The organism is Candidatus Moraniibacteriota bacterium, assembly GCA_016699795.1.
Classification (GTDB): Bacteria; Patescibacteriota; Minisyncoccia; order Moranbacterales.
In genome coordinates, this window is the sequence record CP065011.1 from 1,094,539 (window position 1) to 1,152,209 (window position 57,671).

Here is a 57,671-nt window from a genome sequence, read left to right on the forward strand (position 1 = left end):
TCTTTTCATCATTATGTGATTGAATAGCTTGATCAATAAATTCAGCAATTATTTCCATTTCTTTTTTTCGCATACCCCTTGTGGTGACAGCGGGCGTTCCTAAACGAATTCCACTTGGATCCAATGGTCCACGGGAATCATCAGGAATAACATTTTTGTTTACCGTAATACCCACACTATCCAATGCTGTTTCTACTTGTTTTCCTGTGAGAGAAAAACTTTGCACTGTATCCACTACAAGCATATGTGAATCCGTTCCTCCAAAAGCAAGAACATACTTTCTTTTCTTAAATTCTTTTTCCAAAACTTTAGCATTTTCCAAAATAGATGTGGCATATTCATGAAATTCTGTTTTCAAGGCTTCACCAAATGCGACTGCCTTAGCTGCAATATTATTTTCATGAGGCCCTCCTTGAAGACCAGGGAAAACCGCTTTGTCTATAGCTTGAGCAAATTCTTTTTTACAAAGAATCATTCCTCCTCTCGGCCCTCTTAATGATTTATGCGTTGTTGTGGTAACGATATCAAAATAAGAAACAGGATTCGGATAAACCTTTCCCGCCACAAGCCCAGCGACATGCGCCATATCAAAAAAAGAAATAGCTCCGACTTCTTTGGCGATACGACAAAAAGCTGAAAAGTCTACTCGTCTTGTATAAGAAGAAAAACCCGCAAGAAGAATTTTTGGCTTTACTTCTTTGGCCTGTTTGAGAAGTTTTTGATAATCAATCTTTCCATCACTTTCTGTCTTGTATCGTTCAAATCGATATATCTTCGCTGGAACAGTAACAGGATGTCCATGAGTCAAATGACCTCCGTGAGAAAGATCCATTCCCAAAACAGTTTCTCCTGGTAAAAGAAGTGCGCTATATACAGCTAGATTTGCTGGAGCACCCGAAAGAGGTTGTACATTTATATGTTCAGCTCCAAAAAGCTCTTTAGCTCGATCAATAGCAAGCTGTTCCATTTGATCTACAAAAATTTGCCCTCCGTAATAACGCTTTCCTGGATACCCTTCGCTATATTTATTGGTAAAAACCGATCCCAAAGCCTCCAAAACAGATAATGAGGCATAATTCTCACTCGGAATAAGCTCCATTCCTTCTTCTTGACGCTTCTTTTCTTTCTTTATAAGTTCGTACAAAATTCTGTCAGTCATTTTAAGAGATTTTCTTTTCATAAAGATATGTATATAAGATATAAAGAAGACTAAACCCAAATGTGTTTTTTTTCAATACAAATATCTTTTTATTTTTCTCTAACATCCCTCTGAACATAGTATCCCATCAAAACACAAAACCAATTAATTACCCAGAAGTATTCTACAAAAACAATAAAATCATATTTTTTAGTACTGAATAAATTCCCATAACGAAACAGAAAGTAACCATAGAACAAAAAAAGGGGGCTCTAAAAAATTTAAGTATTTTTTATTTCTTCCTAAAAAATATTTTTATATTCTTTAAAAAAGAAGAAAAATTCTTTTTCTCATCAAAAAAGACTTCCTCTTTTCTATTTTTATTTAATTCTGAAAGATTAGGTATTTTTGAAACATCTTCACTTACAGGAAATTTATTTTCTAAACCAGGATATTCATCTTTTTCACCAAAATCTATACTCATAATTTTTTTATTTTTCTTTTAATTCTATTTTCAAAAAAAGCTACGAAAACTTTCTTCATTATAAGAAGATTTTTACAAATAATCAAATAAAAAAACAATCTCTCCCAAAAAGGAAAGACTGTTTTTTAAAAAATATTCTCTTTTATTTCGCGCAATTTTCAAACGCTACAAGATGTCGATTTTTGGAAGCATTCATAAGATTTACAAAAACATTGTATATATCAGGATATTCTTTTACTACATCGAGAAGTTCTTCTTCATACAATTTTACATTCTCCATTTCTGCGGTCACTCCTATCTGACAAGCGCCTTCTAATGTCGCAGGCACTGAGACAGAATCCTTGGAAATCGATTCAGGTATAGCCACTCCATATTTATCAAACAATCCTTTTAAAGAAGAAATATGTTGTTCTTCCGCTCGAATAATCATAGAAAATGGTCGTACCATACCCAACGTTTCTATTGTCTTTTCATAGGTTGCACGCGCCTTGTATTCATCATTTATAGCTTTTATAAGGGCTTCTTTGGCTCCTTGAGAAAGTTCAGCTACAGGATACTCAAGGTTATCAACAGCAAGACACTCTTCCGAAGAACATTCTTTTTCATTTGAGTTCATCATTCGTCCTCCCTGTCCCATTCCTTGTCCTGATCCCTGTCCTGATCCCTGTCCTGATCCCTGTCGATTGTTATTCCCTTCTTTGGAACATTTTCCCGATTCCTTCATCGGACAGTTCTCATTTCCTTTTTCAAAACCCCATTCTCCATTTCCCTTTTCTTGCATATGATTTCTCATTTGAAAATCTCCATACCCTCTCTGAGAAAAAGCTCCCATTCCATCAAACCAAGACGCTGCATATCCACCACCAAAAGCAAAAACGAAGATGAGGGCTCCTATCCACAAAATCTTATTTTTTGAAACACTTTCCAAAACATTTTTCATACACATTATTTCGTTACTAATATATTTTTTATTATAGCACAAATACTAATACGCATTCTTGAAGTATATTCTTTCATTTCATCCACTTCTCTTTTTTAAAAAAATAAAAAAGCCCCAAACAATACTAGTGTATTGTAGGGGGCTTTATTCTTTAGGTAATCGATGGAGAAGCAGACCAGGACTCGAGTGCGAAATCGATCGCGCCTTGAAAATTTACTCGGGGAAGTAAATCTTCTTTTTTCATACTCGAGAAAGAATCCTCATTCAGTATCAATTCGAGAATCTTCTTCTGAACAGCTCTTAGAGCAGTCGGAGATACTTTCCCGATAACATGAACTTTGTCGGAAAACTCTTCTGGATCAGAAACTCTAATCCAAAGTATTCTCTCCGTCAAAACAAGATCCCCATCCCCTTCAAGGAAAAACATTTCCTCATTTCGCCAAAGCCACTCTCCGTCTCTTACGAAATGACAGCCAGGAAGCCCTGCCTGTTTATCCGCCTCAGAGAATTCGCAAAGAGGCATAAGAGGTCGGACTAAATATGTCGGACTAGTATCTCCTTCATAACCATCGCCATCAGGAAAAAATTCTATGACGACAAGACTTGGAAGACAAGCCTCTTCTACATAAAGGACGCTTCCAATTTCTATGGGTTGTTTTTTCATTTCAACCATCTCCTTTTTTAAAGAAAAATTTTCTCAAATGATATTTTTATCAAATGAGGTTTACCGAGAATCGGTCTGCAGAATTCAATATATTTAAATTGTACAGACCGATTCCCCAATCAAATTTAAAAAGAACTTTTTTCTTTAATTTAAGAGAATTTTCTTAAACTTCAAGAAGAAAAATATTTACATATATATCTCATTCTGTCAAGAAATCACCCACAACTTACACTCATTTTTTATACAAAACAATGTAAATATTGAGAACATATTCTCTTGCTATTTTTTATATTTTATGTCATAAATAGTACAATGTGTTTTTCATAGGTGTGTCATTTCTTTGTGGAAGAGGTTATTCCCAAGAATATTTTCTCCTTAGAAAACACTTTTTTCCATCTTATTCATTATTTCGATTCGAATAAAAAACATTCCACAAAGAAGGGGGAATGTTTTAATAACTACTCTCTATATTTATGGCAAAAGACTCTGTCGTTCTTCGTCTTGATGAAGTATCTCTCGAATATTCTCACAACAAATCCGTACTTGATTCGGTAAGTTTTTCTTTGCGTCGAGGAGCAAAGTTTACCCTTATGGGTCAAAACGGCGCTGGGAAAAGTTCTCTTTTCAAAATCATCACAGGCGAAGTAAAACCAAACGACGGAAAAGTTTCCAAAGATAAAAATACGACCATCGCCATTGGAAAACAAACTATTCCTCGAGAAGAACTTGAGCTTTCCTTGTCTGATTATTTTTCAAAATATTTCCATGGAGAAAGTTGGGATCTTCCGAGAACTATCGCGAGTGTTTTGGATGCTGTTAATCTTCCCCTCCCTCCTCTTGAGAAGAAAATACGAGAATTTTCTGGAGGACAACAAGCACGTATACTTTTAGCTTCCGCACTCATTCAAGATCCGGATATTCTCCTTCTTGATGAACCCACCAATAATCTCGATGCCCAAGGAATAGCTCATCTTACTCAATTTCTTATAGAATACGATAAAACCGTACTTGTCATCTCCCATGATGCTGATTTTCTTAACTCCTTTACCGAGGGAGTTCTCTATCTTGATATACATACACACAAACTCGAACAATATTCTGGAAATTATTACGATGTAGTAGAAGAAATTTCTAGACGCATCGAGAAAGAACAAAGTGAAAATGTACGCCTCGAACGCACTATCAAACAAAAGAAGGACCAAGCGAATGTTTTTGCCAACAAAGGAGGAAAACTACGTGCTGTTGCCAAACGAATGCGTGACCTTGCAAGTGATTTAGAAGAAAACAAAGTAACTGTTCGAAAGGAAGATAAAACACTTCCTCCTTTTCATATACCCGCTCCTGATTTAATCGGTCCTATCATAACCATACGATCTATTTCTGTTATGAAACCCTCTGGACAAACTCTCTATCCCGTTAATCTGGAAATAAAAAGAAATACTCATGTTCTTATTTCTGGTCCTAACGGTATAGGAAAGAGTACTTTTTTGGAATCGCTTGCAAAAAAGGACAGTCGCTTTGTAGACATCTCTCCAGAAGCTCGCATAGGTTATTATCGACAAGATTTTTCTACTTTAGATTTTCATAGAACTGCCTTCGCCGCACTTCAGGAAGTTATGGAAGAAGGAACTGAAGAGACAGTATATGCCACAGCAGCAAAATTTCTCCTTCCTGGAAGTCTTCTTCATAATAAAGTAGAAAGTCTTTCTGAAGGTCAGAAAGGACTCCTTCTCTTTGCTCGACTTGTTATGCAACAGCCAAACCTTCTTATTCTTGATGAACCCACGAATCATATAAACTTTCGTCATATTCCTGTTATCGCCAAAGCTCTTCATGAGTATAAAGGTGCTATGATTCTCGTTTCTCACGCATGGGAGTTTGTTTCACAGATTCGAATTGACGAAGAAATTGATCTTTCTCAATTCTAAGAAACGTATTTTTTCAAGGATATCCTTCTTGAGAATCTACTATTTTTGTTCTATACTTAGACTGTTATTTACTTCATTTCATAATAAAATTTTCAAATCTTTTTCAGTTTGTAAAAGGAATTTGAAAATTGTAAAAGAAAACAAGCCAACTCTAGCCCCCTACATAAGCCTTGTAAAAAATTATTTAAAAAAGTATCTATGTTTACCTTTTTACGTTTGTGGAGAGATGCTCCACGGTTTCAAAAATTCATTCAATCAAAACCTGTTCTTTTTTCACTTTCCCTCCTCAACTGGCCCAGAAAGAAAATTCGATCTCTCTATACTTGGGTTGTGGGTTGGGCTGAAACCAAGAGAGCTGAACAAGCACTTGCTACTCTATCCTTTGCGGAAAGTTCTTTCTTTCCCATACCTCCCGATCCCCTTCTTATCGCTATGGTCATGGCAAATCCTTCTCACTTTCTTCGTCATGCCGCTATCTGTACTGTCTCAAGTGCTCTGGGTGGAATATTGGGCTATGCCATTGGTGTACTTCTTTTCTCTAGCGTAGGTCTGTGGATAGTAAACACCTATGGACTTCAAGAAGAATTTATTCTCATAGGAAACAAATACGAAGCTAATGCTTTTCTTACCGTCTTCACAGCTGCATTTACTCCCATTCCCTACAAACTTATCACTATCGCTGCGGGAGTATTTAAAATAAATTTTCTTTCTTTTGTTATTGCATCTCTTATCGGTAGAGGAATGCGTTTTTTCTTAGTAGCTTTCCTTATGCATCATTTAGGAAGACGTTACAAAGATTCCATAGAAAAATATATCGATATTCTTTCCCTTGTTTTTGTCGCTCTTATTATTCTTGGTTTTATGACCTTAAAATACTTATAAACGACTCGATGTTTTTTCTCAAAGATGTTTTTGGAAAGGATGATTTTCTTTTCCAAAAAAATTCTTTTTACCCTATTTTTTGATCATATAGTTGTAGTATCGGGGATGAATTTTAAAGAAAGGGAATTTACACAATGACGTTTATTTTTGTCTGTCAGATTTTCCCCTACAAATATATGCCCCAGATGACCCCCGCACGAAGCACAGAGTATCTCCGTGCGTATACCATCAGCATCTCTTTGTTTTTTTATAGCGCCTTTTATTTCATCATCAAAACTTGGCCAACCGCATTGAGATTCGAATTTATCTTTTGAGGTATAGAGTGGGGCGTTGCACTGACGACATACATATATTCCCTTTTCCATAGTATATACATACTCTCCCAAAAAAGGCGCCTCTGTTCCCTTATCAATAATTATTCTTTTTTCTTTTTCAGATAATATATTCATTGGATTTATTTCTTATACATTTTTTACACGGCGTAGCAAGACTGTTTTCATTGGAGATGTTATGTGTTTTTTATTCTTTTTCCCTCAAAGAAATTTTTGGAAAGGATGCTTTTCTTTTCAAAAAAATTCTTGTAGCCCCTCAATATATTCTCGAAATGATGTCTTGTTTCGATATTTCTTTTCTAATCGTTCTTTGAGATCAGAGAGTTGCGAATAGTCTGAAAGAAACCTATCGAATCCTTGCTGATTTTTTGACCACAGCATATTCATATCTTGTTCTAATCCAAGTATTGCTACTGTGGTAATTTCGTTCGCACCCCAGAAAAAATCTTCATTTTCAGTAACCGTTTGCTCCCCAAAAACATGTTCAAAAACTTTCCACATATGAATCATAAGTATTTCATGTGCGGTAATTCTCGAATGATCTTTTGGATCATCAAATATTCATCGAAACACTACATTGTCATTTCTATTACTGATCCCGCGATGAAATGCGCTTAATATCACGCGATACTTCGAAAACTCCCAGGGAATCTCGGTAAGGGTTTCAATTTTCGAATAAAATACTCGTGAAATCTTTTCCCATTCTTCATGATAGCTACGTTTTACAATCGGAAAAAGCAATTGGTGTCGTTCATATATTTCCCCCACAAAAGCTTCGATAGATTGAGCACATACGTCATACTCTTTACACTGCGCGATACGCTTGGCTTCTAAAATATCCATACCCGTATCATGCGAAAAACGTAAAGGCTCATCCTTTCCAAAAAAACGCAATCTGACCCAAATCTGAAATGCATCTTTATCTTTATCGATAGAAAAAAGTGTTTTTTGTATCATACGCATAACAGTAGTTTACACTACTAAAAATTTAATAAAAAGAGCGTCTCAATCCTTTGAGAACGCCCTATCTTCACACTATTTCACCATTTTTTCGTACAGGTCCCAAATAAGCCATTCCAATGTTCTTTTTGAGTGGACGCAAAATCGATCATCCAACTCCCAAATGGAACCTTTTTCTATATCAGCCTGCAAGGGACACCCTCCTCCGCAAATTCCCAATGCAACGCACTCTTGACATTGCCCCATAAACAGAGAGGATCGACGACTCCAAAATTGGTGCATTATTCTACTATAAAAATAACACTGGGGAAATAAAAAGTGCATTATTATTTTTGTTTGTGTTATATTGAAAAAAATAAATAAATTTTTTTACTTCATCTTTATGGAAATTTTTGTAGAAAAGAAATATCAATTTTTTATATTTCTTCTCCTCATCAAAGCAATTCAATTCTTCTTATATTATATACGAAATAGTTTTCTCATAACTGCTTCACTTTTTCTCTTCTTTATTATCGCGCTTACGATAATTTTTTCTCAAGAGAATCTGGATGAAAACTCTCTTTCCGCTTTTGTTGAAAAACTCCCCATAGAAATACCGTTTTCAGAACAAGAGGAAATGTCCTTTGACGAAAAGGATCTCTCTCTTCTTTTTATACAAGCTTCATTGTACCTTACCATTATCACTGAAATTTTCAGAAATATTGCTCGATATTTTTTCAAGAAAGAATTTCATTCCACAAAAGAAGGACTCAAAAAGAGAATATGGTTCGTTATCATAAGTACGATCATACTCTACAGTTTTGCCTTCGCATATCTCTTTACAGAAACACCCAATGATCTCCTTATTATGTTCTTTGTTTTGTTATTTTTTTGGATGATATGCTGTGGTAGTGCCATTATTTTTTTACTACTTGATCACTCTATTTCCAAATTTAATGAGCAATCAATTACCATTCGCACAAAAGACCACGAAAGAATACAAAATTAAAAAAATCAAGGAGTCCTCAGAAAAATCATTTTTATCCCCTTTCTTCAAATCCTATTTTTCCGGAAGCGTCGGCTGGGGATTCGGAGGGGGCGATTTTTCCAAATTGTTCTTCATATCTTTTTAAATTTTCTTGCATAGCACCGATTATTCTTTTGAAATGTCCCGGGGAGAGAATAATTCTTCCATTGAGTATACCTGTCGGAGGGAAAACGTTGAGAAAATCCAAAACAAACTCTTCTTTGGTATGAAGAATTTGCATAACATTAGAATACTCTCCTTTAAGTTTTTCATCTGAAGCTTTTATCTGAACTTGATTTTGCTGTTGTTGATTGTTCTGTTGTTGATTCATATATTTTTTATTATTTCATAAACCCTCTTGTAATTTTCAAGCTCCGAATAAAGAACAAGAACATTTTTTGAATTGAAAACATTACTTTTTCTCTTCTCGCTGTTGCACTTCATCCAATATTTTCCGATCTCTGTTATAACCAACGGAAAAATTTTTTATATATCCTTATAGTATTTGTCTCTTTCTCGAATACATCTACAAGTATATACTATTATCTAAAAAGATTAGAGGAAACAAATCAAATCACAAGGATCTATCCAATTATCCAAGAGCGCCTCGGATCTTACATAGCCCAAAAAATTTTCTTTATCGCCCTTAATAACTCCCAAATGAAGATGTTTTCTTTCTCCATCAGTTTCTTTTGAATTTCCTTTTCCAAGAAACCCAAGTTTCATCCCTACTTCTACCCGATCACCCAATGAAAAAAGTGCGCGATCTTTATCTATATGTCCATACAACACAATTATTGGTTGTTCTTCATAGAAACATCTCTGGAGCATCACCCCTCCATACCCATTCACTCCTTCTAAGAAAAAAATCTCTCCAGAACATAAAGCTCTTACCTCAACATCTTCATTTTCTTCTCCCGGAAATATCTCAAAATCAACTCCCGTATGATATCCCAAAAATCTTTCTGGAAAAATGGGAGAATTTTGAGAATCTACCCATATTCCAAAGGGCTTTTTATTTATACGTTCTTGAGGATTGTTTAAAGGAGAAACAAATTCTCTCTCTTGCTTCTCTTCTGAAAGAATAGAATCTTTCATTTCTTCCACTCTATATTGCTCATTCTCTTTTTCTTCGCTTGGCGGTAGTTGTTCTGATATTTTTTCATTTTTTGGTTTTTGATACAACAAAAAAAGAAAACTTATAAGAAAAAATATTACACAGAAAATACCGAAAAAAATACGATGCTTTCTCATAAGAGAATTCTTTATATCTCCATTTCTATCTCTAAAATACCTATGTCTCCTTGCGAAAAACGCTCGTCTACAAAACTCTTTCCATTCTCACAAAATCCAAGTTTTTTATAAAACGTAATCGCTTTATTATTGTAATCTGCCACAGATACAAATGTTTTTTTATTTGGATCAAAAATCTTTTTTCCTTCTTCCCATAGGCGAGTTCCGATACCATGACCTTGATACTCTGGAAGTACATAGAGCATTTTGAGAATATTTTGATCATCGTTTTGGAGAAATCGACCCACTCCCACGATATTTGTCCCCTCTTGAGCTACCAAAATCTTGAGCGTATCACTTTGATTTTTTATATCCTCCAAACGACGCTGAAGATTTTCTGGGGTATTTTTCTTTTCAAAGAGTTTTTCTATCCATTCTTTGGTAATACCTAGCGATGTATTGGGGTACGTTACTAGCCATGTCTCATATACAATTTCTCCGATACGAGCGAGATCTTCTTCTTTCGCCTGCCGTACGCGTATTTCTTTTGTCATATTTTTCTTATGAGTGTTTTTTAAAAAAGATTTCTAAACTTTTTCTATCTCTTGTAATTTCTCCAAACATTCTTTTTTTTCTTTGTTCATAGAGGTATATTATTTTTATTCTTCTTGAAACGCTTGGGAGAGGACGGATTGTTCGAGGGAGGTGAGACTATGCGTGTTTTGAATATGAAGTTCTCGAAGTTTTTTGGCTTTCTCCGATATCGCATCTAGTCGATCAACGATTTCTTTTTGTTCAGAAAGAGATGGGAGAGGGATTTTTATTTTTTTAAGTATTGTTTGACTTAAATTTGGCTGAGCACCACCCCACGCCTTCAACAAAATATCATTTCTTTTTTTTAAAAGAAAATAATACAAATATTTATTATTTAATTTTTCTTTATTCACAGTCATTCCTGCTATTGCTTGGTTTGTGCTCGCATCAATTCCAAGTATACCCGTCTTACCAGCCGTAGCACCATACATAGCAAATAAAACCGCTCCCTTGGAAAAGATTTTCGCACTACTTTTTTGCACAGCTTCTTTTGAAATTTTTTCTTTTGAATCCAAAATATTTACAGAATCTTTCAATTCTCCTGATTTTAACCATACAATATCTCCTTTATAATAACTTTCCATTGATCGCTTTGGAGTACCTCCGCTTGTCATTTTTAAAATCGAAGAATTTCCCAACTCTTTTTCCTCCCACCCTTTCTCTTTTCCTCCCGCAAATATTTTTGAAAGTTCGGCGGGAAGGAGCTGATTGATATCCGACAATGCTTCTTCATTGATTCGTTTGGCGTTTTGTATCTCCCCCAAAACCCTCTCTAACCTCTTCACAATCCTCTTTTGCTCTTCCAAAGAAGGAAGCGGGATTTCTATTTCCGAACATTTACTTTTATTTATAATTGGCACAGTTGTTTTAGAAGATTTACTTTCAAAATCTTTTATCTTAGTCTGAAGAATGTAATATAAATATTCTGAATCTACCAAATTTTTAATAGGAACAAATGAATTAATTTGTTGATTTGTAGCCATTTCTTTCTTGGCTATGCTCAATTTTCCGATATTACCAATGCAACTCATTAAAACTGATCCTGACGATATCCTTCTAATTCCAGACTCATAAAAACCCTTGTTTGATAATTTTTTCTTTGTTTCCAAAATATACTTCCCTTGATCTAAGTCTGATGGTCCTGCCCACAAATAAGAATTTCCATAATAATCAATAATAGAAGTCTTTGGAGTATTCCCCGTTATAATCTCACACACTTCCCCAAGTTTTTTTCTTTGCCAATTATTTTTCATAATGCTTTTTCATGTGTGGAATAAGATTGTCAAAAACATCAATTATTGAGGTTACTGACATTTCCATAAGTGAATTATTTTCAATTTTTTCTCCACCTAAACTTTTTGGATGCACAGTATTTCGCAAGGCAACGAGGTCTTGTAAATATTTAATTGCAATATCGGTTTTAAAAAATTTAACTTGTTTGTAAAGCTCTACTAAATATCCTAAACCTAAATTCTTTGACTTTATTTTTTCTTCTGAAACTTTTTTTAAAAAACAATTTGTAGAACCTTTGTTACATTGATATTGCATATAATCCAAAAGCAATCCTTCTACAATTGCTCCGACAATCTGGCAAATTACAAATTTATGATTTCTTTTAAAAATCGAATTGGGTTTTAAAAAAGTATATATACTCACATGATAATCTAAAGCCATTCTTAATTCTGCAAGATTCTCTTTTAAAGTTTCGTCACAAATAAAGTCAAATACATTTCTATATCCCGTAAGACTCTTTGGGGAAATTTTTCCGCTTGGTGAATAATCTCTCCATGTACAATATTTGTCTGGTAAAAATTCCAAATTACCATGAACTTTTTCAAAACTTTCTTCCAATTCTTTCTTTTTCTTTTTCCAATCCATATTTATTTTTGAGAAAAATACATCAATCCTGTAAATAATGCTGTAAATATAGTTGCCAAACTCACTAAAAACCCCATAATAATCTGCCAATTTCTCACAAACCAGTTTTTTGTTTTCTCTCTTCCTTTTGGAGTAAGGAAGAAAGATTGATTCTTAATTTCTCGACCTTCCAATAAAACCTCCCTCGCTTCCCCCGTCATTCCATCAATATATCCTTCTCGATAGAGATGCGCCAATGCGTTTGTAATATTCCCCGTTCCACAACCTTCTAATTTCCATTTTTTAGGAATGGCATTTTGTAATTCAGTTGCATCCGTGTATGCCTTTTCTTTTGTAAGTTCTTCTATAATTCTAAGAACTTGTATGGTGTCTAGTTCGAAATAACTCATACTGTTTTTCTTATTTAAAGCCATTATTTCACAAAATGGTGACAAAATCCAATTTTGGGTGTACTATGTGTGTAGGCGTAAGTCCTATCAGGGTTGTTCTCGATGTTCCCATCCATCGGTTGGCAAAAGTCGGGACATAACGGGCCTTGTAGGCAGTCGCCCCCTTCTGGGGGTTTTTGTTTTACAAAAACAACTCATCAAACAAAACTTTTTCTCGAAACACACCGAGCCATTCCCTGTCATTTCTTTCATAGTTTCGGAATATTCCCCACGAAAGCATATCTACAACTTGTAATCCTCTATTTTCATGAGATTTACAATGGTCAATATCCAATAAAATACTAGGAGCAAGTCTTCCTTCTAATTGCTTTCTAATATACGCATTAAATTCTTCTATCTCTGGCTTTCCCATACATCTATCAAGGATGAATTCTACTCTATCGCCAGAATTTCTTTCAAAAGGTATTTGATCTAAGACTTTTCGTGCAACATAATTATATACACGAGATTTATTTCTTGTCAGTCTTTCGAAGACTTTCTTTTTATTAAGCGTTATCGAATACACACCAAAACGAACATCTTTTATCTGTTTATAGAAATATTTTTTTATTTCCAAAGTTGTAGAGGAGCCTTTTAATTCTTCTATTTTTCGTTTTTTGCTCTTTGATTTGTTCAATTTTCTTCTCAATGTCAGACTTACTGCTTTATGAAGTTTCCTATTTGCATCAAGTGAGCTGACTGCGACTATAGTAATAGTAAAAAACTTTGATGGTCGTTTGTTTACGAAATCAAAACCAAGATCTCCACTTTCATCTAAATATAAATGCCACATATAAATACTATTTTCTTTGTTTCTTTATTTTGCTATATTATATTTGGTCGCGAAGGTATATTCGCGCCCATGAAAATTGAGTCTTCTCATAGTGAAAGTCGGCAACATGGCCGTGCGTTGGAAAACCAACCTAGCTAGAGAGGGCTCTTTTTTCATATCTCTTTTTTCAATTCCTCCACCAGTTTCATTATTTCTTTTTCTCTCTCCTCTATCCCTTCAAGAATTTCTTTGGGTTCTCGGTGTATTTCTGTTTGAGCTGATGCGGGATGTTTACTATCGAGGTTGAAATCTTTTTTTTCTATTTCTTCTCGGGAAACTTTCCAAGCGTATTCGTTTTCCTTTCTATCGTTCCACCACTTTTTGAGAGGTGTAAATTCCTCATCCGTTATCCCTCGGTTTTTGGTGTATTGAGTCTTGAGATCTTTGGGAAGTGGGAGTTTGTAGTACCAAATTTCTTTGGTGGGTTCACCTTTGGTGAAAAAAAGAAGATTCGTGTTTACTCCTGCATACGGACTAAATACCCCTTGCGGAAGTCGAACAATCGTATGAAGATTGCACGTTTCAAGAAGATGCTTCTTGATTCTCGTGGCAACGCCTTCGGCAAAGAGTACACCATCAGGAAGGACGATTCCCGCTCGTCCCCCATCTCTCAAAAGATGCACGAAAAGAAAAAGGAATAAAAGCTCTGTCGCTTTGGTTCGAAAGTCCGCAGGAAAGTTTTGCTCTACGCCATCTTTTACCGCTCCACCAAAAGGAGGATTTGCCACGATAATATCTACACGATCTTTGGCTGTGTATTCTTGATACGATTTGGCAAGCATATCATCATGCTTGATATTGTCGGGAATTTCTACGCCATGAAGGATGAGATTGGTACTTGCGAGAAGATACGGAAGATGTTTTATTTCGCATCCTCGAATACTCTCGTGAATTTTCTTTCGATCTTCGGTTGTTTTTTCTTTGGTTTCTTTGAGATATTCTAGAGCGTTTATGAGAAATCCTCCTGTACCACATGCGGGATCAAAAAGAGTTTCTCCTATTTTAGGATCAAGTGTTTCTATGATGAATTTCGTAAGCGGTCGTGGGGTATAAAATTCTCCATAGCTCCCAGCATTTTGTAGTCCCTTGAGAATCGTTTCATAAATATCATTGAGATGGTGGCGATCTTTGTTTTTGGTAAAGTCGATTTCATTTATTTCATTGATCACTTGCCTGAGAAGTGTTCCTGACTTCATATAGTTGTATGCTTCAGAAAACATTTCCCGAACAAACAAAGCATCTTCCCTTTCTGTTTCGAGTTTTTTGAGTGTAGGGAAAAGCGTTGTATTGACGAAACTCAGAAGCTCTTCTCCTGTGATTCCCTCTTTGTCACTTGCCCAATTTCGCCATCTGATATTTTCGGGAAAGGGTGAGGAATATGAAAGATTTTCAAGTTCTCGAATTTTTTCTTGATCATCGAAAATTTTAAGAAACAAGAGCCATACGATTTGTTCGATTCTCTGAGCATCGCCTCCAATTCCTTCATCTTGTCGCATTACATTGCGGATTCGCTTGATCATTCCTTCTATGGGCATACGCTATTTTTGTTGTTGGTAAATATGATTTTGTATTTCTTGTACCGCTTCGAGATAGCGATCACGACCACCAAAAGCTTCGACGATTTCAAATTGTGATCCGAATGTTATAAACGGAGCGACTTTGAGATCTTCTATTCCATCGATTGCTTCTACTCCCTGATCAGCATATTTTTCCAAAAGAGCTTCGATAACTTTTTGTGCCATTCCTTCATATTTTGTGAAAATGTCTCGTTTTTTTACTTCATCAACTCGTTCTTTTCTTGTAAGCGGTTTCTTGCCATAGGCAAGGTGCATAATAATATCAAATTCATCTATGTCTTCCATTCCGATTTCTTTTTTGAGTTCGTCAAAAAGTATTCCTTGTTCGATAAGCTCTTGTATAAGAGTTGTTTTGCGAATGTCTTTATTCCAGTCATTGAGAAAATCTTCTAAATTTTGATATCGATTTTTGAGTTGTTCACTCGCATAGGTTATGAGAGATTCTGTAGTGAGCTTTCCTGTTTTTGGATCAATAATAGAAACGACACGATGTATCACATTGAAATCTACTTGTCCTTCTTGTATAACAATTCTCGTTTTCTTTTTTTCTTCCTCTTCATCTCTTGGAAGAAGTATTTCTTCTTCAGGATATTCTTCTCGTATTTCTTCGGGAGTTTGAGAAGTTTCGTTTATTTCTTTGGGATCAAGTTCCTCGCTTTCATTGTCTTTTATAATAGCTCGAACGGGCTCACCATCAAAATCTTTATCAGCAAAAAGTCGAGTTGCACCCGAAAAATCAAGAATAGTAAAATAGTATTTATCAAAATCACTATTGATTCTCGTTCCTCGTCCAATAATTTGCTTAAATTTGGTCATAGAGTTTATGGCACTGTCAAGAATGATCAATCGACATGTTTGTGCATCTACTCCCGTAGTAAGAAGTTCTGATGTCGTTACAATCGTTGGATAGGGAGATTCGGGGTTGATGAAATTTTCTATTTCTCTTTTACCCTCTTCTTCATCTCCCGTCATACGCATAATATAGCGACGATTCTTTTTCATCTCTTGGGGATTCCTCTGGACAAGTGCCTGTCGCATTCGTTCAGCATGTTCGATATTGGCACAAAAGATAATCGTTTTTTGCATGGGGTCAGTCTCTTGAAGATACTCGGTTATTTTATCAGCTACTTCATTGATACGATCTTCGACAATAATTTTCTTGTTATAATCCGAAACATTGTATACACCATCTTCTATACGATCGCCATCTTGATCTTTTATATATGCATCGGGACGCCATTCAATATCTTTGTCCATTATGTAGCGAACAACTCGATAAGGAGCAAGAAAACCATCTTCTATTCCTTGCTTGAGGCTATAGGTATAGACGGGTTCTCCAAAATATTTATAATTGTCTGCACCTTCTATGGATTTCGGGGTAGCGGTAAGTCCTATATGCGTTGCGTGAGAAAAATAATCCAGGACCTCTCGCCATGTTCCATCTTCATTGATCCCTCCTCGATGACACTCGTCGATAACGACAAGATCAAAAAAGTCCTGAGAAAACTCTCGAAAAAGTTGCTTTTCCTCTTCGTTTCCTGTTATACCTTGGTACAAAGAAATATAGACTTCATACGAATGATCTGCTTTTCTATTTTTGATAAGTGTCATTTTTTCTCCAAAGGGACGGAAATCTTTTTGCATTGTCTGGTATGCAAGAGCCTTTCTATCTACAAGAAAAAGAATTCTCTTCTTTGTTCGAGATTTCCAAAGACGATATATAATCTGAAAAGCAGTATACGTTTTCCCTGTTCCTGTCGCCATCACAAGCATCATCCGTTTCTTTCCTTTGGCAACATGTTCAACAACCTCATTAACAGCTCTTGTTTGAAAATATCGGGGAGTTCGTCCACTTGTGTCTATAAAATATTCTTCAGCAACAATGCCTTTTTCTTCTTCGGTTTGAATACCCTTTACTCTAAGATATCGCTCATAGAGTTTTTCAGGAGTTGGAAAATTATCCATTTCGATCATAGTTTCTTTCCCTGTAGAAAAATCATATTCCACAAAAGCATCTCCGTTGGTCGCATAACAAAAAGGAAGTCCTATTTTTTCAGCGTATTTTTTCGCCTGCTCTAATCCATCGAAAACTCTATGTTCATTATCTTTTGCTTCAATTATTGCAAGAGGAATATTTGATTTATATTGTAATATATAATCAGCTCGTAATGGTTTACCTCGAGAAACTACAGTTCCACGAACAATAATTCGCCCATCAGTAAAACTCACTTCTCTTCGTATTTGAGAAGGTTTCCATCCAGACTTTTCAAGGGATGGATCAATTTTTTGTGCTCGTATATCTTCTTCAGAATATTTCATTATTTTAGATATTTAACAGATATACCCCCATCCTACTCCTCCCCCAAGCCAAGATCAAGGAAAAAAAGCTATTTTTCTTTCCTCTTATATTTTTTATTTTAAAAATGAAAAAAAGCTTAGCTCCCCTTCTTATTTTTTCAGCAATTGCAAAATTAACCCGATCATTTTGTCTTTATCTTTGGGATCGCTCTCGGCAACCAAGAGTGTAAGAGCTGTCAGTGCTTGGGGTGACATTTTGTCTTTGTGTAATATTCCCACTTTGTTCAAAAACCAAACAAAGGCAAACGCTCCACTTCTTTTGTTGCCATCGGTAAATGGATGATTTTTGACGAAAAAATAAAGGAGATGTGCGGATTTTTCTTCCAGAGTTTCATATGCATCACGTCCAAAGAAAGATTGAAAAACATTACCCGAAATACCAGAAACTGCATCTTTTTGTTTTTCTTGAGCGAATAGTTCTGTTGCTTCTTCTTTCCTTTGTAAATTATATTTCAATGTTGCGATAGCATTTTCTAATTCTTTGGCTGTTATTTTTGCTTGTTTTTTGGTCATTCCCCTTTTCGGAAAAGTTGACGTGTCATAGGCATTGAGCGATAACCACGTATCAGCAAACATTTTCACAAGCTCCAACGTATCTCCAGCTTTAACATTTCCATTTTTTGGCAAAAGTTTTTGAACCGATTCGATCGCGCGTAGAAATTCATCGTAATTTTTGGTAATACGTTTTTTGTTTATCGTGTATCCCGTGACAATATGTTGACGTAAAGTCTTGGTCGCCCATTGACGAAATTTTGTAGCATTTACCGAGTTTACACGATACCCCACAGAAAGAATCACATCGAGGTCAAAATATTCCACTTGATATGTTTTTCCATCACTGGCAGTTGTTGCAAAAAATGCAACAACTGAATCTCTGTGTAATTCTTCCTCTTTGAATATATTTTTTATATGACGTGAAATAACTGATTTGTCACGACCAAAAAGATCAGCAATTTGTTGCAAACTTGCCCAAAGGGTTTCTTTTTTTAGATCACCTTTAAACTCTATTTCACCATTTTTCGACTGAAAAATAATAATCTCTTTTTTCATATATCCAGGTTAAATCCTACATTTTGGAGTTATTTTTTTATTCCCTGATCCAGGTTTTTTTCTTTCATCTTCTTGTAATATTTTTATAGATTCCACGGAAGTTATTTTTCCTCACTATCCGGTACGAGTTCCAAAAACTTATCAAAATCACTCCTAAAAATTTTATCTTGGGTGATGCGATATATTTCAAACTGTGTCTCTGCGTGGAGCTTGGCTTCTTCGTGGGTAATTTTACCAACGCCGGTCAAAATCTCTGCTTCGTTGAATTCCAAGAAACCATCCAAACGATTCGCCCAATCCTCCATCGTCATCGGGATACGGCGTTCTGCCTGAAGCTCGGCATAATCAAGGTACATTGAAACAAGACGCTCCAAAAAATCCATTTCTTTTTGAGTCAGATAGTTTTTTGCGATAGACACATCAAACCTTTGTATTTTTCCTTCTGGTGCAGCCTCCCACGAGGTGAGTCCCATATGCTTTTTTTGCGCATTTGCTCGCTTGACTATAAGTTCAGCCGCGGTGTGCCTATGTACTGCATAATGAAGCTTATTTTGAACCATTTTGAAGAAATCTTTTGTCGTTTTTGCCGATGAGTCATAATCCACACTTGTTGCATAAATATCGGTCACTTTCTGATAAAACATTCGCTCACTTAGACGTATTTCTCGTATCAATTGCAACTGGCGATCAAAATATTCATCGGTAAACATGTGACCTTTTTTGAGGCGCTCTACATCCATCGTCCATCCTTGTATGGTATAGTCCTTGACGATTTGACGTGCCCATTTTCGAAACTGCACAGCACGTTCATTTTCTATCTTGAAACCCACTGAAATAATAGCTTGGAGATTGTAATGTGCTGTTTTGTAATTCTTACCATCAGTTGCAGTTATTAAGTATTGCTTAATAACTGAATCGTTTAGCTCACCATCTTCAAAAAGTTTTTTCAAGTGCTGGTTTATTGCCGGCACGCTAACGCCGTACAATTCCGCCATCATCTTTTGTGTCATCCAAATATTTTCATCTTCATAGCGCATTTCGATGGATTGCTCCACGTCACCTTTTGTGGCTATAAACGTCAAATATTCAGCAGTAGCTGATGTATGCGATGATACGTGTAACTTTTTTCCCATTATCTTCTTCATATGTTCGTAGTGTATTGGTATTCTCGAATAGTATTTTCAGATTTACTTTTTCGCGTTGAGTTATTTTTTGGATTTCATTCTTATCTTTTATACTCTTTCCCAAATTAGATTACGTAGAGTGAAATTTTGAAATTTCGAGCGAAAATCGTAAAAATCAAGAAGTGCTATCAAGATAACACAATGAGATTTTTATCGATTTGCATCCGAAATAGTAAGGTTTCACACGTACTATGGTTTGGGAAAAAATATATTTCAATCCTACTCCTGCCTCAAGCCAAAATCAAGGAAAAAAAGCTGTTTTTTCCCTCTTATATTTTTTATTTTAAAAATGAAAGAAAAAGCTTAGCTCCACTTCTTATTTTTTCAGTGACATCCTTCTCTTTATTTCGGGGAAAAACCCATAGTCTTTTCGAAAGTTAAAAGCGGGATTTTGAGGATCAACTTGATATTTTAAACATACTCTAGAAAATACCGAATCGAAATTAAAATTTGGATCAGTCATTGCATGACGAAAGTTTCTCGCTTCCATAAAAACTTCAGCAAGAATTTTAGTACGTATAGTTCCAAACGATTCATTTCGAAACAATGGCTCCTCCGCAAATCCAACTCCCAACATTTTTTCGTTTCGTTGATTTTTTACTTCAACAGTAAAACGAGGAACGCCCGTTTCATCGAATCCCTCTATATTATTTTTGTGTAAATTTTCCAAAATCTGTAAGACTTTTTGTTCTTCTTCGGCATCAAAATAAATCACCATTTTATCAAAACGATTAAATGCCTTTGCATTTCCGTACAGAGGAATTTTCATTTGACTATGCAAACCGCTCTCATGAAATGCCTCAACTGTCTTAGAAAAAATTTGTTTAACATATTCTGGCTTTAAATTAAAATAAAGTCTTCCAAGAGAACTCTGATTACGAAAACCTCCATTTACATTACAATAAAGCCAATATCCATTATCTCCGATCATTACCCCCTTCCCCTTTTGAGATTCTTCCTTTAAATTCTCTCTCATTTTTTTAATTTGAGTAGAATATTCCCATGCCCACCGCTGAACAGTTGCATCATTTTCTTTATATCTGGGATTATCAATGTTTTTATTATAAAAATCATGATAAAAAAGCTCATCTAAATCACGCCCTTGTTGCAAATCTCTTTCAATTTCCAATTCATGTTTTTTGGTAAACTCAAAAAATTTTTCGATAGCGAGTTCTTTTTCAGAACTAGATTTTTGAATCTCAATTTGTTCTTTATTTAATCGCCTCGGCCTTTCTACTTGTAACGTAGTCCCATTCATAGAGCCTACATCTTCTATAAGCAATTTCTCATCTCGCAACTCTATTCTAAGATGAGCGCGCGAAACAGTATCGGGAAATTGAAACCGAAACGCATTATTTCTACCAATAGTAAAGGGTTCGTTTTTTCTAATTCCTTTGTAGCCCATTCTCGGATTTTCTTGATCAAACGTCGCAGGATCAATAAGAAGATAATCAGCATTCCAACGCAAATCGTTTCGCACATCAATAATTTGCAAGTATTTATTGGCAAGATATACATCAATAGGTATTCCCGAATATTCAATTTCTTTCTCTGATCCTTTTAAATTAAACCGCTCTGACAAAATTTCTTTTCCGGAAGTTCCTATTTCCTCTTGTAGCTCTTCTAAAGCTAAGCCGGATTTTTCTTTAATTCTTTTGACAGCATTTTCAATATCCGAATCAGCACTCTCCGGAAATGCTTGTTTCCAAATTTCAAAAAATGTTTCTTTTATTTGAATTATTCTTCTTGCTTCATCAGGAGTAAATTCTTGATTCATTGCTGAGAGAATATTCTTCTTTACATAATCTCGCTGAGTTGCTGAAATAGTATGGGGATCTGCTTTTCTTATCGAAGTAGCAAGGTTTCCGAAAATTCTTATTTTATTTTCTTCAGAAGATGTAGCACCAAATTTCTCATATATTGGACCCAATGCATTTATAATGCCAGAAACAGCTTCTCTTTTATACTGTACTTTTTTTTCTTGAACAATTTGATTATATTGTTCTTGTGTCCATCCTTTTTGAAAAAAAACTCCTATTTGTTCATCGACAACTTCACACAAATCAGTCTGCATATCTTCAATGATTGGATATTTTTTTCGTAATGATTCTACAAAATGATCCACATTGAGTGCATATAGATCTTCTTGATTTGGAAAATAACCACGCTCCACCAAAGTCAAAAGCCTTAACGCTCTTTCATTTATTTTTATTGTCTCCACAGCTTTAGTAAAGAAGTCTTTTTCTGATACAGCTTGTGATTCTGATAAAGTAGAATTAGGCTTCTCGATAAATTCCGAAGAAGATGGGTTTTGAAATTGTTTTATTCTTTCTTCCATATTCTCTATATTACACAATTTTTTAATTTATCATACGTCCACATAAACATTTCAAATTACCTCTTTAGTTTTTTGCTCATAAATATCAATCAGTTTTTGGCAATATTTACATACTCTTTCTTCTCTCCCCTCATTCTATCGTTTTACGCTATCCCAATTAAATTTCCAAGGATCGGTTTTTCGTTCAGGAGCAATATCAGCATGACCTACTATGTTTTTTATCTTATAACGACTTTTGATATCAGAAATAAGCGCATTGAGAGCACTATATTGTTGAGCATCAAAACCACTTTCTTTTGTTCCCATAAGTTCAATACCAATCGAAAAATCATTTACATTTTTTCGCCCATCTGGAAGTTTTGATACTCCCGCATGATAGGCGATATTTTTCTCTTCTATAAGGCGATAAACCCCGCCTCGTCTGTCGATAAGATAATGAGCTCCAACTCCGTAATCTTTATATTGTTGTATAATCTTTTCCCGATCATATACATCACCTCCCGAAGCATTATACGAAGAGTGAATAACGATAGTATCGATATTTCGCAATTGTTCAGGCGTATGATAACCGAAAGAAAGTAATGTTTCTTTTATTTCAAGAGATGTTTCTTTTTTCTCTTTTGAAATTGGTTTTTCTTGTTTTGGAAGAATTTTTTCTTTTTGCGTATCATTCAAAACCTCTGGAGAATTTTCTTTTTCCAAAGAATCTTTTTCTGAAGACAAAGGAAGTTCGGATACGTTTTCTTGAGGAATACTTTCTTGATATGTCTCCTCTTGATGAAAAGAAGGTGAATCGGAAGGTAAAGAATTTTGAAAAGATTCTTGTTTTTCTCCTCCCACAAAAAAGAAAAAGAGAGCAAAAAAAAGACATACCAAGAAAATACTTCCATACACGATGAAGTGATACATATTTTATTTTCTTATGAAAAAATTTCCATCATCCCTACCTCTTTCTAGTATAGAAGAAAAAGCCTCTCCTGTAGAGAGTCTCTTTTCTTTCTTCCATTTTGTATATAAAAAAGTTTTTCACTTTTTACTTTAAACCTATTCGCTTAAAAAGATTTTCATATTCACACACCATACGATCTATTGAAAATCGTTTTTCTATTGTTTCTCGACATTTTTTTGTTGAAATTATTTCTATTTTTTTTACAGCTTCTACCATTTGATCGACGGTATCTACAATAAATCCATTGATCGTGTCCTGAATTATTTCTGATACAGAACCCCGCCTAAAAGCAACAACAGGAGTTCCGCATGCCAGAGCCTCAATCATAACCAATCCGAAAGGCTCTTCCCAAAGAATTGGAAAAAGAAGGCATTTTGCTTTTTTCAAATATTCCGTTTTCTCGAAAAAATTTGCCTCTCCGACATACTGAACATATTTTCCATCAATCTCTTTTTTTACTTCTTTCTCAAAAAAGTCTTTGTCTACAGGATCCACTTTGGCCACAATAATCAAAGGAATTTTAGTTTTTTTGGCAACAAAAATAGCTTCCAAAATTCCTTTGAAGGGGGTGATTCTTCCAAGAAACAAAAGATACTCTTCTTTTTTCGCCTCAAATGGAAATTTTTCAATAGGAATAGCATTATAAATAACCTGCGTGTGGGGAAAAAAAGCTAATGGTTGACGCTGATTCTCACTAATATACACCATCTCATGTCGATAGAGTGATAAAGTTTTTCGATAGTATTCTTCATGGGCTTGAATATGGGTAGTATTGTGAAAGGTTACTACCAAAGGAACTGTAAAAAAATCTAGAAAATTTATTGTATTTCCCTCAAGAAAAAAGCGAAATACAATAGGTTCATAATGGAAATGAATACAATCAAATTCATGTTGTCGACGAAGGACGGTAGCTATTTGATCTAGCTCCCATCTTCTATTTTCTTCTCTATGTTCATCGGTTGGATAAGGACTCGTTTCGACACGAGTAATGCCTTCTTGTTTTAGAGTTGAACCTCCACAGCAAAATAAAGTTACCTCATGTCCTTTTTGAGCTAAACCACGAGCTAGCTCATCAACAATACGTTCGATACCTCCATACTTTTTCGGAGGAACAGGGACCATAACAGGTGAAACAATAGCTATTTTCATTTATTTTATTCTTTTAATTTTTTATAAACATTTTCATAATTTTTTGCCATAACAGAAATATCAAAATTTTCTTCAGCATCAATCCGACAAGTCTCTCTTGATAACTCACCAACTTTTTGTAAAGCCTCTTGAAATAATATTTCATTTTCCACAACAAATCCTGTTTTACCATTTTTGAGAACTTCTTTTATCGCTCCATTATTTAAAGCAACAACAGGAGTTCCGCATGCCAAAGCCTCAATCATAACCAATCCAAAGGCTTCATTCCAACGAGATGGAAACAATAATGCAGAAGCATGCGCAAGTAAAAAGGATTTTTCTTTATGACCAATTTCTCCAATAAAAGTAATATTCTTTCCGTCGATATAGGGGAAGACCTCTTTTTTCAGAAAAGGAATATCTTCTTCTCTTATTTCCCCTGCGATTATTAATTGTTTTTTCAATTGATGAGCGGCTCGAACAGCAATATCAATTCCTTTTCTTTCTGAAAGAGTTCCAAGAAAAAGAAAAGTGTCATTCTTTATTTTTTCAAAATTTGGATGAAACGTTTTCACATCAATTCCATGATATACCGTAGCAACATAATGAAGATCTGGGGAAAGTTTTCGTTGAGCATTACTAATAGATACAAATGGATATGCTTTGAAAGCTTCTGCCAAACAAGGAAAATCTGGCGGTAAACTGCTGTGCAATGTTGTTACCATCGGAAGAGACAAGAAGGGTGCGAAAGATAAGGGATGAAATCCCATATGATTATGTATCACATCAAAATCTCCAATACGTTTTGCTATTTCAAAAAAGGAAAGAAATTCATACTGCTTAATTCCATTCCAATCAAAACCACCAATAAGCTCATACATCGATTTGGGAATAACCGAAACAAGTTTTCCTCGAACATGAGATCCCCCACAAGCAAAGGTGGTAACATCATGACCCAAATGAGTTAATCCTTTTGCAAGATTAGCTACTATCAATTCAGAACCACCATATTTTTCAGGGGGAACTCTTTTCCAAAGTGGCGCAAGTAAAGCTATTCTCATATTTTATTCAGATCTTATTTTTTAGTGTTTCAATGTTTATAAGATAGGGTTCATATTTTTTCTCCATAACACGGAGTAATTTTTTAGAATATTCTTTTGTTGAAGCAATTTTCCAATAAACATAAAAAATACAAAATAAAACCATAGCTGCAATAAAAAAAGTTATTTGTGTAGTAATTCTTTCTCCTACATAGAAAACCTCTACAATTCCAATCAAAAACCACACACCCAAAACAAGCTCCTTGTAGGTATTTTTGAACAAGCTTGGCATTTTCAACAATATAAATTTATTTGTTCGTTCAAAAACTGATTTCGTTCGAAAAAGAAATGCCAACCAAGCTTCGGAATAAACTAAAGTCATTCCCATGTGAATGAGGAAAGCTCGCCATGAACGTCGTAAAGATTTTTTTTGATTTTTAAGCGATGCCCAAAAAAGAATTCTCTTTGATACTAATGTTATAAGTAAAGAAAGAGAAGCGATATCAAAAAGGTAACGATGATGTTCAGTTAATGTAATAAAAGGTAAGAGCAAAATAACATACGAAGAAATTACCGCGAAAGGCAAAAAATTTAAATGGTCCCAAGCAGTAAGATGAAGTAAAAAGCCAAACCAAGATTTAAAAGGAATTTTTCCAAATAAAGAAAATAATTTTATCAAAGATTGTGCATTACCAAAGGCCCATCGCCATTTTTGATGTTTATACGCCTCAAGATCATAGGGCATTAAACCATAACCCACCAAACGATCCACATAAATACCCCGATAACCCGCTTCATACATTCGCAATCCCACATCAGCATCTTCTGTCAACGCTTCTCCCCTAAAACCACATAAAAGTTTTAAAATTTTGGATCTATATACACTAATCGTTCCCGTCGAAGGAACACAATCCAAATGATTTGCCATATTCATATAGATACCAAAAAAATGTCGGTATTCATCGGCAATGGGTTGATTCTTCTCGTTACGATTTCGATAATGCTGAGGAAATTGAACAAGGGCAATGCTTTCTTGTGAAAAATACGAGAGGGCTGTAAGAAGAAAATCTGATTTTACGATATAATCAGCATCAATAACCGCAATATATTCCGCTTTTTTACTTATTCGTTTTAAAAGATAATTCAACGATCCTGCTTTAAATCCAGAAAGAGGATCGACATGAAAAAAGTGGAATCTTTCTCCAAGCGTTTGAGAAAAAATCTTTACTGGTTTCCAAATAGCACTATCCTTCGTATTATTGTCTATAATAAGAACCTCAAAATTTTTGTACTCAAGATGTGCTAATGTATCCAGCGTTTGCATCAAAATAGTTGGCGGCTCATTGTACGCAGGAACAAGAATCGAAACAAACGGCTCTGTCTGCAAATTTCTCCTTTCTGGCTTAAAATCAGGAAGAAGTGCAATAATTATCTGAAAAATAGAAAGAAAAAGTCCGAAAAAAAGATTCAATACTATAAAAACCAAAACAAATTCAGGTATAAAAATAGAGATTATTATAATGAGAACAAAAAATAATATGATTCCCATATAATAAATGTCTAGTATGTCTAAAAAGCTGATGTGTGTCGATGAACAAAAAAACACCCCTCCAAAAAAACGGTGTTATGCAATCTTCTCACATTGATTGTTCATCCTCTTCTAAGAGTCTACCACAGAATACGAAATTCTCCTAATATAAAAGAAAAAATATAAATAGCCTCCTCAAAAATTTTAAGCTTTTCAAATAAATTTTACCTACCCTAAGAAGTAAGTTTATGTAATTTTTCTGATCTTATGTATCGTATTTTGAGCCATTGGATCATTTGCATTTAAAATAACCGCTTTCGATAATTTTTCATTTATATACACAATAAGAAAAATTACAGAAACTACAAATAAATTTTCTGAAAAATATTTATATTCAAAATTCAATAAAAGTAAAGCCACTAAAAGTATAGAAGTTACTATAAATAAAAGTGTGTTGATATTAAGTTTTTGGAAGGATGCTCCTAGTAATAAGAAATGTTCCTTAACTTCTGCTCTCCGACGAGCGATAGCGTGCTCACTTTTATCACTTAGTGGAATAAACATTATCAAATATATGATAAGAACATAAATATATAATCCAATACTTCCTGCTAAAAAAGTTGTTGCGTAAGATGAATATGCATAATCTTTAGGAGCTACCGAAATATAATAAATATTTATAAATGCGGTAAAAATTGAAAGTACTAAATACCAGATACATAAAAATCCTTTTTGAGAATTACTTAAATCTTTTTTAAAAAACAAAAACAATATACTGATTATTGTGGGGATATAAAAAAATATTGCAAAGAAATGAACATAACCCAAACGAGTAGTTATGTAATAAAGAAAAATTATATTTAAAATCAAAAGCGACACTTGATTTACCTTAGGTAATAGCCTTCTTCTAAAACTCATTGCAAACGCTGTACAAAATACGAAAAAAAAGGTGTATATAAAAACAAATAAAATTTCTGATAAAGTTAATTCTCCCATAGCGCCATCTATTGCAACAAAAAATAATGCAATAGTAGCAAATAGTAAACCGCTACCAATATCTTTTATCAATTCTTTTATATCCTCTTTTTTAAATTCAGGATGAATGAAAAAATATGATTGAAATATTATACCCAAACCAAAATAAATATTGTAAACAATATCAGTCTGCATATTTTTATTTTTTTATAAATTCATTCAAAGCAACGCCCAGAGCGATAGTTATTTTCTTAATCATTTCAATTATCAAGGTTAGCTTAATCCCGTCCTCAATTTTTACAATCATATAGAAAGTAATATTAATTTTTTTTGAAAATATACCCTGAGAAATATCAACTGACACTCCTTTATATTATAATCAATTATATCATCCTCCTTTGGCAATATTCGTATAACTATACAAGATGTTAGTTAAAAAAGATAATAATATTATAATTTAATATATACAATTCTCTGGATGGAATCAATTTTCTACAATACCTCTCACAAAGTAAAATACAAAATTCAGCGATGACGAAAAAGGAGGGGCAAAAAAATTCGTCCCTCTATATGCGCACACACTACCCCATAATTTTTTTAAAATAGAGAAGGATTTAAAACAATAAAAACACTATTGGTGGGCGATCCAAGACTCGAACTTGGGACCTCGTCATTATCAGTGACGCGCTCTAACCATCTGAGCTAATCGCCCAAAAAAACAACACGTAAAAAGGATACCTCACGAAAAAAAATGCGTCAACCCTATGGAAAAAACTCCTATTTAAACCTATTCCTTCCCTACTATATAATGTGAGGCAATTTCTTTCAAGTGCTCCGGGTTATAATACCGTTCAAAAAGAGGCTCTTTATCTTCCTCATACACGCCCAATCCCTCAGAAAACGTTTTTTCTTTTTTCGGATTTACATACAAAACACCAAGTGGATATTTCTCATCTTCCCAGGCTTTCTGAATAGCAGCTACCCTATCAGTCGGATCATAGTCTTCTGGCAAAATATAGGAATGTTCCTTATACCAGTTATATGTATTTAGCTTATTAAAAACAACACATGGTTGGAAAATATCCAAAAGAGCAAAACCTTTATGAGTAACTGCCCTCTTTATCATTTCTTTGGTATGCATAAGATTTCCGATATTGGCACGAGCTACAAAACTTGCTCCCAAAGCAATAGCGACTGCCATAGGATTGAAAGGTTCTTGCCACACACCCTCGACCTGAATCGGAGTTTTCATTCCTTTGAGCGTTGTAGGTGATGCTTGTCCTTTGGTAAGTCCATAAATCATATTATTATGAACAATAACAGCGATATCAGGATTTCTTCGAATAGCATGAATAAAATGATTTCCTCCTTCGCCATAAATATCCCCATCTCCTGATTCTGCGATTACAGTAAGATTAGGGTTTGAAGCTTTTATCCCTTCAGCAACAGGAAGTGCTCGCCCATGAAGTCCATTGAAATAATGTGATTTGATATATTGAGGTGTTTTTGCTGCCTGACCAATACCCGAAGAAAGTACTGTTTTCTTCGGATCAATTCCAAGCTCATCAAGAGCCATTTTTACCGCGCTAAGAATACCGAAGTTCCCACAAGCAGGACACCAGGCAATATCAACTTTATGATCAAGATCAAATGATTTCATATATGCAAATTTTTATGAGACCATTGCTAATCTCCTTTCGTATATGAAATTTTCAAATTTTTATCGAATTTGCAACGAAAATTTGAAAATTGCAATAGAAAATGGAGGTTAGTAATAGTTCTTTTATATTTTTTCACTTCTCTCTCGTGTGTTTGCATCTTTTCTCTTCCTTTCTTGTTTCAAGATGCGTCTTCTCTAAACTATTGTAAGTTTATCACATTTTTTCAGGAGCAGAAACCCCACAAAGATCCAAAGTTGAAGCAAGGAGAATTTTTGTCGCTTCGGAAAGTTCCAAACGAATTCGTGTTCGCTCTTTATCCTTTTCATTGATCACTCTACATACAGCATAAAAAGAATGAAAACTATCTGCGAGTTCTCTTGCATACTGAGGAAGACGATGTACTTCGTACGTATCCGCTACCGTATCAAAAACATCATAGAATCGAAAAATAGCCAAAGCTAATTCTCTTTCTTTCGTATGAATAAAGATATTCTTTGAAAAGGATTCCTCTACACTTTTTTTATGCTCATCTGCCTTCCTTAATATCCCAGAGATTCGAGCGTGTGCATACTGCACATAATAGACAGGATTTTTCTCACTTTGTTCTCGAGCAATATTAATATCAAAAGATATATGCGATCCCGATGAATAAGAAAGGAAAATAAATCGAACAGCATCTCGTCCAACTTCTTCTATGAGATCATCCATGGCATAATACGTCCCTCTTCGTTTGGACATTTTCACTTCCACACCATCCTTCATTATTCGAACGAATTGCGTAATGACATACGTATAGGTATTTTTCTTTTGCAAAATATTCTCGATATATGCCTTCATTTCTTTCGCCTCGCTCAAATGATCTGCACCAAGAACCGTAACAAGTTGAGAAAAATTCCTATCAAATTTGTCCTTATGATAAGCAAAATCAGCCAATCTATAGGTGACTGATGTATCAGTTCGAAGAATAACTCTATCTTTATCATCACCAAAAAGTGTGGATCGGTACCAAAGAGCACCATCTTTTTCATAAGTAAGATTCTGCTCTTGTAAGAGTTTCAAAATATCCTCAATTTTTCCCTTTGCATACAGAGATGATTCGAGAAAAAAAGTATCAAAAGAAATCCCCAATTTTTTGCAAGTTGGTTCTATAAGTGTTTCGAGAATATGATGACCAGCCCAAATACCTACTTCTCGAGGAGTATTAATATTTTCTGGTTTTATCTTTGCAAGATCATCTATATAATCTCCCCGATACTGAGTGTTTTCATCTTTGAGAACAGAATGCCCCAAGATTTCAATTTGTTTCCCGAAATCATTCACATAAAATTCACGCCAAACAGAATGTCCTAGTTTTTCAAGAACTCGCGCTATCGTATCTCCTACAGGACCACCACGAGCATTTCCCAAATGAATAGGTCCCGTAGGGTTCGATGAAACAAATTCAACAAGAATACGCTCAGGTTTTTTCTTCGCAATCAAACCAAAAGGATTTCCTTCTTGTACAATAGAGGTAATGCCTTCGAAGAAAACTTTTTCAGTCAAAAAAATATTGATGTATCCAGGCAAAATAACATCGACTTTCTCTACTCGAGAATCTTTTTGTATTTCTTCTGCCAAATCTTTCGCAATATCAAAAGGATTGCGTTTAAGTCTTGAGGCAAGTATCATAGAAACGTTAACAGAATAATCCCCCATTTCAATTTTTGGAGGATACAACACGTCAAAATCAATATTTTCTTTTGGAGAAAGAAAGTGTACTGCTTTGAGTGCATCTGCAACAATTTCGCGAATGAGAGATTTCATAAAAAAACTGTATCGCATTTTGGAGTAAAAAGCAAAATATATGAAGAAAACCATTATTGTAAAACTCGGGGGAAGTGTAATTACAAGGAAAAGCTCTCTTAAGCCCTATGTACGAAAGAAACTTCTTGGAAAAATAGCGACTAGTCTCAAAAAAGCACTTCACAATGAAGCAGTTCAAATTATTCTTATTCACGGAGCAGGATCTATTGGACATCAAATTGCTCATGCCTACAATCTTTCTGAAGGCGTGAATAATGACAAGAAAAAGCTTCAGGGCTCTCTAGAGATACGTCTTAAAAATCAAATTCTCAATGCTCGAATATTCTCTACATTTCTCGAACATTCACTTTCAGTAATACCTATTCATACAGGATCAGCCATTATTTCAAATACAAAATCAATATCCTCGATCAATTATCCCCTCATCGACCTTTCTCTCAAAAATAATCTTATACCTATTCTTTATGGAGAAATGGTATTTGATACAACATTAGGAATGTCTGTTTGTTCTGGCGATGCTATTGCTGCCCAGTTGGCAACCTACTATCAAGCCGAGCGTGTCGTTTTTGCTTCTGATGTGGATGGAATTTATTCCAAAGATCCTTATTATCATGCTGATGCTAAGATAATTCCTTCCGCCTCTATAAAAGAACTTCTCTCCCCTGAAAACACTTCACTTTCTGGATCACACAGTATCGATGTTACAGGAGGAATACGAAATAAGATTCTTTCTTTTCAAAAGTTTTCCTCTCCTTTTATAAAAGATATTATTATTTTCAATGGTCTTCACAGTGAGAATTTTGAGAAAATCTTTCACAAAACTCCTCCAGGAACAAAAATACTTTTCTCATAAAAAAACGCGCTCTTTTTGAGATACGCGTTTTGCACAGCTATTCTAAATATTTTTTTTCTTCTTCTTCAAAAACATGATGGTTTCTAGGATACCCAAACGAATATCTTGCGAAATAATTTCGTCCAGGAACATCCACCCGTGAAAAGTCACATCTGTGGAGTCTTTGGGTCTTGCGATAAACTCCTCATCGCAATACGCCAAATAAACAAACACTTCAGCGCGAAGATCGCTTCTATCGATCCAAGGAACTTTTCCTATGAATTCAGGATTTTCCTTGGGTGGGTCGATTCCCACTTCTTCGCCAAAAACTCTTCCCAATGCAGATTCTTTGCTCTCTCCCAAGAATATAGTTTCTGCAGGAAAAGAAAGTTGTCCTTCTCTCTTAATTCCCTTCTTGGACTGAAGTTCTTGAATAACAAGGAAGCGCCCTGTTTCGCGACTTTTTAGAGCTAGCATAGCTCCATTTAAAAACTTTTTCATCGAAAAAGAACTCCCAAAAAAAATGGTATTTTTCTTATAACATTCATTCCCAAAAAAAGCAAAAAAATAAACACTCCTCCAAGACTTTTCCTCCTAAGCACAAAGAATCTGAAATGTTGTTTTTCCCACATTGGAAGATCTTTTCTTTATCAAATCAAAAGCCATTTCGTCATCCAAAAGACAATGATCGCTCTTTTTTACAAGTTCCCAATAACAAGCTTTTCTATGAGGAAATGAAGCGTCAGCAACATTCTCATACAAACCTATTTGACCCACAGGTACGTCCGCAAGTGATCGGACATAAAGAGCATTTATGGGCTCAGTGTCATTTATTATTACACGGACTTCTTTTGATGCCGACGTCTTGAGTCGATTACGAAGAGCTTTTCCATCACGAACGCTCAATCGAACATTTCCAAAACGATCTGCGTAAGCAAATTCTATTTCCGAAGATTGTTCCGGTATAATCTGGGGATGTAATCCCGCTTGTTTGGCAGATAGAATATCTTCAATCGTTGCATATTCATATATGGTTTCCATAACTTCAGGACAAAACCGACTTGAAGCAATGATGGAAGATCGGAATTGCTCTTTTGTGCCATCTGTAAAAGGAATATGTTCATTAGGAATTCGATAAAGCGCCACTATTTCATTACGAGTTTCCAGTGCAGACAATGTTTCCAATGGAGTAGCGAAAAAACACACACCTCCAGCAGTAATCGCCAGATGAAAATCCATTCCGTTTGGAAACTTTTCTCTATCATGTCCTTCTCTTGGCAAAGAATTAAGAATAGAAAAAAGTGTTGATTCAGAAACCCTTTTCTCTTCTTTGATAAAAGAAAGTATCTGAAAACGCTCTCGAAAAAGATCATTGAGGAGAACAGCTCCGTATCCCGCCAAAGAAGCACGTGCTCCCACAAAATATGTTTTATCCGTAAGCGTTCCGATATTTCTCAAAATGACGGTAAGTTCCGCATCGAAATCCTGTTCATTCCCAGAAAAAACATCGCTAAAATGAATAATAGCTTCCGCTGGTCTTGAAAGAATATTTTTATAGTGTGATTTCATACTATTCTACGTGTTATTGTTTATATAATTTTTCTTTTTTTCCATAAATTCTTTGAAAGAATTTTCTATGTACGTACGTATTTTTTCTTGAAAAAGTTTTTTATCAAATTTCTTTGCAACGGCTTGTATTTCTTTGGCATTAAATTGATGTTTTTCAAATTGTTTCACAACATCAATAACACCTTTAGCTGTTTGCTCTGTAAAAAATAAACCTTCTTTTCCATGCGTTATGTGTTCTACAATATCTCCCCCTTGAAAAGCTAAAATTGGTTTACCTGAAGCAAGCGCCTCAATAGCGACGATGCCAAAATCTTCTTCTTGAGGAAAAATAAATGCCCGAGAAGATGCATATTGAGAAGCAAGTTCTTTATCATCAACATGTCCCAGAAAAGTTATATTATTTCGAGCTTGTTTTTTTAACCTCGCCTCTTCTGGACCTTGTCCAATAATACGAAGTGGCAGACCTAATGTATTGAAAGCATCTATAACAATATCATGTCTTTTGTAAGATATGAGTCTTCCTACCATAAGAAAATATCCTTTATCTTTTTTTGTATAAAAAGAATCAATTTCTACAGGTGGATGTATTACTTGGGAATTTCTCCGATAATATTTTTGTATTCGACGAGCTACAAAATCAGAATTAGCAATAATTTTATCAGGCCGTTTTGAACTTACTCGATCCCACATACGAAGTCCATTTACAAAATAGGGTACCAAGGATTTTATAAATTTTAGTTGATGAAATTCACGAGTATATCGTTGACAATCATCCCAAGCATAACGCATCGGTGTATGCATATAACAAATATGCAGAGTATCAGCATGTGTAATTATTCCCTTAGCAAAACTTGAAGAATCAGAAAGAACAACATCATAACGAGAAAAATCAAATTGTTCCATTGCTATAGGCATAAGAAGGGGGAAAAGCCGATGTTGTTTTTTAATAAAAGGAGCTTTTTGTAAAAAAGATGTTTTGATCACTCGATCTTGAAATCTTTTATGCGTTGCATCTTCATCATAAACAAGTGTATAAATCGGGGCATTTGGAAAAAGTTCGCAAAAACTTTCCAAAACTCTTTCGGCTCCCCCATACTGCACGAGATAGTCGTGAACCAAAGCTATTTTCATAGTAACGAATATTTTTATTCCTTTCTTTCTTTTCCCTCTTTTTCAAAACGAAATTTATTTTTTGTTCGTATCCAATCTTTTCCTTCAGAGACTCCGGGATGTGCGAGATTGGTCATTTCATTGAGGATTCTCATTCTTCGTTTCTTTTCCTCCAAAGGAATGCTATCTTCCATATTTTTCGTTGCTTGTGTTCCTGGTCGCTCTGAATAGCAAGCGATAAATGCCCGAACAAATCCTGCCTGACGAACCAAATCAACAGTTTCCTGAAAATCTTCTTCCGTTTCTCCTGGAAATCCCACAATAATATCAGTAATAAATTTCACTTCAGGAATTCTTTTTTGTATTCGTTGCAAAAGCTCCAAATATGCTTCCTTTGTATACCAACGATTCATTGCATGAAGAATTTTCGTACTCCCTGATTGAACCGGGAGATGTAATAACCTATCTATATTCTCATTTCGTTGGATAACTTCGATAAGTTCATCCGAAAAATCCCATGGATTAGAACTTGTAAAAGTAATAGTTTCAATTCCTGGAATATGAGCAATGTCTTCCAATAAATACGGAAAAAGAGTAGGAATACGTTGACGCCCCAGATGTTTTACCATCACAGGAGCTACTGTCTTTCCATTAAAAAGAGTATATCCTTCGCGAGTTTCTAAGTCTTGAGATTTTTTATCATGATCTTGTGTTTCCAAGTTTCTTTTTTCTGACTTCTCGTCTTGAGTTTCAGATTCAAAATCTTGAGCCTTTCCCTTAAGAATAAGATCGCTTCCATACGAATTTACATTTTGTCCCAGTAATGTAACGCTAGAATACCCATGAGCCACCATATCCTGAACTTCTTCTATTATCTCTTTGTAGGACCTTGAAACCTCTCGTCCACGAGAAAAAGGAACGATGCAAAATGCACAATAATTATTACATCCATTAGAAATTACTACCCACCCGTGTTTTTTCTTTTCCAATGCATTTCCTTTAGAAGAAGTATTTTCTTGCCGAATAGGAGGATATTCAAAACCAACTTCATCAATAGAAAGAAGCTCGACATCAGGTATTCGTTTCTCAAGTTTTTTCTTCATCTTTCCACTCGGTTCTCGTGCCGCAGCTCCAACAATACAACCCGTCAAAACAATTCGTAATAAGGCAGAAGAACGACTTTTTCGAAGATTACGAATATAGCCATATACCCTTTCTTCAGCCTTATCTCGTATCATACAGCTATTGATAACCACCAGGTCGGATTCCTTTTCATCCTTGCCTAAAGTATATCCACGAGAAACATAATACGAAACAATTCTTTCAGAATCCGCTACATTTTGTTGGCAACCAAATGTTTTGATAAACAATTTCATTTTCTCTTTTTTCATTGTTCCCTTGATAAAAAATAAAGAATCATTTTATAGTAACGAATTTTCTTCTTTTATACAATAAATCTTTTTATTGACAGTGTTTCAAATACGTTTTAGGATAATTCGTCGCACACTATTTTCAATAAAAGATTGTTATTTGTCGACACAGGAAACCCAAAACCGTGACTGATCATTCCCAAAATTCCTTAGAGGAAATATCTCAAGAAGTGGAGAAAGCTCTTTGTTCTTTGAGAGATCCTCTAAGTCGCCTATCTAGTGAAACATCACTCATTCTCATAGAACAACAACTTGATCTCATACTACAGCTTCTCTTTCGAGCAATGCACTCGAACGATAGGTAAGATCAAACTGTTTTAAACAAGAGCCTGAACTATTGTATCAGGCTTTTTCTTTTTTATAAAAGAAAGTTTTCTTAGAAATTTTCTCAAAAAATAAAACTCTATTTTTCTCGAACAGTATTTCCAAACGTCTTATTTTTTATTTCATTGTTATAAGAAATGCTCCCATAGCAACAAATACCGATCCAAGTGCCGTCTTCCAACCAAACGATTCACCCAGAAAAAGAGTAGCAAAAATAACAATAAAAACAATACTCAATCGATCAATAGCACTTACAGGACCAGCCTCTCCGTTCTTCAAAGCATAAAAACCAAAAAGCCAAGACAGAGCTCCTGCAATGCCAGCTAAAGTAATAAATACCCAATCTTTTGCCTTTATTTCTGCAAGTAATTGTGGACTAAATTTATTAAGTCCCAAACTCACCAAAACCAAAAAACCCGCCATGATTATACCGCGAACCGTTGTAGCAAGAGTTGAATCAATATTCTTGATACCAATTTTTGCAAATATAGTAACAAGTGCTGCAAATATTGCCGAAAGAAAGGCGTACCCAATCCAAGACATAGAAAAAAAATTAAAAACTCATGGATTTTTATTTAAAATGGCAAACCTCGCAAAGGAGGTCGTTTAGAAGCATTTGCTTGGCCATATCCAACACTTCCAAAAACACCACCTTTTTTCCTCAAGTCAGAATCTGCTGCCAAATCTTTTCGAGATAAATCTTTTGCACCAAGAGCATTACCCAATTTAATCGTTTCTTTAAACGTAAGAGAATCCCCTGTTTTATATTTAAGATCTGCCAATGCTGCGCGAACTTCTTCTTGCGTTACATCCTTACTATTACTTGCGTAGGATTTTAATTTTTCTACAAACTGACGCTGTTCTACATTTTTATCTAAAATTTTGGCAACATCTTCATTTTTTAATATCTCTTTCAACGCTCTTGACTTTAAGGGATTTCCCAAAAAATCCTTTTTTCTAAAGACAACATCATTATCGCTCATATATTTTATTATTATTCACTTATTTTATTTTAATACCGCTTTCACACGACGAATACCTGCTCCGGAGGATTGCTCTTTGATAATAGCAAATTTTCCGGAAATAGCATTTGTACTTTCCACATGAGGACCACCGCAAAGTTCGCGAGAATATATTGTTCCATCATCACTTTCAACACTATACACACTCACTCGGTTAGGATATTTTTCCCAAAAACTTCCCTCAACACCTTCAGCTTTTGCTTCATCCTTACTCATTTCTTTTATAAAGACATGACATCCATTAACAATGGCTTCATTAACATATTTTTCAACTTTTTTTAGAATCTCACTTTCTACTTTTTCTCCATGAGTAAAATCAAAACGAATTCGTTCTTGTGTTATATTTGAGCCAGCTTGGTGTACATGATCTCCGAGATACTTTCGTAACCCTGCAAGCATAAGATGTGTTGTCGTGTGAAGCATGGTAGTCTTTTCACTGGAATCCGCTAGACCTCCTTTGAATGTTCCTGCGGAAGCTGTTCGTGAAAGGTTTCTATGTTCTTCGAATTCTTTTTCATACTGACTTCGATCAACGGAGATACCCTTTTCCAAAGATAATTCTTGCGTCATCTCCATAGGAAATCCATACGTAGAAAAAAGCACAAAAGCATCTTTGCCACTAATAGAACCAGCTTGCGCTCGTTTTTCAAATTCTTTTATTCCTTTCGTAAGTGTGTTTCTAAATTTTTTCTCCTCTTCTTCTAAAAGATTTTTTATCTTAGAACTATTCTCTTGAAGTGAGCTGTACATTTCTGAATAATTTAAAATAACAGCATCTACAAGTGAGGTAAGTTTTCCCTGAGGAATATTCAGAGAGTCCGCAAATCGAATAGCTCTTCGAAGAAGCCTACGCAAAACATACCCTTGTCCTGTATTGGAAGGAAATACCCCATCATTCATAATAAAAACACTTGCTCGAATATGATCAGAAAGAATACGAAAGGCTCTTTTATCTTCTTCATATTTCTTTTTGGAATACTCTTCTATACAGGCAATGATGGATTGAAAAATGTCTATACAAAAAACATCGTTTTTATTTTCTGAAGCCGCAGTAATTCGCTCTAATCCTCCACCAAAATCAACATTTCTTTGTGGCAACACATCGAAACCTTTTTTGGATCGCAAAAATTCCATAAATACAGAATTTCCAATTTCCATATACCGACCACAATCACAATTGGGATGACAATACTTTCCAAATTTTGAAGAATGTTCTACGGTTTCAAATTCAAAAAAAACTTCACTATCAGGCCCCCCTGGTTCTCCTATTGGCATATTTTGAGGAATACCCGAACGACTCCACCAATTTTTCTTTACTCCATAAGCAAAAATTCTTCCTCCCTGCATACCAAGCTGACCTCCATTTTCTTCAGTTTCTAGATGAACAACTTTTGCATCAATATCGTATTGAGAGAAGAAGTCTTTCCACAATGCAACAGATTCATCATCTTTACGAATGTCATTCGTATCATCACCGGAAAAAACCGTCACATACAAACGACGAGGATCAATACCTATTTCCTTTACAAGAAAAGTAAAAAAATATTGTAATTGCTCTTTTTTAAAATAATCTCCAAGAGACCAATTGCCCAACATTTCAAAAAAAGTAGTATGTCGATTATCTCCAATTTCCTCAATATCTTCTGCTCGAAAACATTTCTGGGAATTTACCAAACGATTTCCCATAGGATGGTCTTTTCCCAAGAGATAAGGAATAAGTGGTTGCATACCAGAACCTGTAAAAAGTGTTGTGGGATCATTTTCTGGAGTAAGTGGAGATGATGGAATTATGGCATGTCCTTCTTGAGAAAAAAAATCAAAATATTTCTTTCGAACTTCGTGAAGTTTCATAAGCTTCTCTTTTATACTATTTTTCGAACACAGTCTTCTAATCCCTTATATTGAGACTTATTCAATCGATATAACGTGGATTGAGCACGAACTTTTTCCAAAGCATCGATGGGTGTTATTTGCCCAGAAGAAACCTTGAACGAAATTCGCTCTATGGGATTTCTTGTTGAAACATCAAGAGTGAATCCATCAATATCCTCAAGATACTTCAAAACAACTTCTGCAAATGATTTTCTCATACAATTATACTTTATTTCTCAAGCCTATCAGAAAAGACCATTCTTTTCAATATTTCCGAAAGGTTTCAAAAAAAATCAACCTAAAAAATAAATATATACTCAATAATAACACTTCTTAAAGATTTGGAATAAGTGTATTTTATAAAGTTTTTCATCTATTCGCCTAAAAATAGCGTAAAGATGTTACATATGTTAAAATTTAAAAATCTATAAATTTATATAAAAATATCAATAACTTTATTAACTAATTATTTATAATTAAAACGTATGGAATTTCTAAAGAAAAACTTCGTTATATTCCTTGCTTTTACATTGCCTATCCTATTTATAATAGGCGTTGCTTTGAGTATCTATATTCCATCATTCTTTCTATCCACTAATTATAATTTTGTTTACATATATTGTGCTGAGATTGAGACATATCTTTATGCGAGTTGCCCCGCTTATCTTGAAAAGCGTTATTCAGTTGTAGGCAATAAACTGATCACTCATGACTTAGATTATTCCGCCTTAAATTTAGACAATAATGAAATGCTGAAACCTAGAGAAGTCTATGACATCAAAAATTATGACATCCATTTTTTCGTACATGATACGAAAAAAAATGAAGGTAAAGAAATTACATTTGAAGAAACTCAATCCTTAACACTAAATAATCTCTCAGCATCACCTGATGGTGTTACGATTTCAGACTATGACTATTACGATAGAAGAAGAGGAAGTATTTTTTTTAACTTTTTCGGAGGAGATTCTTCTTCTTCTTATGGTTATTATCTTACGAAAGGAAATGGTAAAACTAAAATAAACCTATTCAATACTATTAATAATAAATATGATTATCAAGAAAATGATTTTCATTTTATAGGATGGGTGTTACCCGGAAGAAATTAACTAATACTATTTTTTAATACTCTTTATGGATAAAGAAGAATTATTACAAGAACTTTCAGCGAAAATATATACGGGAGAAATAAGTCGTGAAGAAATAGTAAATCGTTTTGTTCTTGCTCAAACAGCACAAAATGAAGTTAAAATGGAAAATTTGAAAGACACCCCCTTCTTTTCCATAACAAAAATGCTTTATGTTTTAGGAATAGCTATTGTAATTATTGGAATTATTATTTTCATCTCTCAAATTTGGTATGATTTGGGATCTTTTGGTCGTATAATCATTACCTTGGGACTTGGTTTTCTGTTCGCCGCTATTGGTTCTCTATTGCTCAAAAATAAACCTGATGAAAATATTGGTGCTATTTTTCATTTCATTGGGGGCGTATTAATTCCTGGGGGATCACTTGTTACACTTTCAGAATTAAGTACTGGATCTGATTCTTTATGGCCACTCGCCTTTACCTTTGGTATTATTTTTATATTTTATCTCTTACTCAATTCTGTACACAAAAATGCTATTTTAACTTTTTTTGCGATAATTAATGGCACAGCCTTTGTTTATTTTCTTTTTGATGCAATTACAAACGCTTCACTTTATAGTGAAGATTTATACGCCTATCTCACTATGATAATGGGATTGAGTTACTTATTGTTAGCACATACGTTCCGTAATGGCTGGAATGAGAAACTTATTAGGATTCTTTATTTTTTCGGCGCGCTTGGTTTTTTTGGAGCTGCTTTTTCGCAAGTATTTGATTCTGTTTTATGGCAAATATTTTATTTTATTCTTGTTATTGGAGGTCTTTTCTTATCTATATATATGAAAAGTCGTAGCATTTTAATCATAAGCACTCTTTTTCTTATCGCACATGTCTCGTATATCACAAGTGAATATTTTGCAAATTCACTTGGTTGGCCAATTTCTCTTGTGATTCTCGGTCTCATCTTTATTGGACTTGGTTATATTTCAATCAATATTAACAGAAAATACATTGCCAATTAGATTTTTTCTCCAATAAAAAATCTTTAGCAATTCCCTCTTTCTTCATCATTTCAATCGAGTAAGCGTAGTGAGTGAGTCGAGACTTGGTCCACCTCTGGTGGAGATCCCTCCTTTTTATGAATATAAGTTCAAAGAGTTTTTTTCCTCCTCCCCTCCTCCCCTCCTACCCTCCCGTCCAAGCAAAGATTTCTTTGAAGTTCTTTATGATGAGTTCTACAACAGATTCTTTTGTTTGTGGTGTAAGGGTGATGTAGTCTTTGGTTATGGTTTCATTCCCACTCAGATCTTTTACTATGACTTTGTAAGAGTAGAGAGTTCCTGGTTTCCAAGAGGTGAGTACAATGATGTGATTCTTTGTTGGGGAAGAACTTACATTCACTGTTTTTTCTTCTCCTGCTCTTCCTTCTTTGTAGATGAGGGAGGAAGAAGCATCTTCATCTGTTTGCCAGTTAATAATCATTTGTACTTTTCCGTTTTGTGAAAGAGCGGAGTCGGTAGAGACTCTTTCTACTGTAGGAGAAGTTTCATCTTTTTGCATAGTGAATTCTATCTCATCAGAGAGAGTTTCATTTCCCATATCATCTCTGACTCGTACAGTAAGAACGTAGTTTTCTCCAGGAGTGAGTTCTTTGAGGGTGAGGGAGTGAGTTTGGAGGAGGGAGGGATTTCCTTCACTCTTTTGATCTTCTTCTTTGTTTTTGTTTTTGTAGGTTACAAGAGAGTCGGTAAGAGTATCAGTAAGGAAGTTTACTTTTGCTTCTCTGTCTGAAAGAACTTCTATCTTGATTTCTTTGATTTGTGGTGGAGACTTTGGTTCAAAGGTAGAGTCGGAAGAAGAGAAGAGATTTTTTGATTCATCTTCTCCTTTTACTCGGAAGTGGTAGGTAGAGTTTTCTAAAAGATTGTTTATGATAATTTCATGATCTTTTTTGAGTTCTTCACTTTTTCTTGTTTGTCCATAGTTTTCTGTGTTTCCATATTCAACAATAGAGGTAGTGGGAGTGGAAGTTTTCCATGTGATAGTTGTTTCCCCTATTTGTTTGGAAGAAGCTTTAATGGAAGAGATGGAAGAAGGAGATTGCGTTTGGAAGGTTTGTTGGGAGGAGGTGCCTATGTTTCCGGCGGTGTCGGAAGAACTTGCTCTAAAAAAATACTTTGTTGAAGGAATGAGTCCTCTCATAACAACAGAATGAGAAGTTGTGTATTTAGTAAGATCTGTATTTACAACGTCATTTCCCACAATAAGTCCATATTCTTTTGTATTTCCGTATTGAACATTACTATTCCCCACTTCATCCGTCTCCCAACTCACCACAGCACTCTCTCCTGTAATGTCTTTGACTTTGACTCCTGAGATAGAGGGAGGAGTAGATTCTGCTTGTTCACTTCCACTGTCTACTTGTTTGAGTTTTGTTGTGAAGCTTTTTTCTTCACTCTCTATGAGGGTTCCAAGATTATCTTCACAAAGAAGTTTGTAGAAGTAGGTTGTGTTAAAGATGAGTCCTCCAAGATGCAGGGAATGGAGTGTGTCATAGATTCCTGTCGCTTCTGTTTGAGGAATTTCATTGTAGGATCTACTGGTTGTGCCATATTCCAAGACACAGTTAGCGATTTGGTCCGTTTCGAAAGTAATCACCGCTTTTGTATCAGTAAGAATATGAGGAGGATTCGATATATTGGTAATACTCGTTATTGGAGGATGATCGTATTCAGGATCTACCAAAGTAGTAAATGTTTTAAGATCACTCTGTGCTTCGTTTTGATTGATATCTCGTACGACGAATCGATATTCATACGTAGTTTCAGGAAGGAGATTTTTTATGATGATATAGTGTGATCTGTCATAGGTGGAAGTCGTTGTGGTTTCTTGGAAACTAGCACTTCCTTGTTTTCGGAAATATAGTTTGTTACTTGAAGGTTCATCGGTAGTAAATGTGATCACTGCATCATTATTGGAAACCACAGGTGTTTCGATATTAGAAAACACAGGAGGATCAGTATCAAGTGTCGTACGGAATTGAAAATAGTTTCCTCCATTATTGTCATTGGCAATGTTTCCTTGTGAGTCGGTGGAGGTAACGCGAAAATAATGATCCGTTCCTTGACTCAGTCCGGAAAGCGTTATGGAATGATTCTTGGTAAGAACACTGGAACCAGAGATAGTAATGGGATCTTGAAGTTGTCCATTGTTTTTTTGTTCACTGTAATTTATGACGGTATTAGCAGGAACATTAGTATCCCAAACAATAGTAGCTTGATTGTTGTAAGACGATGCGACAGAAACATTACTGATAGAAGGTCCAGGATTCGTTGTGACTTCATATCCATTGCCATTATTGTCATTGACTCCGGTATTGCCTTGAGGATCAGTAGAGGCAACTTTGAAATAGTACGTGGTATTGGGTGTGAGGTTGGTAACGGTAACACTGTGAATACCCGCTCCTCCCCCTCCATCGGAAAAGGTAGGAACACCTACTTGTTTGGTATAGATTCCTTGAGAGGTTCCATATTCTATTGTTGAGTTGGAGAGTTCATCTGTTTCCCAGGTAGCCGTGAATGTTGTGGTGTCTATTTGAGTAATTGTTACATTAGCAAGAGTAGGAACATCTCCATCACTTCCTCCTCCCCCTTCTCCGAAGTCTTGGACTCCATTGGCTTTGGCGGTAACGGTTTGTGAGAAGAAAGAAACATTTCCTTGTTGATCGGTTGTCTTTACTTTGTAAGCATAGAGTATACTCTCTTGCGTTGTGGCATCGGTAAGGAAATTATTCGTTCGAGAGGTTACGCTATTTAAGAGGGTGAAGGCTCCTTCATTTTCACTTCGATAGAGTTTGTAATTAGCAAATCCTCCTATAGGTTCTGCTACCGTTTTAAATCCTACAAAGACTCGATACTCAGGAGGAGTCATGAGCATATTACTCGTATCTTGTGTCATGATTCTTGTAGGAGTCTCTATCGTTTGGGTGGAGATAATTGGCGTTTCATTTCCGTATTGATCTTTGAAGCGGACATAGATAATGTCAGGATCAGTTTCAAGTTTGATAGTTGTGTTTGCATTAAATACTTCCCAGTTTGCATCAGAGAGATCAGCAAGGAGGGAGATTTTCATAGAAACATTAGAGTCATCACTCATTCCAAGAGTGAGAGCTGATGTGGTGGAGGGAATGGTGAGGTCTTGAGTAGAAGCATCGACAAGGAGGGAGGGATTGGTGGGAGTTTTTGTATCCAGTGTAAAGGTATTGGATTCTTGTGTTGCTGTATTGTTTGCTCCTTCATTGTCCCCTATAGTGACACGAATCTTGGCTGATCCAGAAAGATAGAGATTTGAGTGAGAAAGTGAAGGAGTCCAGGTAGCTGTGTGTGTTGTGTACGAATCTTGATTCACTGCTTTGTTTTGTACATCTTCGGGAGCTAGAGTATTAGAAGCAATGCTTTCCCATGAATCTCCATCCCAATAGGAAAAGCTCGGAGTAATAAATCCTGGAGTATTGGTTCCTGTAGTTGTATCAGGATCTTTGACTTCGTAGGTGATATCTACTGTTTTATCTGTATTGGGAGTAGCAGTTACATTTTGAATCATAGGAGAAGCGTTTACCAGATAGGTAAGCGTTACTTGAGAAAGTGTTGGAGTGGCTCCGGTGTTTTCATTAGAAAGCCAGGTAGCATACTGTAACCATTGATCATTGTTTCCTTCTAGATGTATGGGATTGGTAGATTCTCCTTGTGGTGTTGTTTCGTAAAAACTCGAAGCAAAGTCATTGCTATTTGTTGTGAGGGCGCAATCTGTAGGTCCACACCATTTGGAACCATTGTTCCAATCAGGAGATCCTGTTAGATCTGGTGCGGTTCGGAGTTGGAAACGTATATTTGTTTGAGGAGGAATGGTTTCATTCCATTCTATTTTGGAGAGGAGGTTGGTAGGATCAAAAGAGTTAAAAGGAGAAGAAGTGAGGAGAAATGTTCCTAATGGACGCAAGATATAGGAGAGAGTGACATCGGAGATGCTTGGGATATTATCTGCATCATACGAAGAAAAGGTAACGGTATATTGAAGATAGCGATTGCCTGTAAATTGGGATATATCTCCCCCATTGGAAATGGGAATCCACGAAGACCATGTTCCGTCAGGTGTCGGAGTATTTCCTGCACGGAGCTGAACTGAAAGAAAAGTTTCATTGGGAAGATTCTCTGTCCAAGAGATGGTTCGGAAATCTCCGATTTGGGAGATGTCTTTGACTATACTTTCACGTGTTCCGCTCCAAAGAACACGATCATACTCCATTCCTACAGAATTAAGTCGTAAACTCGACATTTCTTGGACTGTAGTAGCAAAAATTGCTTTGTATTGGATCCACATATCATCATTTCCACTCTGAAACAAAGTATCTATTGCTTGCCCTCCAGAACTATCAGAAAAAACACTCATTTGATCACATGATGACCCTCCATCATTTGGACCACACCACGCAGTCCAATTTGATCCGTTAAAAGATGTTCGTACCCGAAAATGCACTTGGGATGTTGAAGAATTACCTGATTGTGTCCATGAAATTTTTTCCAATGTATTTCCATAATTTTCACTTCGAAAAGGAGAAGAAATGAGCTCCCCTGTATAGCCTATAAGAGAAATATCAGAAATACTCGGGATAAAATTCCCATCTGAAGTAGCAAGGGTAATGCGATACTGCCAATAACGAAACCCTTGAAACGATTCTCCAAGAGGAGCCTCTTTCGTTACCGCAGTCCACATACCATCGGAAAGATCTGAGATATTCCCTGCACGAAGTTCTACGGATATCGATGTTCCTGCGGGAAGTGTTTCCGTCCATGTAAGCGCTTCAGCACCTACTTGAAAAGCAAAGTCTTTAATTGCCGATGTATATGTTCCACTTATTGGATCAGCTGCTCTTACTTCACCCGAAAACATACCAAAAAAAACGAAGGAAAACACCATCGCATACATCCAAAAGAAGATTCCTTGTTTCTTTTGTTTTGTTCTATTCATACAAGAGAAAGTATACCATACAAAAAATATTTCTTCCAATTTTTTTATCTCCTCGAAGAATAAAAATAAGTAACCGCCTATCCCTTCTCTCCGTCTCTACAAGGATTCCATTTGGATGTAATCCGTAACATTCCTTCAGAAACAGTATAGTATCGATCTAAATTTTTTTTCATCAAAAGATCTATCATTTTTTTTCTCAAATAATAGCTTCGACACCAGCCCATACATCCTAAATAAGAATTTACTCGAGAAAGTATTTGGTATCGCTCTCTTGTGTTCAATAAAGTTCTTTTTTTAAAAGAATTTCTCATTCTCCCTATACTTATAAAAAAATTCCTCTTTATTCTTGGACCAATATACGTACGATACGGTTTTATACGCACGCCAAGAAAAGAAACCCCATTAAAAAGTGGTTGTAAATATATTTTTTTTGGATGAATACTTAAAGCCAAAGAATGGCACAAATATTCAGAAATTTTTGGAAGAATTTCAAGAAGAAAATCTTTCTTCTTGTCCATAAAAATCATATCGTCCACATATCGTCCATACCATTTCACACCAAGAGTTTCTCGAACAAAATGATCAAACCCACTCATATATATATTTCCAAAAAGTTGGGAAGTAAGATTCCCAATAGGAAATCCACTCCCTTCTTTGGCAAAAAACAAACTTTTTTTGCGAGGCAATCCAATCCAATCTTTTCTTTGTCCTTTTATAAAACAATTATCTGTTGGATCGTTAAAAATAACTTTTTGAAGAAGATACAAAATTAAATCAAGATTATCTTCTTTTTTCTTCTTACGAAAAAAAGCTGTGCATATCATATTCCATAGGATAGTACGATCCATTGACATAAAATATCCCTCGATATCCAATTTCAAAATCCAACATTCTTTCTGATAATTATCAGAACACGAGCGAAGAAAGTAATTCACACGATCAATTCCACGAGAAGTTCCTTTCTTTTTCCGACAGCTATACGTATCAGCAATAAATTGTTTATCAAAAACAGGGTTTATATATTGGAAAAGAAGATGATGAACGACACGATCTCGAAAGTCAGCAGCAAATATCTCCCTCTTTACCGGTTTATGTACAATAAAACAAATACTCGGGCGGATTTCATACCGACGTTCGACAATGTCTTGATACAATTCCATGATATTTTTTTCGTATTCGATTTCAAAAGACACGGCATTCATAGTCCCTCTTTTATTTTTTCGAGCAACATAATAGGCAGAGAAAAGATCAAAAAGAAGTTTTTCCATAAAAAAACGAAAAAAGTACCCGAAGGTACTCCTTTTCGAAATCAATACTTAAGGCACCGAACCGTTAACCCGTTAGCGCGGTTGTTGGAATTGGCGGGATTCACACTCCCAGAGTTGAAGTTGAGGTTCAACGCATTTGTACCACTTACACTACTCGACCAATAGTTCCCGTTACTCCCCTGATTGTTGAAACTGCCATTGGAGTTGTTCCGGTTGCCCGCGACGAAAGAATACCCACTCCACTTCTTGTGCATTGTCGTAACATCACACAAAACTTCCAAAAAAAATGGAAGAAATTCCTTATAAAGAAACCTCTTTATAAGAGGGGTATTGAATTGATTAAGGGCACTCCCGCTTTCACACGTAGCAAAAGACGGCTCTCGCCCACATACAAAGAGCATATCGTTAGGTACAGCTAGCCTCCCATCCGGTAAGTTGTTTGGAAACCAATTCTATGGATTCTTGCAAAACAACAAATTTTTTGAGGCCTATTTGACGAAGATCTTTTAGTATTCGCAATAAAACGCGAATATTTTCAACGCGTTCTCGAGCTAAACTAATATTCTTTTTTCTTTCTAATCGATCTTTATTGGCACGATAAATACACATCATCATCGTAATCGTTTCGTTTTTTATATGCTCACCCAGAGTAAAACGATAATCCCGAGAAAAATTATTCACAACAAGAAAAAGTTCCAGAAGTAAATCATAGCTCGCTTTATATACCGGAAGATTATCGTACGTTGCCATATATTTTTTGAAAAAAATGAATGAAAAATATTTTCTGAAGGAAAAGGGGAAAAACTCAAATTCCGCCTCCGGCGGAACCCCGCCCAAAATGCAGGGGAGTCAAAGCAGAAATCAATTCTTAAGGCACCGAACCGGTAACCCGTTAGCGCGGTCGTAGGAATTGGCGGGATTCACACTCCCAGAGTTGAAGTAGAGGTTCAACGCAAGCGTACCACTTACACTACTCGACCAATAGAACCCGTAACTCCCCTGATTGCCGAAACCGCCACTGGAGCGGTGCCGGTAGCCCGCGACGGATAATTTTAAAGTACTCGCGTACGCGGTAGCGCTATCAGTAATTCCTTCTGCCGAAACAAGAACACTCCATTCTGGTTGAGTAGGAAGGCGGAAACCTGGAGGGCATGGATTATTTGTACCATCGACTCCTTGCCAGAGAGTATTGTTTTGTGGACTTCTCCAATCATAAGGAGAACTGGGAGCAAGAATAAATTGTCCATGTCCAGGAGTATCCAAAGAAGAAAGCGTTCCTGTTGTGGTACTAGTTGTAAGTTGATGTCCATCAGTTCCTCTTCCCCACTGATAATAATGTCCGTAAGATTGCGAATCATTGAATGCTGTAGCTACGCGTGTTGCACCGAGATTTCTGTCGAGCCATACTTTTCCGTCTTTGGCGGTAATAGGACTATAAATTATTCCTTGAAATCCGCAAGGAACTCCGGAAGAAACACTACTACACGAATAAAGACATGTTGTTGAACATACAGATGGTGTAAAACATTCAGTATTGGTCGAACACGTTGCTCCGGGAGGCTTAAGGAGTTTTATATCCGCATTCGTTCCTGTTCCGGAGACATATACTCCCGTGTTTGTTCCTGTGGCAAAGTTACTATCCGTCGTCTCTACCCATGTATTCGCCGTCCCCGTAATCATTACACCACTTGCATCTGCTTGAATGTTTGCATCTTTCGAAGCAAACTCCGTCCAGTTTTCTTGATTATTGGTATGTGTAGCAGTATTTACTGTTACTCCTCCTATCCAACTACTTTGAATCCATCCATACGTTGCTCCTTTTATATTTTTTGAAAAGAAAAAAGAGACTCCTCCTAAGATAAGAATGGTTAAGAGGAAAGTAGAAGTGAGTTTTCTTTTTTTGGAGAGGAAAGAAAAAAAAGAAGAAAGAGAGATTTCTTTTTTTTCTTTTATAGAATAAGTATTGTTTTTTTCTTTTCGTATTCCATCAAGAGTTCTTTGTAGTTTGGGGGGAGTATTTTTTTTCGTAAACATCATACTATTTTATTGTATAATAAATGTTCTTTTTTTTGTTTGTGAAATAATCTTTTTTCTTTTTTTAGTATAGGATGTTTTGTGTTTTTTGTGAAATGGGAGTTTTATTCACACTTTTTTCTGTCTTTTCTCCCTGAGGAAAAGGGATTACCGAGTCTTTCTCTCTTTCTTCTCTCCCTTTGCCAAAAGGGAGTACCCGAGTCTTCGAGGGGGAGGGATTTGTATTGATTTCACAAAAGAATTTCATACAAAGAAAATCCCCCTCAATCCCCCTTTTTCTCAGGGGGAGGAATCCGAACAACGAAAAGAAAATCCGGAAAGTTTTCTTGATTTATCACAAAGATTCGTCGGTAGAAAAGGCAAGAATGGGTGTGGAATTATCTCTTTTATTTCTTTGGAAAAACATCAAAGAATGGGGCGTATTTATCTTCTTCCATAGAAACGAAAAATTCATCAGTTGTATCTTCATTACTAAATTCAACACCCGAAACACCACGAACAAGTGCCAATGGAACCCGTTCTGATCCCTCTCCCATAACCAAAGTTCCTGCCGAGGCAATCATATCAATCATATTCGATCGCTCGATAACGAAAGGCCTTTCGAATAAATCTTTCTTCCCGATATAATTTTTCAAAGGATGCATACCAAAATATCCTATACCCACACCAATAGCACCATAACGCAAGAGAACAGATTGGCTGTCCACAGCAATGACAGCAAAACGCTTAAGATGATATTTCTCTCTCAAAAATGTCTGAATCTCTCGACACAAAGAAGTACTATTTTCTGGCCAAAGAATATAATACCCATTACCATTTGATTCATCGATACCTGCCGAACTTACCAATGTATTTCCCTTGATAGTAAGAGAAAAATTTCTTTTCAAAGCTTTGTTGTGATAAGAAAAAAAATGATCTGCTTCAAGAAGAATTAAATCTTCTTTTGAAATATGTTTGGTGGGTACGCATCTACCTTGATGAATAGCTAATACTTTTGAAGAAATCAATAAAATATCTTCTTCTCGGATATCGGAAATACTTTCTTCAAAAACAGTATAAAGATCATCTTTTGGAGGATGCACTATTCTTGTTTGTATACCGATAACTTCCATATACTGTGTATAAAATTCTTATGAATTTTCTTTCGTCACAAAATTTTCATCGCTATACGGTAAAAATTTCGAAATTGTAGGAGAAAGAAAAAATTAATAACAATCATTTTATAAAGCTCCCCAGCTACTCAAAACCGATTCATAGATAGCTATAAGCTCTTTTGCTGTGGAATGATCAAGAGAGAAAGAAGATTCTTTTATTATAGAATTTCGAATAAGATGCGCTCTAAGAAGGTCTTCTTTTCTGCTCAATTGTTCTGAAGAAGCCAACTCCACTCGTTCTCGAAAATTCGTTCCTGGAAATCTCGAAATTTCCAGAACATAATCAACGATTCTATCCGCTTCCAAAATAGCAATTTTCCAATCTGAATCCGTATGTCCCGACATATGCTCGGATACAATTTTCCATTGTTTTTTTATGAATTTTCTATGAGCTACTGGCATATCGGCTCCAAATTTCCCTACACGAATATCTTTTTTCACATCACGCAAAATAAGAAGCATTATCAGATCAAGAAAAAGAACTATGGTATACACAGCCAAAAGAAAGCGTAAAAAATCCAAAAAAGGTGAATTCCAAAAGGAAGCAATAAATCTAAGTAAAGATGCAACTATTTCTCCAAACGTTATCTCCATAAAAAAAGTATTATTTTGACATCAACGCCTTCTCAAACACATCCGCAGCGGCAAGAAGACCTTCTTCATCAAACCACTTCGCCATCAGCTGGCCTCCAATAGGAAGAGATTTTCCATTTTTTTCAAGAGAGCCAATAGGAAATGAAATAGCTGGAACGCCTGCAATATTGGCAGTAACTGTATATATATCCGAAAGATACATTGAAAGTGGATCCTCTATTTTGGCACCAAATTCAAAAGCAACTTCTGGACTTGTGGGACCAAACAAAAGATCAACTTCTTCAAAAACCCGTTCAAAATCTTTGCGTATAAGAGATCGCACTTTCTGAGCTTTTTTGTAATAGGCATCGTAATATCCTGAGCTTAGCGCATACGTTCCAAGCATAATCCTTCGCTTCACCTCAGAACCCAAAAATTGAGATCTTGATTTTGAGTATACTTCGAAAATTGTCTTCGCTTCAGGACTCCCCGAGCCAAATCGAATACTGTCATATCGAGCCATATTTGAGCTTACTTCAGAAGATACGAGAATATAATACACAGGTATCGCATATTCAATCGTTGGCAAAGAAACATATTCCACAATCGCTCCTTTTTCTTTAAAAAGAGTAAGAGATTCTTCGATTTTTTGTCTGATTTCAGGATCTAATCCCTTGTGCTCAATCCATTCTTTAATAACGCCTATCTTCTTGCCCGTTATATCTCCCGTAAGAAAATCTTCATATCGTTTTCCAAAACTCTGCGCAGTGGTCGCATCATGAATATCCTCTCCCGATAAAGAAGAAAGTATAATAGCCGTGTCTTCCACGCTCATAGCAAAAGGACCGATTTGATCCAAACTCGACGCCATAGCCAAAAGTCCATAACGAGAAACCCTTCCGTATGTAGGTTTCAAACCGACAGTGCCACAAAAAGACGCAGGCTGACGAATAGATCCTCCTGTATCCGAACCAAGAGCCCATGGCACCATACCCGAAGCGACAGCGACAGCAGACCCACCCGAAGATCCACCAGGAACTCGAGAAATATCATGGGGATTTTTTGTTTTTTTATAAGCACTTGTTTCTGTGGATGACCCCATAGCGAATTCATCCATATTGGTTATACCAACAAGAATAGCTCCTTCCTCTGCCAATCGTTGAATAACCGTAGCGTTATAGGGAGCACGAAATCCGGAAAGCATTCGGGAACCCGCAGTTATGGATTCTCCCTCTACACACATATTATCTTTTGCTGCATAGGGAATTCCTGAAAGCATCCCCATTTCTCGGCCAAGATCAAACTGGATATCCATTGTATCAGCCTCTTGTAAAGCCTTTTCTTTTCTTAAAGTAACAAAAGCATCAAGATCTTTTTCTTTCTTTTCGATAACTTCAAAATAACTTTCCACGATTGATCGGCTGGTTATTTCCCTCTTTCGCAATTTTTCTTGTAATTGACGTATCATAAAAAATTTAAGCTAAAACTTGCTTTACTACTATACAATCATTTTTTTTCTTCGGAATATTTTTTATAAGTAACTCATGTTCTTGTTCTTTAGCGCTATGAACACGATCCTCACGGTAGATATTTACCATACCCGTTATATGTCCGATAGGAGCAATCTCTTGCGTATCAAGCTCATTAAGTTTTTCTATATATTCCAAGATGGCACTCATTTCTTTACCAAATTTTTCTACCTCTTGATCTGATAATTCAATACGAGCGAGATGCGCAATATGACAAACTTCTTCTTTGGAAAGCATAAAGAAAAAAATTAACAACTATTCAAAAATAGAAAAGATTCTCTATCCACACAATGCTTTCTATTTATTTTCTTAAGTATAAATCAAAGAAACATTTTATGCGATATTGACACTTTTGTGTTTTTCTGATGTTATTCTTGTGTCGTTATCGAAGAATCTTCGTAACGACGATATAGCTATCACGATGTTATTTAACAACGCAAGATGCATTTTAACTTAAAAAATAAGAGGTATACATACAATGGCTACGTTCTTTATAAATTCAAAGAATATTTTCACCGCTGTAATCAGAGAGAATCACATTCCTCTCTATAAAGAAATAAGAAAGTCCGGAGGATGCCCCCCTTTAGGAGGTGCTAAAATATTTGTTTTCTATAAAAAAGAAATGGGTATATTTAGCGATATTTTTTCCAACATACCACCTGTAAAGGATCTTTATAGAAACTGCGCAGGAACTATAGATGATTTTCATTGGCTTATCCAAAAAGGACAACATAGGTATACACAAGAGTATCGATTTACTGGGTGGGATGGTTTTATCCCATTTTGTGACGAAAATCTCTTTTGTAATGAAAAAGAAGAATATTATCTCACCAATCTTAGTGACATAAGAAAAATATTTTTCTCAACATAAAATACTAATCCAAAGTTAGAATAAAGAAACCGAGTCCCGATGACTGAAAAACTTTCAGAAAATCGGGACTTTTTTATTTTCAAATAAAAAATGATGAAGGCGGAGTATGAGAAAATTATTTTCCTAATATTTCAAACAAATTTTCTTCTGAAAGAATTTTAATATCCAATTCCAAAGCTCTTTCGTACTTTGATCCAGGGTTTTTCCCACAAACAAGATAATCTGTTTTTTTACTTACGCTCGAAGAAACTTTTCCTCCGTATTCTCGTATAATGTTTTTTATTTCCTCACGAGAAAAACGCTCCAACTCACCCGTAATCACCATCGTTTTACCAAGAAAAGCATTTTTATTTTTCCCCTCAACGGAAGTGTTTTTTTTGACTTTTTTAAAACGAACTCCCAAATCATCAAGTCGATGGAGTATTTCTTGATTTTGATCATACGAAAACCATTCTTCTATACTTTTTGCCACTTTAGGTCCGATTCCCTCTATACTTTCCCATTCTTCAGCTGAAATATCTTTCATAGTATCAGCAAATTTTCGAATATGAGAAAATGCTAAGGGGTAATGATTCTGAATATATCCTTCCAAAAGTCGAGCTGTTTCCTCTCCTATATGATGAATTCCCAAAGAAAAAAGAAAATGATCAAATGTTATTTCTTTGCTTTTTTCTATCGCTTCCATAAGATTAGATGCTGATTTCTCAGCAAATCTTTCCAAGGGACGAAGATCTCCTTCTTTTAACTCAAAAAAATCAGCAAAATCCCCTACCAAACCCTCGTCAATCAATTGCTTTACAATTTTTTCTCCTAGTCCATCGATATTAAAACCCTTCTTCCCCACAAAATGAATAAGTCTTTCAAGCTCAACAGCGAAACACCGCGGATTCATACAATAATAAGCCACACTTACTTTTTTCAGACCGCTATCCACTTCTTTTCGTTCGACAAGAGATCCACATGAAGGACAGGCTCCCGGCATAATAAATAATCTTTCTTTTCCTGTTCTCATAGAAAAAAGCACCTCCACTATATCGGGAATAACATCTCCAGCTTTTTGAATAACAACGGTATCTCCAATGCGCACATCTAGCCGTTTTATTTCATCTTCATTATGCAAAGTTGAACGAGAAACGATAGATCCCGCCACCTGAACTGGTCGAAGATGCGCCACAGGAGTAAGCACTCCCGTTCTTCCTATTTGAATCGTTATATCTTCTACAACCGTTGTGACTTTCTGGGCGGGAAACTTATAAGCAATTCCCCATCGAGGTGATTTTCCTGTATATCCCAATTCAACTTGAACTGGTTTTTCATTAATTTTTACTACTACACCATCAACATCATAATCATACGTTGACTTTTTTTCAGACGCTTCCTTATAAAATGTTTCTATCTCAGAAAGAGAAAGACATTTTTTATGATAAGGATTTACTTTAAAGCCCAATTGGGAAAGAAGAAGAAGTTCATCGATCTGCGTTTGAGGCTGTCTAAGAAAAAAAGATTTTTCTTCACCATGAAGAGTTTTGTACACAAATGATTTACCCTCGATCTCTGATGAAAAAGAAAGATAATCTATATCATAAAGAAAAGAATCTAATTTTCTTTTTGCGACAATTTTTGGATCAAGTTGACGAATAGAACCGGCAGCAGCATTTCTTGTATTGGCAAAGACAGCATCTCCAGCTTTAGTTCTATTTTTATTCAAACGTTCAAGTTCTTTTTTGGCCATCCATATTTCTCCCACAACAATACTATCTACAGGAGCATTGAGAATAAAAGGAATTGATTGAATAGTGCGTACATTTTCTGTAACGTCTTCTCCGATACGACCATCTCCCCGGGTTGCTCCTCGTTTTAACACACCTTTTTCATATTCAAGAATAATCTTTAATCCATCAATTTTCATCTCAGTACAGTAAGTAATATCACCCCTCCATAATTTCAGAGCACGACTTTCCCATTTCTTTAATTCTTCAAAAGAAAAAACATCATCAAAAGACCATTGACGAACGCGATGCTCGACTTTAGAAAACGCTTCTATAGCGGCTCCCCCAATCCGAACTGTTGGACTGGTGGGAGATTGGAATTGAGGATATTTTTCTTCAAGATCTTTAAGCTCAGCCATAAGCGAGCTGTATATCTCATCAGTAACTTCGGGATCATTCAAAACATGATATCGATACCGAAGTTGATCGATTTCTTCTCGAAGTTTTTGAATCCTTTCTTCTATTGAATAAAATTTTTCTTTCGTCATACGAAAAGAGTATACCTCTTTCCAAAATAAATCGCGATATTGACAAATGCTATAATTCGTGATGAAATTTATGAGCATTACAAGTTCCTTCATTCAACTAAAAAAATAGAGGAGAAATTCGTTATGATTTCCCTACAAAGAGGCACTCTTTTTAAATGCTCAGATTATCGTGCGGGCATTATTGTGAGAGTAGAATGCGATAGAATAATCGCGATAGTCCTCTGTGAACAGCAACACCACCAAGAAAGAGGTTGGCGTCTCAGAACAAAAAATCTAGATTTTAAAACGCCTTTTAGTCCTATGAATATTGCTGAGATTCCAAGAGTAGCATCTTCAGCATTGGCTACTATATGGAAAACTCTCCAATTTTCAAAACGCACATGAAAAGGTTCTTATGAACTCTATCCCCCACCCCCAAAAAGTTAACAAAAAGAACTTTTGGGGGTTTCTTTTTTTTAAAAATGAAGTTTTCTCATTTAAATTCTATGAGTATTACAATTAATTGTTGAACGTAGTGAAATAAAATTTGACATTCTCTCTATTTTTCGTTATATTCAGGCAAAGATGAGTGCAAAAACTCTTCTTTCTCAAGGGGCTGTTAGACTTGACGGAATGATCTTTGTCAAAGAAGCGAACCGATCTATCACGATTATATCGATAAACTGATCGTGAAAACATACGTGCAACCGTATTCAACAAGGCTAAAGAAGCTATTGCGAAAGCATTTAATCCTTCTTTTGCCCCAGCTTTAGCCTAAATTGCCAAAGCCATCGAAATTTGTGAGTGTCTCATAACAAATTTTCGGTGTCATATATATGAGACTGGTTTTTCTTTTTTCTCACAAAAGAAAAATAAGATATTGTGAGGCGATAGCTATATTTTTTCTGTCTTTCTCCAAGATATATCTACCGTAATCGAGATTCCGTATTGCACGGATTCTCGTTAAGAAAGACTGCGTTCGGAGAAACTTTGATATTTACGTTACCGGACATGGGATCAATCCCATCAGCTCCACATAATATATAAAATCCTTTCTCCAAAGGAAAAAAATACCATGAGAAGACGATTTCGACGGCCAAAAAAATTTAAAGTCGAGGTTCCCCGATATCGCTCCAATGAGCAAATAAAGACATCGAGAGTTTTTGTTATTGACGAAAATAACAATCAAATTGGAGAAATGGACATCAGAGACGCTCTTACTATGGCAAAAGAAAGAGAGTTTGATTTAGTTGAGGTTGCCCCTAAAGCCGTTCCTCCTGTATGTCGTATTTTGGATTTTGGAAAATTTCAATACCAACAAGCCAAAAAAGAACAACAGCAAAAAACGCATCAAAGAAAGACAGGAACGAAAGGTCTTCGTATAGGATTTCGAACAGACACTCATGATCTCGAATTCAAAAAGAAGCAAACAGAAAAATTTCTTGATAAAGGATATAAAGTTAAAATTGAAATTCGACTTCGAGGTCGAGAAAAGGCTCATCAAGATATGGCTCGTGATAACCTTAAAGAATTTATATCTACTCTTGACATCCCCCACAAAATAGAAGAAGATATCAAAAGGTTTCCTGGAGGATTCCATGTTGTTATTGCTTCCGAAGAATAAAAGCTGATTCATCTGTAGAAAAATAATATTGTCTATGAAACTCAAAACCCGTAAATCCGTTTCGAAAAAATTCTCTGTAACCAAAACAGGAAAAGTAAAGCGTCAGTTTTCTAAGCAAAATCATGCCAATAGCAAAGAAACAGGTGCATTCGGAAGAAAGAAGAAAAGAGCTCAATTTCTCAAAGGAGCAGATCGAGCAAATGTTCTTCGAGCCCT

At 35.5% G+C, this 57,671-nt stretch carries 54 protein-coding genes, 1 tRNA gene and 1 other RNA gene (2 of these 56 only partly in view); 10 read left to right on the plus strand and 46 right to left on the minus strand.

Going from position 1 to position 57,671, the window contains the following annotated elements; all coding sequences use genetic code 11:
- The 4 genes from IPN70_05090 to IPN70_05105 form a co-directional block, all read right to left on the minus strand.
- Positions 1-1,180: the 5' portion of a serine hydroxymethyltransferase gene (locus IPN70_05090; protein QQS61231.1), read on the minus strand. It extends 68 nt beyond the left edge of the window; the window shows 1,180 of its 1,248 coding nt (coding positions 1-1,180); its start codon is at positions 1,178-1,180; the stop codon falls past the left edge of the window.
- Positions 1,181-1,430: 250 nt separating this feature from the next.
- Complete coding sequence (locus tag IPN70_05095; GenBank protein QQS61232.1) at positions 1,431-1,622, minus strand: hypothetical protein; 192 nt, start codon at positions 1,620-1,622, stop codon at positions 1,431-1,433.
- A 142-nt stretch (positions 1,623-1,764) separates the two neighbouring features.
- Positions 1,765-2,562 carry a hypothetical protein gene (locus IPN70_05100; protein ID QQS61233.1) on the minus strand — a complete coding sequence of 266 codons (798 nt, stop codon included), beginning with the start codon at positions 2,560-2,562 and terminating at the stop codon, positions 1,765-1,767.
- A gap of 151 nt (positions 2,563-2,713) precedes the next feature.
- The gene (locus IPN70_05105; GenBank protein QQS61234.1) at positions 2,714-3,226 is read right to left on the minus strand and encodes a hypothetical protein; all 513 of its coding nucleotides are present in this window, start codon (positions 3,224-3,226) and stop codon (positions 2,714-2,716) included.
- A 473-nt stretch (positions 3,227-3,699) separates the two neighbouring features.
- Here IPN70_05105 and IPN70_05110 point away from each other — a divergent pair, with 473 nt between their 5' ends.
- Together IPN70_05110 and IPN70_05115 are read left to right on the plus strand one after the other, a co-directional pair.
- Positions 3,700-5,154 carry an ABC-F family ATP-binding cassette domain-containing protein gene (locus IPN70_05110; GenBank protein ID QQS61235.1) on the plus strand — a complete coding sequence of 485 codons (1,455 nt, stop codon included), beginning with the start codon at positions 3,700-3,702 and terminating at the stop codon, positions 5,152-5,154.
- A 198-nt stretch (positions 5,155-5,352) separates the two neighbouring features.
- Positions 5,353-6,036, plus strand: coding sequence for a DedA family protein (locus tag IPN70_05115; protein ID QQS61236.1), 684 nt, complete (start codon positions 5,353-5,355; stop codon positions 6,034-6,036).
- 83 nt (positions 6,037-6,119) lie between these two features.
- Here the strand turns inward: IPN70_05115 and IPN70_05120 are convergent, their stop codons facing one another.
- From IPN70_05120 to IPN70_05135, 4 genes are all read right to left on the minus strand, one after another.
- Positions 6,120-6,485 (minus strand): methionine-R-sulfoxide reductase, encoded by a 366-nt coding sequence (locus IPN70_05120; protein QQS61237.1) that lies wholly within the window; start codon positions 6,483-6,485, stop codon positions 6,120-6,122.
- A 117-nt stretch (positions 6,486-6,602) separates the two neighbouring features.
- Positions 6,603-6,878 carry a hypothetical protein gene (locus IPN70_05125; GenBank protein ID QQS61238.1) on the minus strand — a complete coding sequence of 92 codons (276 nt, stop codon included), beginning with the start codon at positions 6,876-6,878 and terminating at the stop codon, positions 6,603-6,605.
- A 51-nt stretch (positions 6,879-6,929) separates the two neighbouring features.
- Positions 6,930-7,325, minus strand: coding sequence for a hypothetical protein (locus tag IPN70_05130; protein ID QQS61239.1), 396 nt, complete (start codon positions 7,323-7,325; stop codon positions 6,930-6,932).
- A 78-nt stretch (positions 7,326-7,403) separates the two neighbouring features.
- Positions 7,404-7,652, minus strand: a complete 249-nt coding sequence (locus IPN70_05135) for an SPASM domain-containing protein (protein QQS61240.1) — start codon at positions 7,650-7,652, stop codon at positions 7,404-7,406.
- A gap of 58 nt (positions 7,653-7,710) precedes the next feature.
- On the opposite strand from IPN70_05135, the gene IPN70_05140 reads away from it, so the two are divergent.
- On the plus strand, positions 7,711-8,316 hold the full coding sequence (locus tag IPN70_05140; GenBank protein QQS61241.1) for a hypothetical protein: 606 nt from the start codon (positions 7,711-7,713) through the stop codon (positions 8,314-8,316).
- Positions 8,317-8,347: 31 nt separating this feature from the next.
- On the opposite strand, the gene IPN70_05145 is transcribed toward IPN70_05140, so the two are convergent.
- The 21 genes from IPN70_05145 to IPN70_05245 all read right to left on the minus strand — a co-directional run bounded on the left by IPN70_05145 (position 8,348) and on the right by IPN70_05245 (position 30,890).
- Entirely contained in the window at positions 8,348-8,665 is a 318-nt protein-coding gene (locus tag IPN70_05145) for a DUF3467 domain-containing protein (protein ID QQS61242.1), read from the minus strand.
- Between the two features lie 224 nt (positions 8,666-8,889).
- The gene (locus IPN70_05150; protein QQS61243.1) at positions 8,890-9,588 is read right to left on the minus strand and encodes a M23 family metallopeptidase; all 699 of its coding nucleotides are present in this window, start codon (positions 9,586-9,588) and stop codon (positions 8,890-8,892) included.
- A gap of 11 nt (positions 9,589-9,599) precedes the next feature.
- Entirely contained in the window at positions 9,600-10,121 is a 522-nt protein-coding gene (locus IPN70_05155; protein QQS61244.1) for a GNAT family N-acetyltransferase, read from the minus strand.
- A gap of 105 nt (positions 10,122-10,226) precedes the next feature.
- Entirely contained in the window at positions 10,227-11,414 is a 1,188-nt protein-coding gene (locus tag IPN70_05160; GenBank protein QQS61245.1) for a restriction endonuclease subunit S, read from the minus strand.
- Positions 11,404-12,039, minus strand: coding sequence for a hypothetical protein (locus IPN70_05165; protein ID QQS61246.1), 636 nt, complete (start codon positions 12,037-12,039; stop codon positions 11,404-11,406). The genes IPN70_05160 and IPN70_05165 overlap by 11 nt, the downstream gene beginning before the upstream one ends.
- 2 nt (positions 12,040-12,041) lie before the next feature.
- Positions 12,042-12,428, minus strand: a complete 387-nt coding sequence (locus IPN70_05170; protein ID QQS61247.1) for a hypothetical protein — start codon at positions 12,426-12,428, stop codon at positions 12,042-12,044.
- A 181-nt stretch (positions 12,429-12,609) separates the two neighbouring features.
- The gene (locus IPN70_05175) at positions 12,610-13,260 is read right to left on the minus strand and encodes a DUF3800 domain-containing protein (protein ID QQS61248.1); all 651 of its coding nucleotides are present in this window, start codon (positions 13,258-13,260) and stop codon (positions 12,610-12,612) included.
- A 152-nt stretch (positions 13,261-13,412) separates the two neighbouring features.
- A complete protein-coding gene (locus tag IPN70_05180; GenBank protein ID QQS61249.1) occupies positions 13,413-14,834 on the minus strand; it encodes an SAM-dependent DNA methyltransferase in 1,422 nt (473 codons plus the stop codon).
- Between the two features lie 3 nt (positions 14,835-14,837).
- Complete coding sequence (locus IPN70_05185; protein ID QQS61250.1) at positions 14,838-17,195, minus strand: DEAD/DEAH box helicase family protein; 2,358 nt, start codon at positions 17,193-17,195, stop codon at positions 14,838-14,840.
- Between the two features lie 129 nt (positions 17,196-17,324).
- The gene (locus tag IPN70_05190; protein QQS61251.1) at positions 17,325-18,284 is read right to left on the minus strand and encodes a virulence RhuM family protein; all 960 of its coding nucleotides are present in this window, start codon (positions 18,282-18,284) and stop codon (positions 17,325-17,327) included.
- Positions 18,285-18,385: 101 nt separating this feature from the next.
- The gene (locus IPN70_05195) at positions 18,386-19,417 is read right to left on the minus strand and encodes a virulence RhuM family protein (protein QQS61859.1); all 1,032 of its coding nucleotides are present in this window, start codon (positions 19,415-19,417) and stop codon (positions 18,386-18,388) included.
- A 367-nt stretch (positions 19,418-19,784) separates the two neighbouring features.
- Complete coding sequence (locus IPN70_05200; protein QQS61252.1) at positions 19,785-21,806, minus strand: FHA domain-containing protein; 2,022 nt, start codon at positions 21,804-21,806, stop codon at positions 19,785-19,787.
- A 135-nt stretch (positions 21,807-21,941) separates the two neighbouring features.
- Positions 21,942-22,715 (minus strand): N-acetylmuramoyl-L-alanine amidase, encoded by a 774-nt coding sequence (locus IPN70_05205; protein QQS61253.1) that lies wholly within the window; start codon positions 22,713-22,715, stop codon positions 21,942-21,944.
- Positions 22,716-22,839: 124 nt separating this feature from the next.
- Positions 22,840-23,904: a glycosyltransferase family 4 protein gene (locus IPN70_05210; protein ID QQS61254.1), complete on the minus strand. Its 1,065-nt coding sequence runs from the start codon at positions 23,902-23,904 to the stop codon at positions 22,840-22,842.
- 5 nt (positions 23,905-23,909) lie between these two features.
- Entirely contained in the window at positions 23,910-24,944 is a 1,035-nt protein-coding gene (locus IPN70_05215) for a glycosyltransferase family 4 protein (protein QQS61255.1), read from the minus strand.
- Between the two features lie 7 nt (positions 24,945-24,951).
- Entirely contained in the window at positions 24,952-26,472 is a 1,521-nt protein-coding gene (locus tag IPN70_05220; GenBank protein QQS61256.1) for a glycosyltransferase, read from the minus strand.
- Between the two features lie 225 nt (positions 26,473-26,697).
- The gene (locus IPN70_05225) at positions 26,698-27,621 is read right to left on the minus strand and encodes a hypothetical protein (GenBank protein QQS61257.1); all 924 of its coding nucleotides are present in this window, start codon (positions 27,619-27,621) and stop codon (positions 26,698-26,700) included.
- Between the two features lie 4 nt (positions 27,622-27,625).
- Positions 27,626-27,790 carry a hypothetical protein gene (locus IPN70_05230; GenBank protein QQS61258.1) on the minus strand — a complete coding sequence of 55 codons (165 nt, stop codon included), beginning with the start codon at positions 27,788-27,790 and terminating at the stop codon, positions 27,626-27,628.
- Between the two features lie 271 nt (positions 27,791-28,061).
- A tRNA-Ile gene (locus IPN70_05235) sits at positions 28,062-28,138 on the minus strand.
- Between the two features lie 75 nt (positions 28,139-28,213).
- Positions 28,214-29,086, minus strand: coding sequence for a 2-oxoacid ferredoxin oxidoreductase (locus tag IPN70_05240; protein QQS61259.1), 873 nt, complete (start codon positions 29,084-29,086; stop codon positions 28,214-28,216).
- A gap of 214 nt (positions 29,087-29,300) precedes the next feature.
- Positions 29,301-30,890, minus strand: coding sequence for an arginine--tRNA ligase (locus IPN70_05245; GenBank protein ID QQS61260.1), 1,590 nt, complete (start codon positions 30,888-30,890; stop codon positions 29,301-29,303).
- Between the two features lie 40 nt (positions 30,891-30,930).
- Between IPN70_05245 and IPN70_05250 the strand changes: the two genes are divergently transcribed.
- The gene (locus IPN70_05250; protein ID QQS61261.1) at positions 30,931-31,743 is read left to right on the plus strand and encodes a hypothetical protein; all 813 of its coding nucleotides are present in this window, start codon (positions 30,931-30,933) and stop codon (positions 31,741-31,743) included.
- A 42-nt stretch (positions 31,744-31,785) separates the two neighbouring features.
- Here IPN70_05250 and IPN70_05255 read toward each other — a convergent pair whose 3' ends face one another.
- The 8 genes from IPN70_05255 to IPN70_05290 all read right to left on the minus strand — a co-directional run bounded on the left by IPN70_05255 (position 31,786) and on the right by IPN70_05290 (position 39,267).
- On the minus strand, positions 31,786-32,223 hold the full coding sequence (locus IPN70_05255) for an NUDIX hydrolase (GenBank protein ID QQS61262.1): 438 nt from the start codon (positions 32,221-32,223) through the stop codon (positions 31,786-31,788).
- Positions 32,224-32,316: 93 nt separating this feature from the next.
- Positions 32,317-33,291: a hypothetical protein gene (locus IPN70_05260; protein QQS61263.1), complete on the minus strand. Its 975-nt coding sequence runs from the start codon at positions 33,289-33,291 to the stop codon at positions 32,317-32,319.
- 6 nt (positions 33,292-33,297) lie between these two features.
- Complete coding sequence (locus IPN70_05265) at positions 33,298-34,422, minus strand: glycosyltransferase (protein QQS61264.1); 1,125 nt, start codon at positions 34,420-34,422, stop codon at positions 33,298-33,300.
- 14 nt (positions 34,423-34,436) lie between these two features.
- Positions 34,437-35,792: a radical SAM protein gene (locus tag IPN70_05270; GenBank protein ID QQS61265.1), complete on the minus strand. Its 1,356-nt coding sequence runs from the start codon at positions 35,790-35,792 to the stop codon at positions 34,437-34,439.
- Between the two features lie 480 nt (positions 35,793-36,272).
- Positions 36,273-36,698: an EamA family transporter gene (locus IPN70_05275; protein ID QQS61266.1), complete on the minus strand. Its 426-nt coding sequence runs from the start codon at positions 36,696-36,698 to the stop codon at positions 36,273-36,275.
- A gap of 32 nt (positions 36,699-36,730) precedes the next feature.
- Entirely contained in the window at positions 36,731-37,138 is a 408-nt protein-coding gene (locus tag IPN70_05280) for a hypothetical protein (GenBank protein ID QQS61267.1), read from the minus strand.
- Between the two features lie 24 nt (positions 37,139-37,162).
- Positions 37,163-39,028, minus strand: a complete 1,866-nt coding sequence (locus tag IPN70_05285) for an alanine--tRNA ligase (protein QQS61268.1) — start codon at positions 39,026-39,028, stop codon at positions 37,163-37,165.
- Positions 39,029-39,039: 11 nt separating this feature from the next.
- Positions 39,040-39,267 carry a hypothetical protein gene (locus tag IPN70_05290; protein ID QQS61269.1) on the minus strand — a complete coding sequence of 76 codons (228 nt, stop codon included), beginning with the start codon at positions 39,265-39,267 and terminating at the stop codon, positions 39,040-39,042.
- A 267-nt stretch (positions 39,268-39,534) separates the two neighbouring features.
- On the opposite strand from IPN70_05290, the gene IPN70_05295 reads away from it, so the two are divergent.
- Together IPN70_05295 and IPN70_05300 are read left to right on the plus strand one after the other, a co-directional pair.
- The gene (locus tag IPN70_05295) at positions 39,535-40,158 is read left to right on the plus strand and encodes a hypothetical protein (GenBank protein ID QQS61270.1); all 624 of its coding nucleotides are present in this window, start codon (positions 39,535-39,537) and stop codon (positions 40,156-40,158) included.
- A 25-nt stretch (positions 40,159-40,183) separates the two neighbouring features.
- Positions 40,184-41,161 (plus strand): DUF2157 domain-containing protein, encoded by a 978-nt coding sequence (locus tag IPN70_05300; GenBank protein QQS61271.1) that lies wholly within the window; start codon positions 40,184-40,186, stop codon positions 41,159-41,161.
- 163 nt (positions 41,162-41,324) lie between these two features.
- Here the strand turns inward: IPN70_05300 and IPN70_05305 are convergent, their stop codons facing one another.
- The 8 genes from IPN70_05305 to gatC form a co-directional block, all read right to left on the minus strand.
- Positions 41,325-46,166 carry a fibronectin type III domain-containing protein gene (locus IPN70_05305; GenBank protein ID QQS61272.1) on the minus strand — a complete coding sequence of 1,614 codons (4,842 nt, stop codon included), beginning with the start codon at positions 46,164-46,166 and terminating at the stop codon, positions 41,325-41,327.
- 77 nt (positions 46,167-46,243) lie between these two features.
- Positions 46,244-47,434, minus strand: a complete 1,191-nt coding sequence (locus IPN70_05310; protein ID QQS61273.1) for a hypothetical protein — start codon at positions 47,432-47,434, stop codon at positions 46,244-46,246.
- A gap of 405 nt (positions 47,435-47,839) precedes the next feature.
- Positions 47,840-48,184, minus strand: a complete 345-nt coding sequence (locus IPN70_05315; protein ID QQS61274.1) for a four helix bundle protein — start codon at positions 48,182-48,184, stop codon at positions 47,840-47,842.
- Between the two features lie 111 nt (positions 48,185-48,295).
- The gene (locus tag IPN70_05320) at positions 48,296-49,471 is read right to left on the minus strand and encodes a hypothetical protein (GenBank protein ID QQS61275.1); all 1,176 of its coding nucleotides are present in this window, start codon (positions 49,469-49,471) and stop codon (positions 48,296-48,298) included.
- A gap of 383 nt (positions 49,472-49,854) precedes the next feature.
- The gene (locus tag IPN70_05325) at positions 49,855-50,580 is read right to left on the minus strand and encodes a coenzyme F420-0:L-glutamate ligase (protein QQS61276.1); all 726 of its coding nucleotides are present in this window, start codon (positions 50,578-50,580) and stop codon (positions 49,855-49,857) included.
- A gap of 108 nt (positions 50,581-50,688) precedes the next feature.
- On the minus strand, positions 50,689-51,216 hold the full coding sequence (locus tag IPN70_05330) for a hypothetical protein (GenBank protein ID QQS61277.1): 528 nt from the start codon (positions 51,214-51,216) through the stop codon (positions 50,689-50,691).
- A gap of 10 nt (positions 51,217-51,226) precedes the next feature.
- On the minus strand, positions 51,227-52,663 hold the full coding sequence (gene gatA, locus IPN70_05335) for an Asp-tRNA(Asn)/Glu-tRNA(Gln) amidotransferase subunit GatA (protein ID QQS61278.1): 1,437 nt from the start codon (positions 52,661-52,663) through the stop codon (positions 51,227-51,229).
- Positions 52,664-52,670: 7 nt separating this feature from the next.
- Positions 52,671-52,961 carry an Asp-tRNA(Asn)/Glu-tRNA(Gln) amidotransferase subunit GatC gene (gatC, locus tag IPN70_05340; GenBank protein QQS61279.1) on the minus strand — a complete coding sequence of 97 codons (291 nt, stop codon included), beginning with the start codon at positions 52,959-52,961 and terminating at the stop codon, positions 52,671-52,673.
- Positions 52,962-53,202: 241 nt separating this feature from the next.
- Between gatC and IPN70_05345 the strand changes: the two genes are divergently transcribed.
- On the plus strand, positions 53,203-53,595 hold the full coding sequence (locus tag IPN70_05345) for a hypothetical protein (protein ID QQS61280.1): 393 nt from the start codon (positions 53,203-53,205) through the stop codon (positions 53,593-53,595).
- Between the two features lie 115 nt (positions 53,596-53,710).
- On the opposite strand, the gene ligA is transcribed toward IPN70_05345, so the two are convergent.
- On the minus strand, positions 53,711-55,852 hold the full coding sequence (ligA, locus tag IPN70_05350) for an NAD-dependent DNA ligase LigA (GenBank protein ID QQS61281.1): 2,142 nt from the start codon (positions 55,850-55,852) through the stop codon (positions 53,711-53,713).
- 591 nt (positions 55,853-56,443) lie between these two features.
- Here ligA and ssrA point away from each other — a divergent pair.
- The 3 genes from ssrA to IPN70_05365 all read left to right on the plus strand — a co-directional run.
- Positions 56,444-56,869: a transfer-messenger RNA gene (ssrA, locus tag IPN70_05355) on the plus strand.
- Positions 56,870-56,906: 37 nt separating this feature from the next.
- Positions 56,907-57,455, plus strand: coding sequence for a translation initiation factor IF-3 (locus IPN70_05360; protein ID QQS61282.1), 549 nt, complete (start codon positions 56,907-56,909; stop codon positions 57,453-57,455).
- Positions 57,456-57,489: 34 nt separating this feature from the next.
- A protein-coding gene (locus IPN70_05365; GenBank protein ID QQS61283.1) for a 50S ribosomal protein L35 crosses the window boundary here: on the plus strand, positions 57,490-57,671 show its 5' portion. It continues 10 nt past the right edge of the window; only the first 182 of its 192 coding nucleotides appear in the window; its start codon is at positions 57,490-57,492; its stop codon lies beyond the right edge, outside the window.

Bases quoted from the DNA above. Each gene is read 5' to 3' on its own strand.
- IPN70_05095 (QQS61232.1), bottom strand. From the start codon at position 1,622: ATGAGTATAGATTTTGGTGAAAAAGATGAATATCCTGGTTTAGAAAAT.
- IPN70_05100 (QQS61233.1), bottom strand. From the start codon at position 2,562: ATGAAAAATGTTTTGGAAAGTGTTTCAAAAAATAAGATTTTGTGGATA.
- IPN70_05105 (QQS61234.1), bottom strand. From the start codon at position 3,226: ATGAAAAAACAACCCATAGAAATTGGAAGCGTCCTTTATGTAGAAGAG.
- IPN70_05110 (QQS61235.1), top strand. From the start codon at position 3,700: ATGGCAAAAGACTCTGTCGTTCTTCGTCTTGATGAAGTATCTCTCGAA.
- IPN70_05115 (QQS61236.1), top strand. From the start codon at position 5,353: ATGTTTACCTTTTTACGTTTGTGGAGAGATGCTCCACGGTTTCAAAAA.
- IPN70_05120 (QQS61237.1), bottom strand. From the start codon at position 6,485: ATGAATATATTATCTGAAAAAGAAAAAAGAATAATTATTGATAAGGGA.
- IPN70_05125 (QQS61238.1), bottom strand. From the start codon at position 6,878: ATGATTCATATGTGGAAAGTTTTTGAACATGTTTTTGGGGAGCAAACG.
- IPN70_05130 (QQS61239.1), bottom strand. From the start codon at position 7,325: ATGATACAAAAAACACTTTTTTCTATCGATAAAGATAAAGATGCATTT.
- IPN70_05135 (QQS61240.1), bottom strand. From the start codon at position 7,652: ATGCACTTTTTATTTCCCCAGTGTTATTTTTATAGTAGAATAATGCAC.
- IPN70_05140 (QQS61241.1), top strand. From the start codon at position 7,711: ATGGAAATTTTTGTAGAAAAGAAATATCAATTTTTTATATTTCTTCTC.
- IPN70_05145 (QQS61242.1), bottom strand. From the start codon at position 8,665: ATGAATCAACAACAGAACAATCAACAACAGCAAAATCAAGTTCAGATA.
- IPN70_05150 (QQS61243.1), bottom strand. From the start codon at position 9,588: ATGAGAAAGCATCGTATTTTTTTCGGTATTTTCTGTGTAATATTTTTT.
- IPN70_05155 (QQS61244.1), bottom strand. From the start codon at position 10,121: ATGACAAAAGAAATACGCGTACGGCAGGCGAAAGAAGAAGATCTCGCT.
- IPN70_05160 (QQS61245.1), bottom strand. From the start codon at position 11,414: ATGAAAAATAATTGGCAAAGAAAAAAACTTGGGGAAGTGTGTGAGATT.
- IPN70_05165 (QQS61246.1), bottom strand. From the start codon at position 12,039: ATGGATTGGAAAAAGAAAAAGAAAGAATTGGAAGAAAGTTTTGAAAAA.
- IPN70_05170 (QQS61247.1), bottom strand. From the start codon at position 12,428: ATGAGTTATTTCGAACTAGACACCATACAAGTTCTTAGAATTATAGAA.
- IPN70_05175 (QQS61248.1), bottom strand. From the start codon at position 13,260: ATGTGGCATTTATATTTAGATGAAAGTGGAGATCTTGGTTTTGATTTC.
- IPN70_05180 (QQS61249.1), bottom strand. From the start codon at position 14,834: ATGCCCATAGAAGGAATGATCAAGCGAATCCGCAATGTAATGCGACAA.
- IPN70_05185 (QQS61250.1), bottom strand. From the start codon at position 17,195: ATGAAATATTCTGAAGAAGATATACGAGCACAAAAAATTGATCCATCC.
- IPN70_05190 (QQS61251.1), bottom strand. From the start codon at position 18,284: ATGAAAAAAGAGATTATTATTTTTCAGTCGAAAAATGGTGAAATAGAG.
- IPN70_05195 (QQS61859.1), bottom strand. From the start codon at position 19,417: ATGGGAAAAAAGTTACACGTATCATCGCATACATCAGCTACTGCTGAA.
- IPN70_05200 (QQS61252.1), bottom strand. From the start codon at position 21,806: ATGGAAGAAAGAATAAAACAATTTCAAAACCCATCTTCTTCGGAATTT.
- IPN70_05205 (QQS61253.1), bottom strand. From the start codon at position 22,715: ATGTATCACTTCATCGTGTATGGAAGTATTTTCTTGGTATGTCTTTTT.
- IPN70_05210 (QQS61254.1), bottom strand. From the start codon at position 23,904: ATGAAAATAGCTATTGTTTCACCTGTTATGGTCCCTGTTCCTCCGAAA.
- IPN70_05215 (QQS61255.1), bottom strand. From the start codon at position 24,944: ATGAGAATAGCTTTACTTGCGCCACTTTGGAAAAGAGTTCCCCCTGAA.
- IPN70_05220 (QQS61256.1), bottom strand. From the start codon at position 26,472: ATGGGAATCATATTATTTTTTGTTCTCATTATAATAATCTCTATTTTT.
- IPN70_05225 (QQS61257.1), bottom strand. From the start codon at position 27,621: ATGCAGACTGATATTGTTTACAATATTTATTTTGGTTTGGGTATAATA.
- IPN70_05240 (QQS61259.1), bottom strand. From the start codon at position 29,086: ATGAAATCATTTGATCTTGATCATAAAGTTGATATTGCCTGGTGTCCT.
- IPN70_05245 (QQS61260.1), bottom strand. From the start codon at position 30,890: ATGAAATCTCTCATTCGCGAAATTGTTGCAGATGCACTCAAAGCAGTA.
- IPN70_05250 (QQS61261.1), top strand. From the start codon at position 30,931: ATGAAGAAAACCATTATTGTAAAACTCGGGGGAAGTGTAATTACAAGG.
- IPN70_05255 (QQS61262.1), bottom strand. From the start codon at position 32,223: ATGAAAAAGTTTTTAAATGGAGCTATGCTAGCTCTAAAAAGTCGCGAA.
- IPN70_05260 (QQS61263.1), bottom strand. From the start codon at position 33,291: ATGAAATCACACTATAAAAATATTCTTTCAAGACCAGCGGAAGCTATT.
- IPN70_05265 (QQS61264.1), bottom strand. From the start codon at position 34,422: ATGAAAATAGCTTTGGTTCACGACTATCTCGTGCAGTATGGGGGAGCC.
- IPN70_05270 (QQS61265.1), bottom strand. From the start codon at position 35,792: ATGAAAAAAGAGAAAATGAAATTGTTTATCAAAACATTTGGTTGCCAA.
- IPN70_05275 (QQS61266.1), bottom strand. From the start codon at position 36,698: ATGTCTTGGATTGGGTACGCCTTTCTTTCGGCAATATTTGCAGCACTT.
- IPN70_05280 (QQS61267.1), bottom strand. From the start codon at position 37,138: ATGAGCGATAATGATGTTGTCTTTAGAAAAAAGGATTTTTTGGGAAAT.
- IPN70_05285 (QQS61268.1), bottom strand. From the start codon at position 39,028: ATGAAACTTCACGAAGTTCGAAAGAAATATTTTGATTTTTTTTCTCAA.
- IPN70_05290 (QQS61269.1), bottom strand. From the start codon at position 39,267: ATGAGAAAATCATTTGCAGAAGTTGTTTTGAAGTATCTTGAGGATATT.
- IPN70_05295 (QQS61270.1), top strand. From the start codon at position 39,535: ATGGAATTTCTAAAGAAAAACTTCGTTATATTCCTTGCTTTTACATTG.
- IPN70_05300 (QQS61271.1), top strand. From the start codon at position 40,184: ATGGATAAAGAAGAATTATTACAAGAACTTTCAGCGAAAATATATACG.
- IPN70_05305 (QQS61272.1), bottom strand. From the start codon at position 46,166: ATGAATAGAACAAAACAAAAGAAACAAGGAATCTTCTTTTGGATGTAT.
- IPN70_05310 (QQS61273.1), bottom strand. From the start codon at position 47,434: ATGGAAAAACTTCTTTTTGATCTTTTCTCTGCCTATTATGTTGCTCGA.
- IPN70_05315 (QQS61274.1), bottom strand. From the start codon at position 48,184: ATGGCAACGTACGATAATCTTCCGGTATATAAAGCGAGCTATGATTTA.
- IPN70_05320 (QQS61275.1), bottom strand. From the start codon at position 49,471: ATGATGTTTACGAAAAAAAATACTCCCCCCAAACTACAAAGAACTCTT.
- IPN70_05325 (QQS61276.1), bottom strand. From the start codon at position 50,580: ATGGAAGTTATCGGTATACAAACAAGAATAGTGCATCCTCCAAAAGAT.
- IPN70_05330 (QQS61277.1), bottom strand. From the start codon at position 51,216: ATGGAGATAACGTTTGGAGAAATAGTTGCATCTTTACTTAGATTTATT.
- gatA (QQS61278.1), bottom strand. From the start codon at position 52,663: ATGATACGTCAATTACAAGAAAAATTGCGAAAGAGGGAAATAACCAGC.
- gatC (QQS61279.1), bottom strand. From the start codon at position 52,961: ATGCTTTCCAAAGAAGAAGTTTGTCATATTGCGCATCTCGCTCGTATT.
- IPN70_05345 (QQS61280.1), top strand. From the start codon at position 53,203: ATGGCTACGTTCTTTATAAATTCAAAGAATATTTTCACCGCTGTAATC.
- ligA (QQS61281.1), bottom strand. From the start codon at position 55,852: ATGACGAAAGAAAAATTTTATTCAATAGAAGAAAGGATTCAAAAACTT.
- IPN70_05360 (QQS61282.1), top strand. From the start codon at position 56,907: ATGAGAAGACGATTTCGACGGCCAAAAAAATTTAAAGTCGAGGTTCCC.